The 57671-nt window shown below is 38.2% G+C and carries 47 protein-coding genes (1 of these 47 running past the window's edge); 35 read left to right on the top strand and 12 right to left on the bottom strand.

Annotated features, from left to right (window positions below; genetic code table 11):
- Both FC84_RS02145 and FC84_RS02140 read right to left on the bottom strand, forming a co-directional pair.
- Positions 1 to 1124: the 5' portion of a GH92 family glycosyl hydrolase gene (locus FC84_RS02145; RefSeq protein WP_057754679.1), read on the bottom strand. Its footprint begins 1075 nt before the window's first position; only the first 1124 of its 2199 coding nucleotides appear in the window; the start codon lies at positions 1122 to 1124; the stop codon falls past the left edge of the window.
- 16 nt (positions 1125 to 1140) lie between these two features.
- Positions 1141 to 2232, bottom strand: a complete 1092-nt coding sequence (locus FC84_RS02140) for a GntR family transcriptional regulator (RefSeq protein ID WP_057754676.1) — start codon at positions 2230 to 2232, stop codon at positions 1141 to 1143.
- A 181-nt stretch (positions 2233 to 2413) separates the two neighbouring features.
- On the opposite strand from FC84_RS02140, the gene FC84_RS02135 reads away from it, so the two are divergent.
- From FC84_RS02135 to FC84_RS02070, 14 genes are all read left to right on the top strand, one after another.
- Positions 2414 to 3703: a glycoside hydrolase family 125 protein gene (locus FC84_RS02135; protein ID WP_057754673.1), complete on the top strand. Its 1290-nt coding sequence runs from the start codon at positions 2414 to 2416 to the stop codon at positions 3701 to 3703.
- Between the two features lie 359 nt (positions 3704 to 4062).
- Positions 4063 to 6762 (top strand): alpha-mannosidase, encoded by a 2700-nt coding sequence (locus tag FC84_RS02130; protein WP_057754670.1) that lies wholly within the window; start codon positions 4063 to 4065, stop codon positions 6760 to 6762.
- Positions 6763 to 6790: 28 nt separating this feature from the next.
- Entirely contained in the window at positions 6791 to 7660 is an 870-nt protein-coding gene (locus tag FC84_RS02125; RefSeq protein WP_057754667.1) for an ROK family protein, read from the top strand.
- A 230-nt stretch (positions 7661 to 7890) separates the two neighbouring features.
- Complete coding sequence (locus FC84_RS02120) at positions 7891 to 8115, top strand: hypothetical protein (protein WP_057754664.1); 225 nt, start codon at positions 7891 to 7893, stop codon at positions 8113 to 8115.
- 70 nt (positions 8116 to 8185) lie between these two features.
- On the top strand, positions 8186 to 10342 hold the full coding sequence (locus FC84_RS02115) for a glycoside hydrolase family 3 N-terminal domain-containing protein (RefSeq protein WP_057754660.1): 2157 nt from the start codon (positions 8186 to 8188) through the stop codon (positions 10340 to 10342).
- 11 nt (positions 10343 to 10353) lie between these two features.
- A complete protein-coding gene (locus tag FC84_RS02110) occupies positions 10354 to 13497 on the top strand; it encodes a GH36-type glycosyl hydrolase domain-containing protein (protein ID WP_057754656.1) in 3144 nt (1047 codons plus the stop codon).
- Between the two features lie 136 nt (positions 13498 to 13633).
- Entirely contained in the window at positions 13634 to 14878 is a 1245-nt protein-coding gene (locus tag FC84_RS02105; protein ID WP_057754654.1) for a sugar ABC transporter substrate-binding protein, read from the top strand.
- Between the two features lie 68 nt (positions 14879 to 14946).
- Entirely contained in the window at positions 14947 to 15840 is an 894-nt protein-coding gene (locus FC84_RS02100) for a carbohydrate ABC transporter permease (protein WP_057754651.1), read from the top strand.
- 11 nt (positions 15841 to 15851) lie between these two features.
- A complete protein-coding gene (locus FC84_RS02095) occupies positions 15852 to 16685 on the top strand; it encodes a carbohydrate ABC transporter permease (RefSeq protein ID WP_057754648.1) in 834 nt (277 codons plus the stop codon).
- A 15-nt stretch (positions 16686 to 16700) separates the two neighbouring features.
- Complete coding sequence (locus tag FC84_RS02090) at positions 16701 to 17696, top strand: LacI family DNA-binding transcriptional regulator (protein ID WP_225733064.1); 996 nt, start codon at positions 16701 to 16703, stop codon at positions 17694 to 17696.
- On the top strand, positions 17674 to 20076 hold the full coding sequence (locus tag FC84_RS02085; RefSeq protein ID WP_057754642.1) for a beta-galactosidase: 2403 nt from the start codon (positions 17674 to 17676) through the stop codon (positions 20074 to 20076). Before FC84_RS02090 ends, FC84_RS02085 begins: the two co-directional genes overlap by 23 nt.
- A 121-nt stretch (positions 20077 to 20197) precedes the next feature.
- Positions 20198 to 21841 carry a glycoside hydrolase family 13 protein gene (locus tag FC84_RS02080; RefSeq protein WP_057754639.1) on the top strand — a complete coding sequence of 548 codons (1644 nt, stop codon included), beginning with the start codon at positions 20198 to 20200 and terminating at the stop codon, positions 21839 to 21841.
- A gap of 40 nt (positions 21842 to 21881) precedes the next feature.
- Positions 21882 to 22643, top strand: a complete 762-nt coding sequence (locus tag FC84_RS02075) for an endonuclease/exonuclease/phosphatase family protein (RefSeq protein ID WP_057754636.1) — start codon at positions 21882 to 21884, stop codon at positions 22641 to 22643.
- A 10-nt stretch (positions 22644 to 22653) separates the two neighbouring features.
- Entirely contained in the window at positions 22654 to 23250 is a 597-nt protein-coding gene (locus FC84_RS02070) for a YitT family protein (RefSeq protein ID WP_236697749.1), read from the top strand.
- 99 nt (positions 23251 to 23349) lie between these two features.
- On the opposite strand, the gene FC84_RS02065 is transcribed toward FC84_RS02070, so the two are convergent.
- The 4 genes from FC84_RS02065 to FC84_RS02050 all read right to left on the bottom strand — a co-directional run bounded on the left by FC84_RS02065 (position 23350) and on the right by FC84_RS02050 (position 26903).
- Positions 23350 to 24075, bottom strand: a complete 726-nt coding sequence (locus FC84_RS02065; protein WP_057754630.1) for an endonuclease/exonuclease/phosphatase family protein — start codon at positions 24073 to 24075, stop codon at positions 23350 to 23352.
- Between the two features lie 48 nt (positions 24076 to 24123).
- Positions 24124 to 24654, bottom strand: coding sequence for a GyrI-like domain-containing protein (locus FC84_RS02060; RefSeq protein ID WP_318655625.1), 531 nt, complete (start codon positions 24652 to 24654; stop codon positions 24124 to 24126).
- A gap of 135 nt (positions 24655 to 24789) precedes the next feature.
- Positions 24790 to 26283, bottom strand: coding sequence for a glycerol kinase GlpK (gene glpK, locus FC84_RS02055; protein WP_057754627.1), 1494 nt, complete (start codon positions 26281 to 26283; stop codon positions 24790 to 24792).
- A gap of 83 nt (positions 26284 to 26366) precedes the next feature.
- Complete coding sequence (locus FC84_RS02050) at positions 26367 to 26903, bottom strand: hypothetical protein (RefSeq protein WP_057754624.1); 537 nt, start codon at positions 26901 to 26903, stop codon at positions 26367 to 26369.
- Positions 26904 to 27255: 352 nt separating this feature from the next.
- Here FC84_RS02050 and FC84_RS02045 point away from each other — a divergent pair, with 352 nt between their 5' ends.
- From FC84_RS02045 to rbsK, 4 genes are all read left to right on the top strand, one after another.
- Positions 27256 to 27987, top strand: coding sequence for a GntR family transcriptional regulator (locus FC84_RS02045; RefSeq protein ID WP_057754621.1), 732 nt, complete (start codon positions 27256 to 27258; stop codon positions 27985 to 27987).
- Positions 27988 to 28352: 365 nt separating this feature from the next.
- Positions 28353 to 30728: a phosphoketolase family protein gene (locus tag FC84_RS02040; RefSeq protein WP_057754618.1), complete on the top strand. Its 2376-nt coding sequence runs from the start codon at positions 28353 to 28355 to the stop codon at positions 30726 to 30728.
- A gap of 111 nt (positions 30729 to 30839) precedes the next feature.
- Entirely contained in the window at positions 30840 to 31487 is a 648-nt protein-coding gene (gene rpe / locus FC84_RS02035; protein ID WP_057754615.1) for a ribulose-phosphate 3-epimerase, read from the top strand.
- A 149-nt stretch (positions 31488 to 31636) separates the two neighbouring features.
- Positions 31637 to 32554 carry a ribokinase gene (rbsK, locus tag FC84_RS02030; RefSeq protein WP_057754611.1) on the top strand — a complete coding sequence of 306 codons (918 nt, stop codon included), beginning with the start codon at positions 31637 to 31639 and terminating at the stop codon, positions 32552 to 32554.
- 55 nt (positions 32555 to 32609) lie between these two features.
- Here rbsK and FC84_RS02025 read toward each other — a convergent pair whose 3' ends face one another.
- On the bottom strand, positions 32610 to 33602 hold the full coding sequence (locus FC84_RS02025; RefSeq protein ID WP_057754608.1) for a LacI family DNA-binding transcriptional regulator: 993 nt from the start codon (positions 33600 to 33602) through the stop codon (positions 32610 to 32612).
- Between the two features lie 201 nt (positions 33603 to 33803).
- Between FC84_RS02025 and galE the strand changes: the two genes are divergently transcribed.
- The 4 genes from galE to FC84_RS02005 all read left to right on the top strand — a co-directional run bounded on the left by galE (position 33804) and on the right by FC84_RS02005 (position 38644).
- On the top strand, positions 33804 to 34793 hold the full coding sequence (gene galE, locus FC84_RS02020; protein WP_057754605.1) for a UDP-glucose 4-epimerase GalE: 990 nt from the start codon (positions 33804 to 33806) through the stop codon (positions 34791 to 34793).
- Positions 34794 to 34804: 11 nt separating this feature from the next.
- On the top strand, positions 34805 to 35992 hold the full coding sequence (locus FC84_RS02015) for a galactokinase (RefSeq protein ID WP_057754604.1): 1188 nt from the start codon (positions 34805 to 34807) through the stop codon (positions 35990 to 35992).
- A gap of 92 nt (positions 35993 to 36084) precedes the next feature.
- Positions 36085 to 37578, top strand: a complete 1494-nt coding sequence (locus FC84_RS02010; RefSeq protein WP_057754601.1) for a UDP-glucose--hexose-1-phosphate uridylyltransferase — start codon at positions 36085 to 36087, stop codon at positions 37576 to 37578.
- Between the two features lie 118 nt (positions 37579 to 37696).
- The gene (locus FC84_RS02005) at positions 37697 to 38644 is read left to right on the top strand and encodes a hypothetical protein (protein WP_057754600.1); all 948 of its coding nucleotides are present in this window, start codon (positions 37697 to 37699) and stop codon (positions 38642 to 38644) included.
- Between the two features lie 101 nt (positions 38645 to 38745).
- Here the strand turns inward: FC84_RS02005 and FC84_RS02000 are convergent, their stop codons facing one another.
- Positions 38746 to 40086 (bottom strand): FAD-dependent oxidoreductase, encoded by a 1341-nt coding sequence (locus tag FC84_RS02000; protein WP_057754599.1) that lies wholly within the window; start codon positions 40084 to 40086, stop codon positions 38746 to 38748.
- 262 nt (positions 40087 to 40348) lie between these two features.
- Between FC84_RS02000 and FC84_RS01995 the strand changes: the two genes are divergently transcribed.
- The gene (locus FC84_RS01995; RefSeq protein ID WP_057754598.1) at positions 40349 to 41053 is read left to right on the top strand and encodes an MgtC/SapB family protein; all 705 of its coding nucleotides are present in this window, start codon (positions 40349 to 40351) and stop codon (positions 41051 to 41053) included.
- A gap of 430 nt (positions 41054 to 41483) precedes the next feature.
- On the opposite strand, the gene FC84_RS01990 is transcribed toward FC84_RS01995, so the two are convergent.
- Both FC84_RS01990 and FC84_RS01985 read right to left on the bottom strand, forming a co-directional pair.
- Positions 41484 to 42416: an alpha/beta hydrolase gene (locus tag FC84_RS01990; RefSeq protein ID WP_057754596.1), complete on the bottom strand. Its 933-nt coding sequence runs from the start codon at positions 42414 to 42416 to the stop codon at positions 41484 to 41486.
- Positions 42417 to 42486: 70 nt separating this feature from the next.
- Positions 42487 to 43302 (bottom strand): tyrosine-protein phosphatase, encoded by an 816-nt coding sequence (locus tag FC84_RS01985; protein WP_057754593.1) that lies wholly within the window; start codon positions 43300 to 43302, stop codon positions 42487 to 42489.
- An 89-nt stretch (positions 43303 to 43391) separates the two neighbouring features.
- On the opposite strand from FC84_RS01985, the gene FC84_RS01980 reads away from it, so the two are divergent.
- Positions 43392 to 44204: a glycosyltransferase family 2 protein gene (locus FC84_RS01980; protein ID WP_057754590.1), complete on the top strand. Its 813-nt coding sequence runs from the start codon at positions 43392 to 43394 to the stop codon at positions 44202 to 44204.
- Here FC84_RS01980 and FC84_RS01975 read toward each other — a convergent pair.
- Positions 44193 to 44435 carry a hypothetical protein gene (locus tag FC84_RS01975; protein WP_057754588.1) on the bottom strand — a complete coding sequence of 81 codons (243 nt, stop codon included), beginning with the start codon at positions 44433 to 44435 and terminating at the stop codon, positions 44193 to 44195. The two genes, FC84_RS01980 and FC84_RS01975, sit on opposite strands and share 12 nt — an antisense overlap.
- Positions 44436 to 44520: 85 nt before the next feature.
- Here FC84_RS01975 and FC84_RS01970 point away from each other — a divergent pair, with 85 nt between their 5' ends.
- On the top strand, positions 44521 to 45189 hold the full coding sequence (locus tag FC84_RS01970; protein ID WP_057754585.1) for an alpha/beta fold hydrolase: 669 nt from the start codon (positions 44521 to 44523) through the stop codon (positions 45187 to 45189).
- 471 nt (positions 45190 to 45660) lie between these two features.
- Here the strand turns inward: FC84_RS01970 and FC84_RS01965 are convergent, their stop codons facing one another.
- Positions 45661 to 46131: a glutathione peroxidase gene (locus FC84_RS01965; protein WP_057754582.1), complete on the bottom strand. Its 471-nt coding sequence runs from the start codon at positions 46129 to 46131 to the stop codon at positions 45661 to 45663.
- A gap of 245 nt (positions 46132 to 46376) precedes the next feature.
- Here FC84_RS01965 and FC84_RS01960 point away from each other — a divergent pair, with 245 nt between their 5' ends.
- The 10 genes from FC84_RS01960 to FC84_RS01915 all read left to right on the top strand — a co-directional run bounded on the left by FC84_RS01960 (position 46377) and on the right by FC84_RS01915 (position 57594).
- Complete coding sequence (locus tag FC84_RS01960) at positions 46377 to 47081, top strand: ABC transporter ATP-binding protein (RefSeq protein WP_057754580.1); 705 nt, start codon at positions 46377 to 46379, stop codon at positions 47079 to 47081.
- A 5-nt stretch (positions 47082 to 47086) separates the two neighbouring features.
- Positions 47087 to 49690 (top strand): FtsX-like permease family protein, encoded by a 2604-nt coding sequence (locus FC84_RS01955; protein ID WP_057754710.1) that lies wholly within the window; start codon positions 47087 to 47089, stop codon positions 49688 to 49690.
- A 632-nt stretch (positions 49691 to 50322) separates the two neighbouring features.
- Positions 50323 to 51435 (top strand): LCP family glycopolymer transferase, encoded by a 1113-nt coding sequence (locus FC84_RS01950; protein ID WP_225733063.1) that lies wholly within the window; start codon positions 50323 to 50325, stop codon positions 51433 to 51435.
- 212 nt (positions 51436 to 51647) lie between these two features.
- Positions 51648 to 52445 carry a hypothetical protein gene (locus FC84_RS01945; RefSeq protein WP_057754574.1) on the top strand — a complete coding sequence of 266 codons (798 nt, stop codon included), beginning with the start codon at positions 51648 to 51650 and terminating at the stop codon, positions 52443 to 52445.
- A gap of 275 nt (positions 52446 to 52720) precedes the next feature.
- Positions 52721 to 52930, top strand: coding sequence for a DUF1659 domain-containing protein (locus tag FC84_RS01940; protein ID WP_057754571.1), 210 nt, complete (start codon positions 52721 to 52723; stop codon positions 52928 to 52930).
- 73 nt (positions 52931 to 53003) lie between these two features.
- The gene (locus FC84_RS01935; protein WP_057754568.1) at positions 53004 to 53240 is read left to right on the top strand and encodes a DUF2922 domain-containing protein; all 237 of its coding nucleotides are present in this window, start codon (positions 53004 to 53006) and stop codon (positions 53238 to 53240) included.
- Between the two features lie 493 nt (positions 53241 to 53733).
- Entirely contained in the window at positions 53734 to 55722 is a 1989-nt protein-coding gene (locus FC84_RS01930; protein WP_057754566.1) for a C40 family peptidase, read from the top strand.
- Positions 55723 to 55876: 154 nt separating this feature from the next.
- Positions 55877 to 56320, top strand: coding sequence for a hypothetical protein (locus FC84_RS01925; RefSeq protein ID WP_057754564.1), 444 nt, complete (start codon positions 55877 to 55879; stop codon positions 56318 to 56320).
- A gap of 42 nt (positions 56321 to 56362) precedes the next feature.
- Positions 56363 to 56692 (top strand): hypothetical protein, encoded by a 330-nt coding sequence (locus FC84_RS01920; protein WP_157051846.1) that lies wholly within the window; start codon positions 56363 to 56365, stop codon positions 56690 to 56692.
- A 365-nt stretch (positions 56693 to 57057) separates the two neighbouring features.
- A complete protein-coding gene (locus FC84_RS01915) occupies positions 57058 to 57594 on the top strand; it encodes a sigma-70 family RNA polymerase sigma factor (RefSeq protein ID WP_057754558.1) in 537 nt (178 codons plus the stop codon).
- The last annotated feature ends 77 nt before the right edge of the window (positions 57595 to 57671 follow it).

Genomic DNA, 57671 nt, shown 5'->3' with positions numbered 1-57671 from the left:
GGCATTAGGCCACGTTCATCTGGAGATAACCACTTAGGTAAGAAGCCACTTTCTCGATAGCTGGTTAAAAAGCCTTGCAGCATCTCTTGAAGTAATTCTGGGGCAATAAGTGAGTAGAGCGGATAAACCGTCTTATAGGTGTCCCAGAAACCGTTGTTCGTATATAAAATGCCGGGCTTAGTCATTTTGGCTTTAGTATCATAATGAATTGGTTGTTTCTGTTCATCTAGTTCATAGAACTTCTGAGGGAAGAGAAACATCCGGTACAGCATAGTATAAAAAGTTTTAACACGATCGGCGTGTTGGCGATCATTAATTTCAATTCGTTGGAAATAGTGTTGCCAAGCATCTATAACCTCTATTAATTGTTGTTTAGGTCCTTTACCGAGTTGGCGACTTAAATTAAGCTGTGCCTGTTCAAGGGAGATGAATGAACTAGCAAATTGCAAGCTATTTTCCTGACCGTTAAAGAAAGCACAGAGACGTAAATCAGTACCTTTAAGGTGTGTTTGATCACTAATTTCAACAGCTTGGCAATTGGCCGTTAGTAATTTTGTTCTGGTTAGGTTAAGTGGTTGAGAGAAGTTGAAAACGACATACATTTTAAATTCTGGATCTTCACAACCAGAAAAGTTAGAAATCCAACCACTAATTTGGTACGAACTTAAAGTTAAATCGAATTTGCCAGGTAGCTCTAATTGAATCCCTGAGTTTTGACTGTCAGGATAGTGGCTAGTCAAAATTGCGCCATACGTTGAAGGGACTAATTGGCTGGCAATATCATAACGTAAATCGTGAAGTTGTAATTGAGTTGGGGCAAATAATGCGGTCGTATTATCAAAAGAACCGGCAGGATCACTAATAGTTGTTTCAGGTGCAATACTAATTGGCAAGATTTGTAAATGCTGAAAGTCGCCCATCCAAGGACTAGGTTGGTGGGTAACACGGAAACCTTCAAAGCGGCGAGAATCTGGATCAAAGAACCAGCTGCCTTGACTGCCATCGTTTTGAACGGTAAAGAAATTCATTGCAAACGGCGCGCTAGTTAAAGGCAAGGTATTGCCGTTTGAAAAACGAAAATTATTTTTAGTACCTAAACGCGTGTCAATTTCAGTGATATTCATTAGTTATGACTCCTTATTAATTGGGCTTAATTTCAGACGGTTGGGGTAATGTTTTAACTGATGCACGGGCCATTAATTCAACAGGGACGGTAATTTGTTTAATTTGAGGATCATAAGGGTTATCAATTCTTTGTTGCAATAGGGTGGCGGCTTGCTGGCCAATCTCCCGGAAATTCTGAGTAATGGTTGTTAGTTGTGGCTGGCTAGTTGCGGTCTTAGGAATATTATCAAAACCAATCACAGAAATCTGTTCAGGTACATTGATTTGTTGTTGCTGTAAGAATTCTAGTAAACGCAATGCCATAATGTCATTTTCACAAACGATAGCGCTTACCTGATGTGCCTTTAGGTAAGGCAACAATTCGACAAAATCATTTTGAGTCAGCGTGTAGGATTCTTTGGTCGTCGTGGCAAAGTTTAGATCATGCTCACTTAAAGCTTGTAAGTAGCCGAAGTAACGTTGAGCGACAGAAGAGTTTAACGCTTGGGTTAAACCTGTTTTCGATAGAAAAGCAATCTTCTGGTGTTCATGTTGGATTAATGTCGTTGTTGCTAAGTAACCACCTTGAATGTTATCAGCAACGACAGAGGGGACTGGTAAGCCAGTCGCTGTTTGGTCAATGAGTACGAAAGGAAAGTGCCGTAATAAAATCGCGTTAATTTGGGTTAATTCAGTAGCCAAATCTTGGGGATAAAAAATAATCCCATCATATTGCGTTGCAAGTTGATCCAATTGTTCAGTTGAAAAGCTATTGTTTTCAACAACGACTAGCTCTTGATTACGGTTAGCAAGAACAGCTTTAATTCCTGCAATATAATCACCTAAGCCGGCTTCAGTGGCAAAAGGAATAATGAGTAGGATCTGTCCTGTTTGTTGATGAATTGTAAAGCCACTGCGGACAAAAGTTCCGCGTCCTTGACGTCGCTCAACTAAACCAATATTGGCTAGTTCTTGAAGTGCCCGCTTTGAAGTGATTCGACTAACGTGGTACTGTTTGGCAAGTTCATTTTCGGAAGGGAGTTGTTGATTGGCGACGTATTTTCCCGACCAAATTTGGTCGGTTAATGCTGTAAAGATCTGTAGATATTTATTGGCGTTTGTAGTCAATCGAGCGCCTCCTTTATATATAGTTGTTTAAGGATGATTAAAATGGATCATTAACTACTTGATATTGATAATTGTATATCATTTTTAGATAAAAACAATTCTTTTTTCGAAAAAACAGTGGAAATAATCCGTTTTCATGATATACTTGGTCTGTAAAAAAATATATCAAGTGGTGAAGCGAATGACAAAATCTTATGTAACGCCGACGGTTCATGAATTTGTTGAGAAGATTAATGAACGCTGTGGTGAAAAACATGCTAATTTAGCTAAAATTTTTGATATTACTTATACAAATACGCTCGAAACGACTTTAGAAGAAGATCAAAATCATAACGTTTTTGTTTTAACAGGTGATATTCCAGCGATGTGGCAACGCGACTCAACCGCACAATTACGTCCATATTTAATCATGGAGCAATCTGATCCAGAGATTGCAGAATTGATCTTAAAAGTAGTTAAACGACAATTTTTTAATATGAATTTAGATCCCTATGCGAATGCCTTCAATTTAACCGATAATGGCCATGGTCATCAAAGTGATCAAACTGAAATGGGGCCATGGATTTGGGAACGTAAATATGAATTAGATTCCTTGTGCTATCCGGTTCAATTAGCTTACTTACTTTATAAAAATACCGGTTTAACAGATCAGTTTGACCCAACCTTCGTGAGTGCAACCAAGAAATTATTAGAAGTTATTGAAACCGAGCAACATCACGAAAATTCAACTTATCGTTTTGAACGCGTTGAAGATCGCCCAGAAGATTCTCTGACACATGATGGTATGGGTGAGCCAGTTGCTTATACAGGTATGAGTTGGTCAGGCTTTAGACCAAGCGATGATGCCTGTGTCTATGGCTACCTAGTGCCGGCTAATATGTTCGCTGTTGTTATCTTGCGTTATTTAAACGAAATTTTTACGACAGTATTGAATGAACCAACGTTAGCAGCGCAAGCTGAAAAATTGGCTACCGAAATTCATGACGGTATTGAAAAATACGGAACGATGACTAATGAGCGTGGTGAAAAAATCTATGCTTATGAAGTAGATGGCTTGGGTAACAGCTTATTAATGGATGATGGCAATATTCCTAACTTGATGAGTGCTCCTTATTTAGATTATCTAGCAATGGATGATCCTACTTATTTAGCCACACGTCAGACGTTATTAAGTCATGAAAACCCATTTTATTATAGTGGCACTTATGGTTCTGGATTAGGCAGTCCCCACACTCCTGAAAATTATATTTGGCCAATTGCTTTATCAATTCAAGGATTGACGCAACCAGATCGTGCTGAAAAGTTACGTTTATTAGAACTATTAGCTAATACAACGGCCGGCACGAATATGATGCATGAAGGCTTTGATGTAGAAAATCCTGCTAATTTTACACGGGAATGGTTCTCATGGGCTAACATGATGTACTGCGAGTTGTTGCTTGATTATTTAGGGATGCGGGTTAAGAAGTAAGGCTTGAAGTTACCTTGATTTAATTAAAAACTGCTATGTTATGGTTCTTCATGGCTCCAGAAAATTGGCGGTGGAACGCTATGGGCCGACTTTAAGTCAAATAAATTTGTCTTAAAGCTCGACCTTGATGTAAGCGCTGAAGCAGCAACATCAATTTCACAGCTGACCGCAATTTTCTTCTGCCACTGGCTAAAAAAGATTTAGACTGACTTCATTTCAAATTGATGCTATACAAATTAGAAACTTTTCAATTCCACATTAGTCAGCGCTGGCGCAATTTTTGTGCAGGAATAACTATCCAAATAATACGTTTTAACAGTCAATAAAAATTCAAAGTATTTTATTTTAAGGAGTACGTTATGGCAAAGAAAAAAGTGTTCGTCATTTCCCATAGTCATTGGGATCGCGAGTGGTACATGCCTTTTGAAAAACATCACTTACGATTAGTTAAATTAATGGATGAGGTATTGGACTTAATTGATACTGATCCTAAGTTCAATAGCTTCCAATTAGATGGTCAAGCCATTATTATCGATGATTATCTAGCTGTTCGACCAGAGAATAAAGATCGAGTTGCTAAGGCCATTAAAAACGGCAAGTTACGGGTCGGGCCATTTTATGTCTTACAAGATGATTTCTTAATTAGTCCTGAATCTCATGTTAAAGACTTTCAAATTGGTCGACAAACTGCTGAAAAATATGGCCAAATGATGGGCATCGGCTATTTCCCTGACACCTTTGGTAATATGGGACAAACACCACAAATGTTACGTTTAGCAGGTCTAGATGCAGTGGCGTTTGGCCGTGGTGTTAAGCCAACAGGATTAAACAATCAAGTTTCTGAATCGGCTTTTGAGTCATCATTCTCTGAGATGAACTGGATTGGACCAGATCAAAGCCAAGTATTGGGCATCTTATTTGCCAATTGGTATAGCAATGGTAATGAAATTCCAGTTGATCGCCAAGAAGCTAAACAATATTGGACTGAAAAATTAGCAGATGTTGAAAAATATGCTTCAACTGACAATTTGCTGATGATGAACGGTGTGGATCACCAACCTGTTCAAAAAGATGTGACGAAAGCATTGGAAGTAGCGCAAGAATTATTCCCTGATTATGAATTTATTCATTCTAATTTTGATGACTATTTAGCTGCGGTTAAAGCTGATCTTCCAAAAAATCTCAGTACTATTAATGGCGAATTAACTTCGCAGGAAACAGATGGTTGGTACACATTAACGAACACAGCATCTTCACGAATCTACTTGAAGCAAAAGAATGCTGAAGTTCAACGTAAGTTAATTAATGAAGCTACTCAATTAGCTGCAGTAGCTTTGCCAAAGGCAGAATATCCTCATGATCAATTGACTTACGCGTGGAAATTATTGCTAGAAAATCATATTCATGACAGTATTACTGGTTGTTCAGTTGATGAAGTACATCGTGAAATGATGACACGTTTTGAAAAGGTTGAAGCGGTAGCAGAATCAATTCGTGATGACGCCCAGACAGCTTTGGCTGATCAAGTTAAAACCGATCAATTTCCTGAAGGTAGTCAACCATTTGTTGTGATCAATCCTAGTGACACAGCTAAAACCGGGGTTATCACAGCTGAAGTTGAATTAGGTCGTGCATTATTTAAAGATGGTCGTCCCGATGCACAGTTTGCTAAAATGCAGTTAATTGCTCAGCAAAATCGTCATTATGCCGTAATCGCTGCTGATGGGCGCCAAGTTGTTGGCCGTGTGACTGGCTATACAACGCGCTTCGGAGCCGATTTACCAGAAAATCGTTTCCGCGTTCCTTATATTGGCGTTTATGCACAGGTTGAAGTCTATGTTAAAGACTTGCCAGCATTTTCATGGCAAGCATTAGCGCTACAACAATTAACAACGCCGAAGATGTATGCTGATCAAACAGCTGAATCTTTAATCAGTGATGGACGTATATTAGAGAACAACCTGTTAAAAGTTGAAATTTCAGCTGTTGATGGTTCGTTAACAATTCTAGATAAGAAGACTAATCACACTTATCATCGCATGGCGGTATATGAAGATACTGGTGATATGGGTAATGAATATATCTATAAAGAAACAGCTGATCAGAAGCGGATCTATTCAACTGACCAAGCACCAACAATTCATATTAAAGAAGATTCTGCTAAACGTGGCGTTATTGAAGTGGTCTCAACGTTACAAATTCCGCGCCAAGCAACACCACAACTTGATTACGAACAACGTGCGGTTATTGATATCACTCATCGTCAAGCAACACGTAGTCAAGAAACAGTCGCCTTAACTTTACACACGTTTATTACTTTGGAAGCAGATAGTTCAGCGCTGAAATTTGATGCTGCTTATGATAACCAAGCACTTGATCATCGTTTACGAGTGCTTTTCCCAACTGAACTTGAAACCACAACTAATGAAGCAGAGTCTGTTTTTGAAGTCGTCCAACGTCCTAATGTTCCAGAAAAGTATTGGGAAAATCCAACCAATCCGCAACGACAACAAGCATTTGTTAACTTACATGATGAAAAAGTTGGCGTTACACTTGCTAATGATGGTTTACCTGAATATGAGATTTTACCAAAGGATGGCACGATTGCCTTAACAATGTTACGTTGTGTTGGTGAACTAGGTGATTGGGGTTATTTCTTAACACCAGAAGCACAATGTCAAGGTGCACAACATGCTAGCTTTGCCTTAATCTTCCATGATGAGACAACTGCTGATCGACTTCAAAGCTATCAAGTTGCACGTACGTTGTATTTGCCAATCTTGACAGTTACCACATCACGTCATCAAGGAACACGCTCTGCTGAGGGTACTTGGTTAGAAGTAAATGCAGATGAGCAGGCCTTTGCAGTTACTGGTGTTGAGCGCGATCAAGCGAGTGATTTAATTGTTCGAGGCTATAATTTGGACAGTCAAGCACACAATATTGATGTTCAAGTAGCTGATCAAAAAGGTGAATTAGTTGATTTTCAAAGTCAGCATCTTTCTGAAACAACTGCACCATTAAAAGCAGCAGAAATTCGTAATTATCGGTTTAAATAAAAGGAAAAAGTGAAGGGAAGTAAGTAACATGGCACATTTATTGGGTGGTATTGAAGCAGGCGGTACAAAATTCGTTTGTGCAGTTGGTGATGAAAACGGCAATATTCAAAAAAGAGTTAAATTCCCTACAACAACACCAGAAGAAACAATGAAGGAAGTTTTTGCTTTCTTTGATCAATACGAAGTTGAAGCAATTGGGATTGGTTCATTCGGTCCGATTGATATTAATCCAGAGTCACCAACATATGGTTATGTCACAGATACGCCAAAATTACCATGGAAGAACTATAATTTTCTTGGCGCAATGAAGGCACGTTATGATATTGCTTATGAATGGACAACCGATGTAAATGTTGCTGCTTATGGCGAATACAAAAAAGGTGCCGGTGTTGGTAAAGACAACGTTCTTTACGCAACGGTAGGAACTGGGATTGGCGTTGGCTATATCTCTCATGGTGAACTTTATCGCGGTCGCAGCCATCCTGAAGGTGGCCACATTTTAATGCAGCGTGAAGCAGGCGACGATTTTGCTGGCGTTTGTCCTTATCATGGTGCTTGCTTGGAAGGATTAGCTGCAGGTCCAGCCGTTGAACGACGCGCTGGTAAGAAAGGTGATCAATTATTATCGACAGATTCCGTTTGGGAAACAGAAGCCTTTTATTTAGCACAAGCTTGCATGACCTATACTTTAACATTCTCACCAGATGTTATTATTTTTGGTGGTGGTGTCATGAAGCAGAAACAACTATTCCCAATGATTCGTGAGAATTTCCTTGAGTTAATGCATGATTATGTTCGTGTACCTGACTTGGACAATTATATTGTTCATGTTGAGTTAGGCGATGATGCTGGTATTACAGGTAGCTTGTTAGCTGCTGCGGATGTGTTGACTAAATAATTAAAGTAACTTTTTGAAGAGTATAGTTGTGATGAATGATTTTATTACGACTATTCTTTTTTATTGTTGATTGTATGTCAAATTATAAAACATGGTGACTAATAAACGAAGTTACTATCATCACATTATCGTAAAGGTGTCGAGCTAAATAATGTGGTCAAAATAGAATGACGCGCGACTGTATCTAATAATTGATACGGTTGCGTTTTTTTCTGCAGGAGACTAAATAAATGAGTACTGCTTATTCTAAAAAAATCACCGTCAATATAAAAAATTATGGAGCGATTCAAGATAAAATAATTAATAAAGCTGATCATATTTATAATTTTTTATATCGAAATAATCATGGATTGAAATACACTAGTGCTGTTCAAACATCTGATCAAACTTGCTATATTAGGAGACGCCTATTTAACGGTAAAGTAGGTATTTTAGAATTAAAAATAAAGTATTGATTTAATTATGTAAGCGGTGTAAACTTTTGGTGAAACGTTTCGATAAATAAATCGTTGAGGAGATTTCAGGATGAGCACAGCACGAGTAAATGCATTAATGGCACAAATGACAACTGAAGAAAAAATTGGTCAATTAATTCAATTAAGTGCCGATTTCTTTCAAAATGGTCAAGCAGAAATTACTGGACCAATGCAAGATAAAAATTTAACTCTAGATATAGTTTATTCTGCTGGATCAGTTCTCGGCATTTCCGGTGCTGAGAAAGTTAAGAATATTCAAAAGGACTTCATTGAACACAATCGATTACACATTCCGCTGTTATTCATGGCTGATGTGGTACATGGCTATCAGACAATTTATCCAATACCCTTAGGCTTAGGGGCTACCTTTAATCCGGAACTTGTTCGTCAAACCTCTGAAGTTGCGGCCCGTGAATCGGCGGCTGGGGGTATTCACGTTACGTTTGCGCCAATGGTCGATTTAGTTCGTGATCCACGTTGGGGTCGGGTTATGGAATCCACTGGGGAAGACCCTTATCTAAATTCTGTTCTTGCTAAGGCGAGTGTAGACGGCTATCAAGGTAATTTACCACTAGATAAAGAACATATTGCGGCTTGTGTGAAACATTTTGCTGCTTATGGTGCACCAGAGGCAGGGCGCGAATATAATACTGTAGATCTTTCTGAATGGCGTTTTCGTGAACAGTATTTGCCGGCATATGCAGCCGCAATCGAGGCGCAAGCAATGCTAGTTATGACATCGTTTAATACATTGTTCGGAGTTCCAGCAACAGTTAATCAACATTTAATGCGTGATATTTTGCGAGATGAATTGAATTTTAATGGTGTATTAATTTCTGACTGGGACGCAATTGCTGAAGTGATGAGTCATGGTGTTGCCGCTGACTTGGCAAAAGCGGCGGATTTGGCGCTCACAGCGGGCGTTGATATTGACATGATGTCCTTTGCATATGCTAAATATTTAGAAAAAGCTTCGAAAATTGATGAAAAAACATTGAATTTGATTAATGAAGCTGCCGCTAGAGTTTTAGAATTAAAGGAAAAACTTGGCCTGTTTGAAGATCCTTATCGTGGTTTGGACGTCAATGTCGAAGCAAAAGAGGTTTACTCTTCAGCTAATTTAGCCGTTGCGCAATATGCGGCTGAAGAGTCAATTGTTTTATTGAAGAATGAGGCTGATATTTTACCATTACAAAAGTCAATGAAATTAGCATTGGTTGGACCAGTTGTTACCTCTAATGATTTATTAGGTAGTTGGTCTTGGCAAGGTGAACGTCGAGAAAAAGAAACACTTGCACAGGTTTTTGATAAAAACTTTGAAAATATCCAAGTCGAAGCTGGTTGTAACTATCATAGTAGTGATAGTATTTTAGAACAGCAGGCAGTTGCTGCAGCGGAAAAGCAAGATGTGATTGTTGCGTTTATCGGTTTACCTAGTTCAGAGAGTGGTGAGGCAACGAGTAAAACGGATATTAACGTCCCTAAAGAACAACTCGCGTTACTTGAAAAACTTGTAACTTTAAATAAACCAATAATTTCTGTTGTTGTTACTGGTCGTCCTCTTGACTTGCGGCGAGTTAGTGAATTATCAGATGCAGTAGTTGTTGCTTGGTTCCCAGGATCGAAGGGTGCGGTTGCTATCGAAAACATTTTAGATGGTACGGTGTCACCTAGTGGTAAGTTACCGATGACTTTTCCTAGAAATATTGGGCAAGTCCCAATTTACTATAATAGTTATCGTACCGGTCGTCCAATTACTAATACACCTGAGGATGACGTAAATAAGTATCAATCAAAATATCTAGATTGTGATAATTCACCACTGTATTCATTTGGTTTTGGTCTAAGTTATGCCAAATTAGGCATTAAGTCCGTTGACATCATTAATGATAATGTAAATGATGAGCAACCGTTAGTTTTAGAGGTCACCGTTATTAACGAGTCTAATTTCTCTGCTAAGAATACGTTGCAATGTTATACGCATCAATTAACAGGTGAAACAGTTCGCCCGGTTAAGGAATTAAAACAGTTTAAAAAGTTAACATTCGCGGCTAATAGTGAACAAAAAATTCAAATTACAATTGCTAAAGATTTGTTGAGCAACGTTCATACAAACTTAAATTGTTATGTAGATTCTGGTAAATACGAAGTCATGGTTGGATTTGATTCTGATAATGTCATTACAAAATCTTTCAAAGTAGAATAGGGGTTATATTAGTGTCAATTATTAAAAATGGAGCAACACAAGCATTGTTGTTAGACAATGGCGCGGTTGGTCAAATTAAAGTAAACAATATCATGATTAATCAAGTTGTGGGTAATAACTTGGATGGTAGTTTTGCTAATATTTATTTGCGGACTCAAAGTGAGTCTGGCTGGTTATCGCATCCACTAACAGGCCCACAGAGTAACAGCCGTGTTTTATACTCTGAAAATAGTATTTGCTGGACTGGCGATTTTGCAGGCGTTACTTATCAACTTCAATTAATTTTACAAGATGCATGTTGGTTTTGGAAAGTTGAATTAAGTAGCCCAGTCCCTGTTATTGCGGATTTAACATATACTCAGGATCTAGGTTTAGGTGATGAGGGTTTCGTTACTAGTAATGAGGCATACGCCTCACAATATTTGGATCATTTTATACAGCAAAATGATAGCTCAATTATTGTGGCTTCTCGTCAAAATCAGGCACAAAGTAATCATTATCCATACATTCAAGAAGGATCATTTCAAAAGATTACTAGTTTTTCTACAGATAGTTTTCAATTTTTCGGAACTGAGTATAAAAAAACTGGTATTCCCATCGGTTTGATATCAGATCAATTAGAAAATCAGAATAAACAATATGAATGTGGTTTTACAGCATTACGTACGGAAAAAATGACTTTGACCACGACTAAAGCAGAAACTGTTTTTTATGCAGCATATAAAGAAAACCAGCCACAAGGCAATAATGAGATACTAATTGATCAAAATAGTTTAAAAGAACAATTCAATCGTACTAGTGAGAACACGCAATCCAATTATGAACAAGAATTAAAAGTAATTGACCGCAAAGTTAAAACAGAAGCGCTATTACAGACGGTACCGTTTAGTGACGAAGAACTAAATAAACGTTTTCCTAGACAATTGCAAACTGAAAAGCTGGATAAACGAATCTTATCGTTCTTCACTGATCAGGGGGAACATGTTGTTCTTCCAGAAAAGGAAAAATTACAAGAACGTTTAACTGGTAATATTATTATGGCGACGAATACTAGTCAGCCTGCTATGCCAGTAATGGCCTCAACGCAATTTATGCCAGGTATATTTGAGTCACAGGTAGTTTTTGGAAATACTAATATGAACGTATTGTCAACTCATACAAGAGATGCTCTGAATTATTTTAAAGTTACAGGAACAAGAATTTATTTGAAAATTGAAAAGAAATATTACCTTTTAGCAATGCCATCTGCTTACGCGATGAATTATGATGGTGCGGATTGGTATTACAAAATTAAAGATGATGTAATTAAGGTTAGTGCAGATGCAGCTGTTACAAGTAATCAGTTAAATTTGCAATTTAAGTCAGAGAATCAGATTAAATACGATTTAATTATCACAACGCAATGGAATAATGACAGCCTAGGCAAAAATCCTCAAATCAAATTTACGTCTTCATCGGTTGAAATTCAGCCCGCTGCCGACATGTTGATGGCTAAACGAGTCCCACAAGTTTCATATTATATTGATTACAATGCCGATAATGATGCTGCAAATGTTCAACTTGGCGATGAAACAATGTTGTTGATTGGCGATTTAGAAGCTGCTACCAATCAAATAGTAGCACAGTATCAAGATGTTAGTTCATTGCTAGTTCGAACAAGTTTAACTAATGAGAAGATAGATGAAAGTAATACAGAGACATTGCGTCAAAAACATCGACTCCATTATGCAGGACTGTTACGAAATTTAAAATTAGAGACAGAAAATAATGAGAAGGTAGATTTGATTGAGCAAACGAACTTAATTCTAAAATGGTTTGCCCATGATGCAATGGTTCATTTATTGTCGCCACACGGCCTTGAACAATATGGCGGTGCGGCGTGGGGTACGCGTGACGTTTCACAGGGCCCCACTGAGTTCTTCCTGTCGACAGGGCATTATGCTGAAGTCAGACAGATTATTCTTAAAACATACGCTCATCAATTTGTGGAGAATGGAAATTGGCCACAGTGGTTTATGTTTGATGAATATGCCGATCAATTTGCTGATGAGTCACATGGCGATGTGATTGTTTGGCCTCTTAAAGTTGTAACCGACTATTTGTTAGCAACCAATGATCTTGATATTTTAAATGAACTGGTGCCATATCTCTCCTTAAATAATAAGGAAGAATTAGATGAAAAAGTAACCTTACTGGATCATATCCAAAAGCAACTTCATTACATTGAAACACATTTCCTATATGATACCTTCGTTTCTGCCTATGGGGATGGTGACTGGGATGATACGTTACAACCAGCAGATCCAAAACAGAAAAAACAAATGGCTAGTACATGGACAGAGGAACTTACTATCGAGACTCTGAGAAAAGCAACTAAGGTATTCAAAGATATTCCCGAATTGCGGATAAAGGTTACGGATTTAGCAGATAATATGTATCGTGACTTTAAGAAGTATTTTATGCAAGATGATGTGTTACCTGGCTTTATTCGCATGAATCCAGATCACTCGGTCGTTCCAATTATTCATCCGGGAGATAAGATTACTGGAATCGATTATCGACTATTGCCGTTATCACAAGGTGTGTTAAGCCACATTCTTAAGGGTAATGAAGTGAATCACGCGCTCAACCTGATTAGTGAGCACTTATTATTCCCGGATGGTGTTCGTTTGATGAACAAACCGTCAACATATCACGGCGGGACGAGTCAAATTTTCAAGCGTGCTGAACAAGCCGCTAATTTTGGACGTGAGATTGGTTTGCTCTACGTTCATGCTCATATTCGCTATGCTGATGCTATTTCAACGACTGGTGACAAGAAACGAGCATGGCAATTATTACAGTTAGTTAATCCGGTCCAATTGCAGCAACGGGTTAAAAATGCTGAATTACGTCAAGCCAATACGTATTTCTCAAGTTCTGACGGAGATTTTTTAGATCGTTATCAAGCAAGCAACGACTTCACCAAGCTTAAAACCCAAGAAGTTGGTGTTAAGGGAGGTTGGCGTTTATATAGCAGCGGACCCGGGATTTTTATTGGTACTTTGATATCAAGCATTTTACAGATACACGACTTAGAAACGTTTAACTCGAAAAACAAAACACTTACTAGCCAAATTGATAATGATATTAAAATTACGATTGATCAATTTTAACGATGTATTATCTTGATTTTGCAATGTTTTGAGTTATTTTAAGAAAGTTTATCAAAAAGCTTGTAATCGGTTGCAAAATGGTTATACTGATTTATAGAAACGTTTCGATCAATTATGTCTTACGGAGGGATACGAAATGCATTTAAAGAAAGTATTGGGTATTGCATTAACTGTTGCGGCAAGCTCATTGTTACTTGGGGCGTGTGGTAATTCTTCATCTTCAAGCAAGGATAGTGGTAAAGAAACACTTACATTTTGGTATGGCGGTGATGCAGATACTGCCGTTAAACCAATCATTAATAAGTTTACAAAGCAAACAGGCGTTAAAGTAAAAATCCAAAGCATTCCTTGGAGTCAATATAACGATAAGCTGTTAACAGCTGCAGCGTCAAAAACAGGTCCTGATGTAATGGTAATGGGAACAACTTCAATGCCAAATTATGTTAGCTCTAAAACCTTGATGGATATTACAAGTGCGGTTAAAAAAGATAGTGCGTTGGACCCAAGCAAGTTCTTCTCAGGTTCTGAAGAAACGACTAAGTTTAATAGCAAATATTATGCTGTTCCATGGTATACAGAAACTCGTGTTCTTTATTATCGAAAGGATTTATTGAAACAGGTTGGTTATAATAGTGCGCCAAAAACTTGGGATCAATTATATGATGCAGCTCTTAAATTATCAAAACGCGGTAAAAACATGTACGGATTTAACGTAGATGGTGCCGATGCAGCATTTGGTTTCATGTTTGCTCGCCAAAATGGATCTAAATTACTTGTTGATAATAAACCAGAATTTAACAAAAAACCAATGGTTGAAACAGTTGAGTATCTAAATAAGTTTATTCAGAATGGCGCTTCGCCAAAACAAGATACCAAAATGTCAATTGGTCAGTCATTTGGTGGTGACGGTCCTGTACCAATGTTCGTTTCTGGTCCATGGATGATGGCGGGTATCAAATCAGATGCAGGTCTTAAAGATAGTCAATGGGGCGTTGCTACACTACCAGCTGGTAAAGATGGCAATGTTTCAAACATGGGTGGCGGCGACTTAGCAATCTTCAATTATAGCAAGAATAAGTCTAATGCAATGAAGTTACTCAAGTTTATGTCTAAGAAAGAAAATCAACTGACTTATTACAAGAACAGCGATTCAATGCCAACATTGAAATCAGCATGGTCTGATAAGTCTCTCAGCGATGAAAAGATTCAAGTGTTCCGCAAGCAGTTGGATAATTCAAAACCAATGCCCTTAATTAAGCAATGGGATCAAATCGGTGTTAACTATCTTAAGTATTGGGAACAAGTTTCATTAAATAAAGCTGACCCACAAAAGACAATGGATAGTTTTAATAAACAGACTGAAGAGTTACTAAACAAGTAAACTTAGAAGTAGTTACAAAAAATCCTGTTGGCAACAACGGGATTTTTCATTGAAAGGAGTTCCGTAAAATGAGTGGTAAAACATTTCGCGAAAAAATGACGCCTTATACATTCGTATTACCCGCGTTAATTTTATTGTTTGCTTTTTCAATTATTCCAATTTTTATTGCGCTAATTATTAGTTTCACAGGCTTGGATATCACGGGGTTGGGTGATCTGTCACAACTACACTTTATTGGATTAGGCAATTATAAACAACTTTTCCAGGACTCCGCATTTATTCAATCAATTCTTAATACGGGTTATTACGTTATTATTGGTGTTCCATTAGTTGTTGTTTTATCACTTGCTGCAGCAATTATGATAAATTTTGGACAAAATAAATTTTTCAAATTGATGCGCTTAATCTTCTATACACCCTCTATCACTAATACAGTCGCCGTTGCAGTTGTTTGGACTTACATGTACAATCCAAGTACGGGACTGGTTAATGACATGTTAAGTAAGATTGGCATTGCGCCCATTGGTTGGCTAACGGATCCTAATACGGCTAAAATTTCTTTAATTATCTTAGCTGTCTGGAAAGCCGTGGGCTTAAATATGTTGATATTTCTTGCTGCATTGCAGGGGGTGCCACGTTCACTATATGAGGCTGCTGAATTAGATGGTGCTAATTGGTGGAAGCAAACACTTCATATCACAATTCCTTCATTAGGCTTTTCTATTTTCTTTGTTACTGTTACAACCTTAATTGGTTGGTTCCAATTCTTCGACGAACCGTTTGTTATGACGAAAGGCGGGCCGTTAAACAGTACTAATTCGGTCGCGTTGTTTGTTTATCAAAATGGGTTCCAAAACAGTAACTTTGGTTATGCCGCTGCTGGATCATTCATAATGTTTGCGGCAATTGTTGTTGCAACAATGATTCAGTTTAAGCTGCAACGCAAACAACAAGGGAAATAGGAGGCGCTCTGATGAACTCTGAAGTACGTGAAACAAGTAAACAATCTAAGGTAATTGTTGGTGCAATTTTGGCGATTTGGGGTTTTTTAACTATCCTGCCATTCTTATGGATGTTTCTTTCGTCTTTTAAGACCAACGCAGAAATTTCGCAAATGACGCAAAACTTTTTGCCTCATCATTGGACATTGCAAAATTATCAAAATTTATTTGTTAGTGGTAATTTTGGTCAATACTTGAAAAACACCTTGATTATTACAGCGTGTTCTTTTCTTGGTTTATTTTTCAATGCGATGGCAGGTTATGGCTTTGCAAAGTTTCATTTTAAGGGACATAATGTTTTGTTCTTGGCTGTATTGTCAACCATGATGATTCCTGGACAAGTGACAATGATCCCCGTTTATTTAATTTTAAATCAAATGAAGTTAACAAATACGCTGTTAGGTATTATCTTGCCGGGGTTAGCAGGCGCTTTTGCTATTTTCTTATTTAGACAATTTATGTCGAATATTTCAGATTCAATTCTGGAAGCGGCCCGACTTGATGGCGCGAGTGAGTGGTATATTTTCTGGCATATTATTATTCCAATTTCACGCCCGGTACTTGCAGTTCAGGGTATTTTAACCTTTATTGGCGGTTGGAATGCCTTTCTCTGGCCATTGATTGTTGCTAGTGATCAGAAATATTATACCTTGTCAGTTGGGCTTCAATTACTACAGGGCCAACATACAACGGATTACGGTTTACAAATGGCTGGTTCATCATTTATGGTTATTCCAATTATCATTATTTTTCTTATTTTCCAAAAATATATCTTACAAGGATTCAACGTTCAATCTGATAAATAACAGGAGGTTATCATCATGGGTATACGAGAAATTGCGGATAAAGCGGGGGTTTCGATTTCGACAGTTTCGTATGCCTTAAATGGTAGTTCTAAAGTAACAGAGCAAACGCGGGAAAGAATTAAAGCAATTGCCAAAGAAATGAACTATACGCCTAACCTCGCTGGACGTATGTTGAAAAATCAAAAAACTAATATTGTCGGAATGTATGTCTCAGATTTTGGCGGTGACTTTTATAGCCATGTTATCGATGGGATTGCGCAAAAACTAAAAGAGAACCATTATGAGTTGATTGTTGGTTCAGGTGGTAGTCGTTCGCGCTCGTTTATACCACAGAACTTAGTTGATGGCGCGATTGTACTTGATTCGAATTTTCCAACAGATATTATTACCGACTATGCTAATTCTGGTCATCAAATCGTTGTAATGGATCGTGAGTTATCTATTCCTAATGTTCGACAAGTTTTATTGGATGATGAAATGGGTGCACATCAGGCTGTTAATGCATTAATCGAGTCGAAGGTTGAACATTTTATACTAGTAACTGGTCCAAGTGATTCTAGGGATTCAATAATTAGAATGCAAACTGCAATAGCTGAAGTTGAAAAATCAACCGGCAAGCCAGTTATTGTGATTTCCAGTAATTTTACAGTTGAAGGCGGTCGAAAGGCTGCTAAGTCAATCGCATCCATGGGACTAGACAATGTTGGTATTTTTGCACTTAATGATGAGTTAGCGATTGGTCTTTATGAGGTCTTGCCAGAGTATGGTTTACATCCAGGTAAAGAGGTTAAAATTATCGGTTTTGATAACGATGAACTTGGTAGATATTTAACACCACCATTAACGACCATTGATTATTCTAAGCATCATTGGGGTGAACTTGCTGCCGAAACTTTACTTGAAATGATTAGTAGCTCTGGTGAACCAACAGATAAATTAATTCAGAGCAAGGTGATCCATCGTAACTCTCTAGGAGAGAAAAAATTAAATGATAAAAATGTCAAAAAATGAATTTCAAATTGATGGTAAAGCACAACTAATCATTGCTGGTGAAGTTCACTATTTCCGAATTCCTGTTGAACGATGGGAAGAGACACTAGTTGAGCTAAAAACAGCAGGTATGAATACAGTATCAACATATATTCCTTGGATTATACATGAAGAAGTTGAAGGTGAATACGACTTTGATGGGCACAAAAAAGCAAATCAAGATCTCATCGGCTTCATCAGGTTGGTTCAAAAATTGGATTTATATTTAATTGCACGCCCCGGTCCTTTTATTATGGCAGAACTCAAGAATGAAGGGATTCCATACTGGGTTAGAGAAAAAAATCCTGATGCTATTCCTAATACATGGGATGGTCAGATGGTTACTACATCGACAATCGATTACAGTAATCGAGGTTATCGTCGGGATGCTAAAAAATGGATGCAAGCAATTGGCAACGTGCTTAAGCCATTTCTTCATCCAAACGGTGGTCCGATTATCGGTGTGCAATTAGATAATGAAGTAGGAATGTTAAGTTGGGTCAGTCATTCGCCAGATATTACTGATCAAACGATTTCTGATTTCTCAAATTGGCTTGATAATCGTTATGCTGCGCCTCGTATTCTTCCAAATTGTTACAGTAAGAAAGATAATCTCACTCAGTTTAAGAACTTAGTTGCAGCACCAACAGAATCTACTGCGTTACAGATTCGTTTTGATTTGAGTTTGTTTATGCGTACACGCTATAAAGATTATTTCCAATTCTTGATTGACACGCTAATTGAAATTAACATTGTAGAGATACCCTATTTAATTAATGTACATGGTACTGACCAAGGACTTGGGGAAACTTTCCCAATCGGAATCAGTCAGTTATATGACACCTTTACTTTGGATAATGTTCTTGTGGGTACGGATGTTTATTTTGGTGATTTTGATTTAACCACAGCTACACATTTGTATACACTTAATAAGTTAATGTCGGCGACTGGTCGTAATTGGCCACTTTCGTCATTAGAATTTAATGCAAGTACTGGAAACAATACTGATCATCTTGAAAGTCAAAAAGAGACCTCCGCTATTCCTTTAAAAACACGGTTACAATTAGCCGAGGGTACTAAGGTGTTGAATTATTATTTATTCTCTGGTGGGTATAATCGTAGCTTAGAGGTTTATCAGGCAGATGGTAATTCTCGAGTTGGAATTCATGGTTGGCGTCATGGCTTCGGTGCAATAGTTAATCCCGAAGGAAAGATAAGTTATGCTTATCCGCGGATTACCCAGATTAATCAAGAGGCGCTTCACAATCATGAATTATTGAGTCGAACTACTGTGAAACCTACAAAATTAGCCATTGGTTTTGATATTGATGATTTTATGACTGAGTATTATTATCCAAATAGCCATATTTCTAACGAATATGTTAACAATCTTTCTATGAATCGTGCCAAACGACCTTGGAACAATGTGCTTAAAAATTTACTATCAGCAAAGTTCAATTATGATGCCATTGATTTAAAGCAAGAAATACCGGATCCTAAGAAAACACCAATAATGGTTTATTTGAGTAGTCGCTATATGGCGGCTAAAACTCAGCAATTGTTGGTGCAATATATTCAAGATGGTGGTCATGTATTGTTAATTGGTGAATTGCCAGAATATGATTTAGTTGGGGAAAGTTGTCATACTTTGATTGACCAACTAGGAGTTATGCCTGGTATGGTTGTCGAAGAAACGCCACGATTATTTCCGAGCGTTCAAGGACTAAACTGGAATCAAGATATGTCTGAGGTACGGGTTGAGTATTACCAAACATTCACTTACAAAAATGGTCAAGCGTTTTTACAAGAAATTCAGAGCAAACAAATTGTTGCGGCTACAATACCATACGGGCAAGGTAGTATTGACGTTATTTGCACGGAATTACGATTTGATCCAGTATTCTATACTAAGTTATTAGCTCAAAATCAAATTGTGCCAGAGTTTAAACTAATGCCAAATCAAGACAATATTTTGGCCTTTCAAACTGATGTTGATCAAGGATCGTTTATTCATTTGTTGAACACATTGGATACGGAGGTACATTTTGAAATTGCAGGCTTGTTTAATCGTCATAAGATAACAATTCACGGGCGTGATGGGTTAATGCTACCGCAGAATCTCAAAGTAGCAGGGGTAACCATCGTTTATTCAACTGCCGAATTATTACGCTACACTGAAAATCAAGAATTAATTTTTAAGATTAATGAATTGAGTGACGTTATTGCCGTGCCAACAACACAAAAAATTTTTCCAAGCCAAAACTACTGGATTGAGATTGAGGATAATGAGCAACTGATTCATCCCACTAATAAAGGTTCATTGGTAATCAATATTGAATCCGATGTATTAGCTAGTTATTAGTAATTAGTTTGCAGTTTTAATAGAAGCAAATAAATAGTTAAAAAGAAGGTGGGGTGTTCATAAGAATCCCCCGCCCTTCTTATATATTGTATAAGTTTACTGATGATAGGAGTAGCATGGGATGGAAAAAACACAACCGTGGTGGAAAACAGCCGTTGTTTATCAAATTTATCCACGTAGTTTTCAGGATTCAAATGGTGATGGAATTGGGGACATTCCAGGTATTATCAGCCGGCTTGATTACTTACAATTTTTGGGTATTCAAGCTATTTGGTTGTGCCCAGTCTATCAATCGCCTAATACTGACAACGGCTATGATATTAGCAATTATGAAGCAATCCTGTCCGATTTTGGAACCATGAAAGATATGGAAAAGTTGATTCGATTAGCCAAACAGAAAGGTATTCGTATTATTATGGACCTGGTGCTTAACCATACTTCTGATCAGCATCATTGGTTTGTTGAAGCTCAGAAAAGTAAAGAAAACCCGTATCGTGATTATTATGTATGGGCTGATCCAATTAACAATCATGCACCCAATCAGTTAGGATCAATTTTTGGCGGCAGGGCTTGGAAATATGATCGGATAACTAATCAATATTATTTACATTTATTTAGTGAGCAACAACCTGATTTGAACTGGGAAAATCAAAAAATGCGCACAAAAATTTATCAAATGATCAATTTCTGGATTCAAAAAGGGGTGGGTGGTTTTCGACTGGATGTCATTGATCTAATTGGTAAAAAACCACTTAAAATGATTACGGGAAATGGACCCAAACTGCATAATTACCTTAAAGAAATGAATCGTAGTGTTTTTGCAGAGAAAGACCTAATGACGGTTGGCGAGGCTGGTAGCGCTACTGTTGAAGATGCTAAAAAGTATTCTGGACCTGATAGAAATGAACTTTCTATGGTATTTCAGTTTGAACATTTGGCCATTGATCAACAGTTAGGCAAAGAAAAATGGGATTTAGCACCCCTTAATTTAGAAAAGCTTAAGCAAGTGTTTGTTAAGTGGCAAGTCGAATTAGCAGGTAGTGGATGGAATAGCTTATTTTGGAATAATCATGATCAACCACGAATTGTGTCACGATGGGGTAATGATAAGCAATACCGAGTTGTTAGCGCAAAAATGTTAGCTATCTTACTACACATGATGCAAGGAACTCCGTATATCTATCAAGGTGAAGAAATTGGCATGACTAATCGTCCAATTACTGATATTTCTGAAGCAGATGATATTGAAACTATTAATATGTATCAACAAAGACTGAATGAGGGTTATTCCAAACAAGCAATATTAGCGTCAATTAATGCTAAAGGACGCGATAACGCTAGAACACCCATACAATGGAATGATGAATTGAATGCTGGTTTCACAACAGGCAAGCCATGGTTAGCAGTAAATCAGAATTATCAAGTGATCAATATTGCCGCAGAGCTAGCAAACGAGAACTCAATCTTCTATACCTACCAAAAGTTAATTAAGCTAAGAAAAAGTAATCCGATATTAAGTCAAGGTAATTTTAAACTGCTCGAAGATACTAAAACTGAAGTGTTTGCTTATTATCGTCAATTAGAAAACGCAAAATGGTTAGTTGTTTGCAATTTTTCTGATCAGATAAACGAATTTAATTTGACGGATGATGTTGAAAAAGTGATTATTAGTGATTATTCAGACTTATCATTAGCGGAGATGGGTAAGAATATTTCACTTCAACTGCGACCATATGAGGCTTTTGTAGTAGCAGTTAAAGCATAAAATTCAATGACATAAATTTTATAAAGTGAAGAGGATTAATATGAGAATCGCAACATATAATGTTCGAGTAGATACTGATGTTGATGTCGATTGGAGCTGGAACGATCGAAAATCAGGTCTAATATCATTAATTGATTATCACGACTGGGATTTATTAACTGTACAAGAAGTTAAACCTAATCAAGTGCAAGATTTAAAACAATTAACGGAATATCAAATCTTATCTAAAGAAAGAGAAGGAGACGGTACTGGTGAAGGGCTAGCGCTTCTTTTTAAACCAAAGATGTTTGACTGTCTTGACCACGGTGCATTTTGGCTATCGGAGACGCCAGATCGACCAAGTATTCATCCCAATGCAGCTTTTAAACGAGTCTGCTTATGGACAGTTTTAAAGAATAAGGCAAGTGGTAAACAATTTATGGTGATTAATGTCCATCTTGATAACGAGTCCGAAGAGGCACGCTATCAAGGTATGCAACTAATGTTAAAAGAATTGGCACCGAAAATTGTTGAATACAATACGATTATCATGGGAGATTTTAATGCTGAGCTTGATGAATCGGTCCATGAATTACTAAGTGATTTTGCCAATGCTAGATTTTTAGCCGATATTAAGCATTACGGTCCCAATGGTACCTTTGAAGATTTTAATTATGATATTGATTGGCAAAATTTAGAAAACATTGATTACATCTATACTAAGGGCTTTATAGTTGACAAAACGGCTGTCATCACTGATTCATTAGATCGGAAGTTTGTCTCCGATCATTTTCCAGTAGAGGCAGTTTTACATGCTCAATAAGGAGTTAACGTTGCGTCATAAACAGTTTATTTTTGCTTATTTAAAAATCGCGCTGGCTAATGTTATTCTTGGTTTTGCTTACGCTCATCTGATGGTTCCTAATAAAATTATTAACGGTGGTGTAACTAGCCTGTCATTAATTGTTTATCAATTGTTCCATGTCAGTATTACAACAGCAACCAACGTTTTAACGATTTTGCTATTGTTAATGGGTTGGTGGAAGTTAGGCCGCCATTTCTTCATCTCTTCGATTTTTAGTAGCTGTTTCTATTTAGTTTGCTTTAACTTATTTTCTGCGTGGTCACTGAAATTGTCATGGCCAATTTGGCTACAATTCGTTTTGGCCGTTGTCCTGATTTCTTTAGGCTACTTTTTATGTATCTCCGAAAACTCTTCAACAGCAGGATTAGACGTTATTGCCATCTTATTGAATCGTAAATGGCCCAGTCTATCTGTCGCCAAACTGCTGAATTATTTGAATTGGAGTGTTTTACTAATTGGCTTGTTAACTTATGGTGCCCGTTCTGTTTTAATCGGGCTATTATTTAGCTTTTGTTTTTCAAAGGTCTTGGGAACACTATTGAACAGATATAGAACTAGCAGATAGTCCGTTTAATGTTGATGGTAAAAAAATGTCAAAATTCAGCTTGAAAATGATCTAAAAAAATAAAACGCTAAATCCAAATTTTGGATTTAGCGTTTTATTTTAATCGGTGTTGGAGGGATTCTTCAAACCAAATTCGTTCAGGCAAATTTTAGCAGTCAATAGATTATGATCGGATAAAATTTGTGGTTGCTCAGTAGCGTTTAGTAATTTCAAATTTTTACTGAGGATAATATTATCAATTTCATAGCTGTTCATATTTTCATCCCGGTCATTAAAAGTTTCAAACCATTGTTGCACACCATTAGCTAGGATATACGAAAACTTGAATGGTTCCCATTCATCGTGGTTTTGATCCATATTAAAATCACTCAAAATAATTTTATAAGGATTGGGATCGTTTTTCAGCACCATAAGAAGTTCAGCTACTTGTTGTTTTCTTAGCTGAATGTTTTCGAATGATAGATGGGTATTATAGATCGCAATTTTGAGGCTGGTGGTTAATGAATACGTTATTTTTTGCCAAACTTGGCGTTCTAAACCATAAGCGTGGTAAGCGGCATATTTCGGAGTTATGATATTTTGATCAGACAATAAGGCGATACCATAAGTACCGCGCTCTAAATCGATGGCCTTCGTGAAGAAATGATGATAAGTATCTTCAGCAATAGCTGAGGTCATCGAATAATGATTTCGAGCAGTAAATTGATCGACTTCTTGCAAACCGACAACAGCTAACTTGTTTAATCGAAGTAATCTATTAATGGCCTGAGTATCTGGCAACTTACCAGCTGCAATATTATACGTTCCAACATTAATTGTTAGCATTGATTCACTTCAACAGGCTTAACTGTCTGAATTCCTTAATCTAATTTTTTATTTTTTCTTCTCAATTCCCACTCGTAAAATCGTCTTGCGTTTGGCTTCTGCTACTTTGCGAAAATCGGAAATGTAAATTTCCTTGTGGTCCATGCTGGTCCGCTGGTAGCCGCTGGCTTCAATAAAGTCGGCGAGTTTAGCAAAACTAACAGGTTCGTCGTCAAAAGCACCGGTGTGCAAAATCATAGCGACTAAACCCTCATCAATAGTTTCGAATTTTAACTGCGTTAATAATTGGGGATCGACTTTTTCGTGGGCGAGTTCTAAGGCTTGCTCGAAAATTTCAGATGTGACGAAACTAGGTTGTTTAATCATGATTTTATATTGTAAGAAGTCCTTATCCAAAGGACCTTCCCGATGGCCTACTGGTAAAGTCCAAAAGCCCTCTAGTGGATATACGGTGTAATCAAAGGCGCCGGGGAAAGCAATTCCTTTTTTAGGGGCCATCCGAATTGCATAACTAACCGGATAAAGTGCCTGAATTTTTGCAGCAAATTCTGGACCGTTAGGATTACCCTGGCCGGTAATCGTAATGAAATTTTGCGGTGGTAACGTGGTTATTGTTGGTGTTTTTTTTCAATGGATAAATATTTTTTTCGTCTTTACGCCAAGTTATTTTTTCCATCATCAACGTTCCTTACTTTAATCGTATTTTAGTTTTGATTATTCAAATAATCGCGTCGCTTTAACAGCTTTAGTCCAGCCTTGATAAAGCTGTTGACGTCGCGTAGCATCCATAACTGGCAAAAATGTCTGACCACTTTGGTAGACATGCCGTAACTCATCAATGTTTTCCCAGTAGCCGACAGCTAAACCAGCCAGAAACGCTACACCTAAAGCTGTTGTTTCTAGATTATTGGCACGCTCAATCGGGATGTTGAGAATATCAGCTTGAAATTGCATCAAATAATCATTATTAGCGGCACCGCCATCAACACGTAGCATCGGGATCTTGATAGCTGTATCTTGATTCATCGTATCAATAACATCGCGGGTTTGATAAGCTAATGACTGCAAAGTGGCCTTAATAAAATCATCGCGGGTTGTTCCACGAGTCATACCAAAAACGGCTCCACGGGCTTCACTATCCCAATAAGGTGCTCCTAAACCAGTAAAAGCTGGGACGACGTAAACTTCATCAAGACTTTGCGAGTTTTTAGCCGCGAGTTCAGATTCTGGCGCGGTGTTTAATAATCCCATGCTATCGCGTAGCCACTGAATTGCTGAACCGGCGACAAAAACTGATCCTTCCAACGCATAATGAATTTCACCGTTAAGGCCGTAGCCAATCGTCGTTAATAAATGATGAGAGGATAAAGTAGGCTTAGTACCTGTATTCATTACAATAAAAGCACCGGTGCCATAGGTGTTTTTAACCATGCCGTCGTCTAAAGCTAGTTGTCCAAATAAAGAAGCTTGTTGATCACCGGCAATACCAGCAATTGGTACGCGACTACCATAGAAGTGATAAGGCATGGTTTCGCCGTAAACTTCCGAGTTAGATCGTACTTCCGGCAACATGGCCGTTGGAATATTGAGCAAATCTAAAATATCTTGATCCCATTTTAGATCGTGAATATTAAATAACATCGTGCGACTAGCATTAGTATAGTCAGTGACGTGCACGGCACCACCGGTTAGTTTCCAAACCAACCACGAGTCAATTGTGCCAAACAATAAGTCGCCATTTTCTGCTTGTTGCTGCGCACCAGGTACATGATCTAATAACCACCGAATTTTAGTTGCTGAGAAATAAGCGTCGATGACTAGGCCAGTTTTTTCGTGAATTAAGTCGTCATAACCGTCACGCTTTAATTGTTCGGCGATGTCGCTAGATTGGCGTGATTGCCAGACGATGGCATTATAAATGGGCAGTCCGGTTTGCTTATTCCAAACAACGGTTGTCTCTCTTTGATTAGTAATGCCAATCCCTTTAATTTGGGTTGGTTGAATTCCAGAATTAATAAACGTACTGGCAATCGTAGATAAAACAGCATTCCAAATTTCGTTGGCGTTGTGTTCGACCCAGCCCGGTTGTGGAAAGTATTGGGGAAACTCATTTTGTGCTTCTGCTACTTTTTGACCTTGATGATCAAAAATAATCGCGCGTGTACTAGTTGTTCCTTCGTCAATTGACATCATATATGAGTTTGCCATCGATTGGCTCCTTAGCAGTTTTGATTAAATAAACTTAATCATATTTTACCGCAACAAAACAGTGGGGCAAAGATCACAATAAGTCATTCTTTTAAATCAATATTTAAAATATGGGCATTATCACCATTATTGGCTGCTACTTTCACTTCTAGGGGTTGCGTTAAATTGTTTAAACGGTAGTCAAATTCCACATCTTCGCTATCGTTAGGAGATAGTGGTTCGTCTAAATCATCATAGTCAATTAGGGTTAATTCTTCACCATTTTGAAAAACTTGAATTTTAAGTGCTTCTGCAAAGTATGCAACTTCATTCGTGCGATTGTACCAAGTTAAGTCCAGTTGTAATTCTTGCTCTTCAACTTCAGCGACTATTTCACTAATGATCAAATTATTCCAGTTGAATTCATGCATTAATAAACTGAGCTTTTGGCCGTTTGTAGTGCTTAAAGTTAATGCTTCTTCGTCAATTGCGCCTTCTTCAATAGAACGAGTAGCTTGTTTACTTGATGAGGTTGCCTGTTTAGATTCAATACTTGGTTTAGAATTGGCTTGTTCTTCACTGCAAGCGCCCAGGGTCAGTGAAGTAAGTAATAGCAGTACGAGTTCAATCTTTTTCGCCATCTTTATTCCTCCTGCTCACAAGGTTGCCTTTATTTTCAGAATAAAAGATTGCTTGTTTTTAAACAAGAAAAACGCAAGTTAGAATAATGATACTAGAATCTCAATATTGATCTTCTTGAAAACCGAGAACTGTTTTGTTGCTCTTCGTCGCGCTGGCGTAAGGTTGCTCATGGAGTGTGATTCTAAGTGGTGGCGTCAAAATACTTAACGCTAGTTAAGAATACTACTGGCGATTTTTTTGCAAAACTGGAGAAAGTTAAGTAAGATAAGTCAGTACGGTTATCAATATTGACACGCGATTCGTAGTTGAATCGGTGTCTTATCCAAAATTAATTATCAAAGGATGTTTTCTATGGCTGATTTAGTTTATCATCGGCTTTTAACAACTTTAAAGAAGAATATTATGGCCGGGGAATATCCGTCACTTAAACTGCCTGATGAACGCTCATTAAGTGAGCAATATGAAATCAGCCGCAGTTCAGTTAAGCGTGCCTTGAATATTTTAGCCGATCAAGGTGTTGTTTTTAAAAAGCGTGGTTCTGGTACATTTATTAATCCACTTTATCTAAAGAATCGTTCCGTTTTCCATTATAATAATGGCTCTAATCTTGGGGTAACAGATAGTTTTCAAATGAACGGTCGTAAACCAGGAATTAAGTTGTTGGATTTCCAAGTTATTAAGCCTGATAAAGAATTACGACGGGATTTATTTTTGAATCATGATGATTTTGTCTATGAAATTAAACGTCTTCGTCTGTTTGATGACCAACCTTTTATGATCGAAACTGGTTATATTCCCATTAAAATCATGCCTGAATTAACGCGAGAGATTGTTTCGGGGTCGATTTTTAATTATTTACAAGCCGAAAAGAATCAATCCGTTACTAAATCTTATTTAACCATCTCCGCTGAACCATCAACAGAAGAAGATCAGCAAGAATTACAATTAAAACCCGTTGAGCCTGTTGGTGTTATGGCTGGTATTTTCTTCTTAGATGATGGCACGCCGTTTGAATATTCGCGGATGCGACTCCATTATCAATATATGAAATACAATACTTTTGTCACATTAGGTGAAGATTAAACTTAAAAAACAGCATCGTGGTTAGCTTAAGGCTAATTGCAATGCTGTTTTTGTAAATGTCACTTGAAAAATGATCTTGTTCCATTATTCAATAGCGTTATGCCGGTGTTATTTATCAATAAGTCGATTAGTTCAAATTTTTCAGTTGCTTTATCGGTAGCTGCTGGATAAACAAAAAGAATGACTCTGTTAGTGGATTTTTATATAATTTAAGCGCTGCATTGATTAATTTATCAGTGTTTTTAAGATTGGTACGACCCAATAAATTAAATGGTTGACTTTTTCTTGTTTTTTAGTATGATATAGATGTTAAGTTAATTGATAATTATTATTGAATTTGAGCTTAAAAGAGCGGGAGGAAAATCATGGATTCAGTTAAAAATACTGTCGATTATGATTCACCGGAATATCTTAAGTTAATGAATGAATACTGGCGTGCTGCTAACTACGTTTCAGTTGGTCAACTTTATTTAAAGTCTAACCCATTGTTACGTCATCCTTTAGAGGCAAGCGATGTTAAAGTTCATCCAATTGGTCACTGGGGTACTATTGCTGGTCAAAACTTTATTTACACACATTTAAATCGAGTTATTAAAAAATACGGTTTAAATATGTTTTATATTGAAGGCCCAGGTCATGGTGGCCAAGTCATGGTTTCAAATGCCTATTTGGATGGCACATACTCTGAAATTTATCCTAATATTACTGAGGATGAAGAGGGTATGGGCAAGTTATTCAAACAGTTCTCATTCCCAGGCGGTGTTGCTTCTCATGCTGCTCCTGAAACACCAGGATCAATGCATGAAGGTGGCGAATTAGGTTACTCTGTCTCTCATGGTGTTGGTGCAATTCTTGATAACCCTGACGTGATTGCTGTTTCTGTCGTTGGTGACGGTGAAGCTGAAACTGGTCCATTAGCTGCTTCATGGATGTCAACAACCTTTATTAACCCAATTAATGATGGTGCAGAATTACCAATCTTAAACTTAAATGGTTTCAAAATTTCTAATCCAACCATTCTCTCCCGCAAGTCTAATGAAGAATTGACTAAGTACTTTGAAGGTAATGGCTGGGAACCAATTTTTGTTGAAGGCGACGATCCTGACAAGATGCACCCAGCAATGGCTAAGGCTATGGATGAGGCTATTCAAAAGATCAAAGCAATTCAAAAGAATGCTCGTGAGAACAATGATACAACGCGCCCAATCTGGCCAATGATTATCTTCCGCGCTCCTAAAGGCTGGACTGGTCCTAAAGAATGGGATGGCGAACCGATTGAGAATTCATTCCGTGCTCACCAAATTCCAATTCCTGTTGACCAAAATGACATGCAACATGCTGATAAATTAGTTGATTGGTTAGAATCATACAAGCCAGAAGAATTGTTTGATGAAACTGGTGCCTTAAAACCAGAAATCAAAGCAACGACTCCAGATGGTGAGAACCGGATGGCTTCCAATCCAATTACAAACGGTGGTATTGATCCGCGTCCGTTGAAATTACCCGATTGGCGCGACTATGCTTTAGATAATTCAGAACATGGTAAGATTATTGCTCAAGATATGAATATCTTTGGTCAATGGACACGTGATGTGATTAAGAAGAATCCAGATAACTTCCGTGTCTTTGGTCCTGATGAAACAATGTCTAACCGTTTAGCACCAATATTTGAAGCTAGTGAGCGTCAATGGTTGGAACCGATTCATAAACCTAATGATGAATTTGTTGCACCTGCTGGTCGGATCATTGATTCACAATTATCTGAACATCAAGCTGAAGGGTTCTTGGAAGGTTATGTTTTAACTGGTCGTCATGGCTTCTTCTCAAGTTACGAAGCTTTCTTACGAGTTGTGGATTCAATGCTTACACAACACTTCAAGTGGTTACGTAAGGCCAATGAATTACCTTGGCGTAAGAAATATCCTTCATTGAACATTATTGATACCTCAACTTCATTCCAACAAGATCATAATGGTTATACTCATCAAGATCCAGGTCTATTAGGTCACTTGGCTGATAAGAAACCTGAATATATTCGGGAATATTTGCCAGCTGATGCTAATACACTGTTAGCAGTTGCTAATAAAGCTTTTGCAACTGAAGAAAAGATTAACTTTATTGTGACTTCTAAACACCCACGTCCACAATGGTATTCTGCTGAAGAAGCTGATGTCCTTGTCAATAATGGTTTAAAGATCATTGATTGGGCAAGTACTGATAATGGTGAAGAACCTGATATTGTCTTTGCCGCTGCTGGTACTGAACCTAACTGGGAAAGCTTAGCTGCAATTTCTATCTTGCACAAACAATATCCAGAGATGAAGATTCGTTTCATTAACGTTGTTGATTTGTTGAAATTACAATCACCAAAAGTTAACCCTCGTGGTTTAAGTGATGAAGAATTCGACAATTACTTTACAACTGACAAGCCAATTGTCTTTGCTTTCCATGGCTTTGAAGGTTTAATTCGTGATATCTTCTTTGATCGCCACAACCATAACCTTCATATTCATGGTTATCGCGAAAACGGTGATATCACAACACCATTTGATATGCGTGTTGTCAATCAATTAGATCGTTTTGACCTTTCTAAAGAAGCTGCTTTGGCTGTCTATGGTCCTAAAGCTGCTGGCTTTGCTCAAAAGATGGATGATAAGGTTGCTTACCACAATGCTTATATTCGTGACTATGGTACGGATATTCCTGAAGTTGAAGAATGGCAGTGGGAACCACTTAAATAATCCTTTAATTAAGTTGAAACACTATTATTCTAAGTAGGTAAAAACTTAGCCCACCAATCTCAGCGGATTTGGTGGGTTTTTATGGTCAGTAAATTAACGAGGTGAATCAAGATGTCGATTATTGTAGCACCATCACTGTTAAGCGCTAGTTTATTTGATTTAAAAAATCAAATTACCACAATTGAAAAGAGTGCAGCTGAATATTTGCACGTTGATATTATGGATGGTCATTATGTTCCCAATATTAACTTTGGGGATAAGTTTGTCAAAGAGTTACGTGCACAAACAGATTTAGTCTTGGATTGCCACATTATGGTTGAGAATCCCGAACAAGTTGTACTTGATGTTGCGCAGGCGGGTGGTGATCTTTTGACATTTCATCCGGAAACCACACGCCATCCATATCGTTTAATTGAAGAAATTCACAAGTTAGGTAAAAAGGCGGGTATCGCTTTTGATCCAGCGTTAAGCATTGCTGCTTATCAAGACTTGTTGCCAATTGTTGATCAAGTTTTAGTCATGACTGTTAGTCCTGGTTTTGGTGGGCAAAAGTTTATTGAAAAAATGACGACGAAAATTGCTCAAGTAGAGCAATTACGACGTGACAATCACTATCATTATGATATTGAAGTTGATGGCGGTATTACTGACCAAACCGGGCGTTTATGTGTTGCTGCTGGCGCTAATGTCTTGGTTGCCGGATCATATGTTTTTAAAAACGGTATTACTGAACCAATTGAAAAATTAGCACAATTATAGTTATTCACTAAAAAAATTCGGAACAAGTCATGACTTGTTCCGAATTTTTATGTCTATTTCTATTAGAGTTGGAAATTTTCATCAGAGTTGCTTTTTAAGTTATTATTTTTAGCGTAAAATAGAAGTAATTAACTTAATGAGGTATAACAATGACGAACAAAGTAACGATTGTAGGTAGTATCAATGTCGACCGGATTTTACAAATTGATCAGTTGCCACAATCTGGCGAAACGATTCGCATGCAAGATTTCTCAATTGCAGCAGGAGGAAAAGGTGCTAATCAGGCCGTTGCTGCAGCACGGTCTGGTGCTCAGACAAGTTTTATTGGGGCGGTAGGTCAAGATTTAGATGGGCAGATGATGCTGAACAAACTACGCGACAATCAAGTCAATACTAACGCCATCGAAGTGATGAACAGCAGTGCCACTGGGCAAGCTTATATTTTATTACAGGCTACTGGTCAAAACTCGATTATCATTAGTGCTGGCGCCAATGCCGATGTTTCTGCTGACCAAGTTAAAGCTAATCAAGCATTAATTATCCAAGCTGATTTTGTTATGGCCCAATTTGAAACACCACTAGCTGCCACTATCCAAGCGTTTGAAATCGCTCAAGCTAATCGGACCATAACAATTTTGAACCCTGCACCAGCCACTGCAGCACTCTCTGAAGAGCTTTTACAACTCACAGATATTATTGTTCCTAATGAAACAGAAGCGGCTAATTTAACAGGAATTGAGATTACAAATGAAACTTCTATGCGAGCTGCTGCAGATAAGTTTTTTGCTCTGGGTGTTAAAGTTGTGATTATCACGTTAGGTAGCCGCGGCGTTTTTATGGCTCGAGCTGGTTTTGATAAGATCATTCCTGCAGTCACGGTAACAGCCGTGGATACAACCGCTGCAGGGGATACCTTTATTGGCTCGTTAGCTTCTGAATTACATGCTGACTTTTCTAACTTGGAGGCAGCCATTGTTTACGCTAATCGTGCTTCCGCGTTAACTGTTCAAAAACTTGGTGCTTTTCCTTCAATTCCAACCCGCGCCGAAGTAGTAGCAAGCATTTAATAAATATTAAGAAGAACAAAAAGTCCCCAGTTTAAAAAATAAACTAGGGGCTTTTTTATTTGGAGCTTTCTCGTAAGACTAATTCAGTGCCAATATTTAAGTTTACAGGCACTGTTCGTTGTGAATCTAAGCGGTCTAATAACAATTCAACACTTTTTTGTCCCATTAATTCAGTATCTACTTTAACCGAACTTAATTGTGGGGAGAAATATTTAGCAACGGTACTATCGTTAAAACCAATAATACTAACGCGTTCAGGGACTGCAATATGATTTTCTTTTAAAGCGTGGAGTGCACCAATGGCTAACGCATCATTGGCTGCAAAGAATGCGTGCGGTAATTGTTCGCCTAATTCTTGAATGGCTTTAGTCATCATTTGATGCCCAGATTCAACGCTGAAACTGCCTTTTAAAATAAAATCGGGGTTCAATAATTTTCGGTCACGTAAAATATTACGGAAAGTTTGGTAACGCAGATCAGTTAAACGTAATTGTTGATCACTAGTCACTTCTTGGCCGGCCAAAATACCAATATCATCAATACCAACTTTTTGGAAGTGATCAATAATTTGTAACACTGGGTAATGAAAATTGGTCGTGACACTGTCAAAGCCATAATTTAAGGTATTAAAATCGACGAAAGTTGTAGGCAAACCCGTTGCTTTAATACGCTTGATTTGATTTTGACTGAATTTGCCAATTGCAATCATACCGGCAAAGTCCGGACTAGTTGGTAAATTTTGTTGCTGTAAGCCAATTTGTTGCGGCTCAAATCCAGCTTCATGAATTTTATTTTCTGCGCCTAAGCGAATGGAGAGATAGTAAATATCGTCAAGTTCTTCTTGCTCGTTATACCAGGTTAGGATGGCGATTTTCTGGGTTGACCGACTGCTTTTCTTTTTATGTTGGTAATTTAAATTCTCAGCTACTTCAAAAATTCTTTTTTTTGTTTTATCTGTCACAGACAGACCAGGATCATAGTTTAGAACGCGAGAAACAGTAGCAGGTGAGACGCCCGCCTTCTCGGCGATATCTTTAATCGTAGCCATGAATGATTACCTCCAACATGGAATAACGTAGTTATAGAGCAGTAGATAGATTATATTATAAATTTATTTAGTAAATTTTTCAAATGGAATCAAAAATGAATTTTACCTGAAAACAATTGACTAAACAAGCAAATCAGTGGTATAACTAAGTTGATAATATTTAGTAAAAACTAAATAATTTACTAAAAGGGAGCGTTTACTATGACAATTTTAGTAACCGGCGGTGCTGGCTATATTGGTTCACATACAACTGATCGTTTGATCGAACAGGGCTTTGACGTTGCTGTCGTTGATAACTTGGTAACAGGTCATCGTCAATCGGTTAATTCAAAGGCTAAATTTTATGAAGGTGATCTTCGTGATCGTGCATTTCTAGAATCAGTTTTTACTAAAGAAGATATTACGGGTGTTGTTCATTTTGCTGCTTTTTCATTAGTCGCAGAATCCATGAAAGATCCATTGAAGTATTTTGACAACAATGATTATGGTTTCATCGTATTATTGGAAGTTATGAACAAATTTAATGTTAAACAATTGGTCTTCTCTTCAACAGCAGCTACTTACGGCGAAGCAAAAGAGATTCCAATTACAGAAAAAACACCACAAGAACCAACTAATCCTTATGGTGAAAGCAAGTTAACGATGGAGAAGTTTGCTCATTGGCAAGATGTTGCGCATGGCTTGAAATGGGTTGCCTTACGTTACTTCAACGTTGCAGGTGCTAAAGCTGATGGTTCAATTGGTGAAGATCACCGTCCTGAATCACACTTAATTCCAATTGTGTTACAAGTTGCTAGTGGCAAACGTGAAAAACTACAAATTTTTGGTGGCGATTACCCAACTAAAGATGGTACTAACGTTCGTGATTATGTTCATGTCGTTGATTTAGCTGACGCTCATATTTTAGCACTTCAATATCTTGAAGCTGGTCATGATTCTAATCAATTTAACTTAGGCTCAGCAACTGGTTTTTCTAACTTAGAAATTGTTGAAGCAGCTCGCAAAGCTACTAAAAAAGAAATTCCTTATGAAATTGCTGATCGTCGCCCTGGCGATCCTAGTACATTAATTGCTTCATCACAAAAAGCACGTGAAATCTTGCATTGGGAACCAAAATACGATGACATTGAAAAAATTATCGCGACTGCTTGGCTCTGGACGGAACAACATCCTAACGGTTTCGATAAATAGGAGAATGAGATATGCAATTAGCAGAGATTAATACGCAATTCACTGAAATTTTTGATGCAAAAGTTGACGCAAATTATTTCGCACCTGGCCGTATTAACTTAATTGGTGAACATACAGACTACAATGGCGGTCATGTTTTTCCAGCGGCAATTAGCTTAGGAACGTATGCTGCTGTTAGTCCGACCACAGATCATCAATTACATTTGTATTCTGCAAATTTTGCAAGCCAGGGTGTTCATGAAATTGATTTAGATCAATTGGCTTTTAATAAAGATGATGATTGGACTAATTTCGTTAAGGGTGAGTTCTTCTTGCTTCAAGCAGCTGGTGTTGATTTTAAGCACGGCTTGAATATTTACTTCTATGGTAATCTGCCAGCCGCATCAGGTTTGTCCTCATCAAGTTCAATCGAATTATTAACGGGTACTATTATCAATGCTTATTATCAACTTGGTAAAACACCATTAGATCTTATTAAGTTGGGTCAACAAGTTGAAAATCAATACATTGGTGTCAATTCAGGAATTATGGATCAATTTGCCATTGGTATGGGTAAGAAAGATCAGGCCATCTTCTTGGATACGAATACTTTGGATTATCAATATTATCCAATTGCCTTAGATGACTATGAAATTGTGATTATGAATACCAATAAGCCACGGGCATTAAGTGACAGTAAATATAATGAGCGTCGTGCAGAATGTGAAGAAGCATTAGCACGTTTGCAAAAAGTAGTGGCAATTAAATCTTTGGGTGACCTAGATGCCGAAAGCTTTGATGAATATTGCTACGCCATTAATGATGAGATCTTAATTAGACGTGCCCGCCATGCTGTCTTAGAAAATCAACGCACTATTACCGCTGCTAAGGCGTTAACTGATGGTGATTTAGAGAAGTTTGGTCGATTAATTAATGCTTCTCATGTTTCACTTGAATATGATTATGAAGTGACGGGCGTTGAATTAGATACACTTGCTCATACGGCTTGGCAACAACCTGGCGTCTTAGGTGCTCGTATGACTGGAGCCGGTTTTGGTGGTTGTGCTATTGCTGTTGTGAAATCTGCTAATATTCCCGATTTTATCGAAAAAGTTGGTGCAATTTATCGTGAGACAATCGGCTACGATGCCGGTTTTTACCGAGCTAAGATTGCGGATGGTCCACATAAAATTGTTGATCAAGATTTGATCATCGAATAATTAATTCAAAAAATTAAACTCGTTTTAGATTCACTATTTTAAATTAAGAGGTTGTTTCTCATTTTTAATTAATTTAGGAGTATGTTGACATCATGCGTCAGACAAGTTTAGTCACACCGTTTGTAACAGAAATTTTAAAAAATAATTCGCAGTTCCAAGATTTAGATCGCGTCTATTTGCAAAATCAAATTTTGACTTTAATTGGCGCTGACGATTTTGACGAAGTTGTGGGTATAGCGACTAATCAACCAATTGAATTAGCTAATCAATTAGTTGATTATGCTGTTGAGCATCAAGCTATTGCTGATAATCAACCTGCTCGAGAAATTTTAGAAGCACAATTATTGAATTTAATCACGCCACCACCAAGTTATGTTAATCAACATTTCTGGAACCTATATCAGGAATCATCTCAAGCGGCTACTAAATATTTCTATCACTTGTCGACGGCTAATGATTATGTCAAAACTGCTCAGATTGCTAAGAATATTAAATTTCCCGTGGCGACTGAATATGGTGATTTAGAAATTACGATCAACCTTTCTAAACCTGAAAAAGATCCCAAAGCAATTGCCGCAGCGGCCACAGCGGCACCATTAAGTTATCCGGCTTGCCAATTGTGTATGACCAATGAAGGTTATCGTGGTCGCCTGAATTATCCCGCTCGTAGTAACCACCGTATCGTTCGATTTAATTTGAATGGTCAAACTTGGGGCTTTCAATATTCGCCGTATGCTTATTTCAATGAGCATTGTATTTTTCTTGATTCGGTTCATGAACCGATGCATATTAATCGGCAGACGTTTTGCAATTTATTTGCTATTATTTCCAAGTTTCCTCACTATTTTGTTGGCAGCAATGCGGACTTACCAATTGTTGGCGGTTCAATGCTAAGTCATGAACATTATCAAGGTGGTCGTCATGTCTTTCCGATGAATCAGGCACAAGTGGAGCGAGAATTCCAGTGGCCTGCTTACCCAGAGATTAAACTGGGCGTTGTTAAATGGCCAATGTCAGTTATTCGTTTAACAGGCGCGAATCAGGCGCAACTCATTAACGCGGCCACGACGATTTTAGCGCAATGGCAAAATTATTCGGATGAATCACAATCGATTATTGCCCATGACGCAGATGGCACACCGCACCATACAATTACACCAATTGCTAATAAAATTGATGGTGAATATCAATTAGATTTAGTTTTACGAGACAACCAAACGTCAACAGCTTATCCTGACGGTATTTTCCATCCTCATCAAGATGTTCAGCATATTAAAAAGGAAAATATTGGGTTGATTGAAGTGATGGGCTTGGCCATTCTACCGGGCCGGTTGCTTAATGAGTTGACAGAAGTCGGTAAATACTTGTTAGATCAACCTAATCAAATTGCAGCGATACACCAACCTTGGGCTGATCAACTAAAAGCAAAATATGCTAGCCAACTGACTACGGATAATGTGGAACAAATTGTCCGTGAAGATGTGGGTCATATTTTCGCCCGAGTACTTGAAGACGCAGGTGTCTTTAAACGAACAGCTGTCGGTCAGGCTGCCTTCGACAAGTTTATTCAACAAGTTATAGCTTAATTTAATTAAAACGTGTTTTAGCTTGTTTGCTGATCAGTTTAATCAACTGACTAGCGACATGGCTAGAGCACGTTTTTTGTGCTAAGATGCACTTATTAAAATGCTTAAGGGAGACAAAATGTTTATTTTTGTTGGTTGTGCAGGTGGCGGTAGTTCTAGTTTGTTTTGTCAGCGAATTGTTACAGCGGTTAATACCACGGATCCTAATTTAAAAGCAACAGTAACAGATGTCCAAACGGCTTTGCACGATCCTGAAGCAGTGCTAGACAATAACGACTTATTATTTGCTTACGGTGCAATTGATGCGTTGCAACTTTATAATGCTTTTGATTTCGGTCAAGTATTTGACGTTATTTTGGTGGCGCCACAAGTTCGTTATCGGACTGAAGAGAAAAGGGCTTTAATGGTTGACTATCCCACTATGTTAATTGATTTACCAAATGATATTTTTGGTAAGATGGATGGTGTACTTGCTTTTGAGCGACTACGTGGCGAATTATTATCACTTGATTGGTTACGCGCTTATCGCTCTAGCTTATTACCAACTGGCAAAAGTAGTGACAAAGATATTGAAATATTAGTGATAGGTGCGGATCATCAGGATCCCCAATTTACACAAGTTTTTGAACAATGGCAAACTCAGTCAGGTATTCGCGCGTTACGGCGGACCTTTACGATTGTCAATTTATTGCAATATCGTCCATTAGTAGATTACGAAATTCGTTTCTTATTTGGAAGTTTTGCCCAATTGGATCAAAAAACACTGCCTAATATTGAGCGCAGAATTGACGGCATGATTGTGGTTAGTGAACATCCTGAAGTGTCTTTAAAAAAGTTACGCTCAAAAATGGCAACAGCGCATATTCCGGTTTTAATGGTGGATGATCGAGATGTTCGGCAAGGCTCGCGATTAGCTAACCTAAATAAAGCATTACTTGATTTTATGCGCTTAGTTCAACTTCAAACTGAAGCAGCCACAGGAGCAACGACAGTTTTTAAGAAAAAAGTTAAGCCAGTTAAAAAGAAAACCGCATTTTTCGGGCTTGTTTCTTGGCGGGTTAAATAAGCGGGGTCTTTTGTTATCCGGGTAATGGATTATAATTTGTTTTCAATCATAAATAAAAAAGCTCGCGAGATTTTTCTCGTGAGCTTTTTTGATGAGTTGCCTTATTTTTGGTTTGCTTTAGCAACTGCGGCACCAGCAAGAGCGTTGACGTAGTTGATTGGTTGATCATAGTTAGGTTGGAAGAACATATCAACCATTGCTAACTGATCGATGGTCATTTTGTTTTGAATAGCTAAGGAAATAACATTGGCTGATTGCGCGCAGTCATATGAGCTGTAGAAGGCGCCGCCCTTAATTTCGCGAGTTTCAGGATCCCAAGTTAATTCCATCAAAATTGGTTCTGTGGTCAACATAAAATCAGGACGATAATCTTGTTCTAGAGTGACACTGTCAACTTTTAGACCGCGAGCTTCAGCACCATCAACGGTTAAACCAGATGCGGCTAAAGTCTTTTCAAATAGGCACACTGCAGATGTAGCTTGCGTTCCCATATATTTTTCAGTTGGCTGGTCAATATTTTTACCAACTAAGATACCTTGGCGTACAGCATTGGTTGCCAAAGGAATATAGTCGTCTTTACCTGTGGGATTGTAATGAACAACCGAAGAATCACCAGCTGCATAAATATCAGGATTACTACTCTGCATATACTCGTTGGTAATGATGGCACCATTGCGGAGCATCTCAACTTGATCTTTGACTAATTCTGTATGCGGACGGAAACCAACTGCTAAGATAGCTAAATCTGCTGTATAACTTGATTTATCGGTGGTAACTGTAATTTGATCTGTACCTGAAAAGCTAACCACTTTTTCGTTAAGCGATAACTTAACACCGTGATCAAGATAATCTTGTTCAACCCGATCGCTGATGACACTGTCAAAGTTCTTAGCCAAGACTCGTGGTAGGGCATCAATTAACGTAACTTCTTTACCAGTAACTGCATATTGTTCAGCTAACTCGGCACCGATGTAACCAGCGCCAATAACGACAACTGATTTAATCTCAGGAGCTAATTCTTTTAATGCTTTAGCATTATCCCAATCTTTACATAACTTCAATTTAGGATGGTTAATGCCATCTAATGGCGGAATGACCGGTGCTGAACCAGTTGTGACGACTAATTTATCATAAGTATCTGTCGTGACTTCTCCGGTTTGTAAGTCTTTAACTTCAACGGATTTATTCTGACTATCAACTTTTAAAACATCATGTTGCATTTTCATTGTAGCGCCTAATGAGGCTAAAGCTTCAGGATTAGAATAGAACATTTTATTTGGATCTGAGACATGATCGCCAATCCATAAAGCAATGCCGCATGACAAGAAGGATAGCGTATCATTACGTTCATAAACGGTAACTTCCCAATCTGGGTGTTCAGTTAGAATTTGTTGTGTTGCAAAAGTACCAGCGTGAGTACAACCAATAACAATAACTTTCATAAGTGATGACCTCCGATTTTTATCCTATGGATCCACTTTCATTTTAAATGATTCACAAGGGAAGTCAACGCAGACAACTTGTGAAAAACACCGTTGTTATCATAATAGCTTATTAAAAAGTAAGTAAAAATTAATTTGAAAGCATTATTTTAAAAATTGGTTGATTGATTATGAACAAGAAATAGGCAATTGGTAATCTTACTCATCCACCTGTAAATAATGGTATAGTGGAAGGTGATAATGAATTAAAGGGGCGTTAATCGTGAAATTAACCGTTACAACACTTGATATTATTATTCGATTATTTGCTGCAGTTCTGATTGCTGGTTTAATCGGTTATGATCGTCAACATAAAAATCACCCTGCTGGCATTCGGACTCATATTTTAGTTTGTGTAGGCGCTTGTGTCATTGCCATGATTCAACAAGAGATTGGCTTTCAAGCAATTACATTTGCTAAAGCCTATCCGCAATTTTCCGGAGTAGTGCGCGCAGATGAAGCGCGTTTAATTGCTCAAGTTGTAAGTGGGATTGGTTTCCTTGGTGCTGGAACAATTGTGATTACTCGTCATGCAGTGACCGGCTTAACCACCGCTGCTTCCTTGTGGGCAACTGCTGGATTAGGCTTAGCAATTGGGATGGGCTATTACCGGATTGCCTTTTTCAGTGCCGTGGTTGTTTTACTGGTTCTAATTTTCTTGAAAAAAGTAATTCGGGTTCATACTTATAAGCGAATTGAAATTAAGTATACGAATAAAGGTGCCACTAAAAAAGTGATCACTGATTATTTCAAAAAGAAAAAAATTCACGTTGCTGGTGTTAGCTTCAAAGCTGAAACGGTTAAAGGCGAAAAAATATATACCAACATTTACGCCATTGAAGTTCCTAAGAATATTGATTACACCGATATTGTGGAAGATCTGTCGCAATATGATCATATGTATCAAGTGCGCTTAGTTAATATTTAATCAATAAAAATCCCACATCCGGCGGGCAACCGGATGTGGGATTTTTTAGGAAGAATAGAAATATGTGTTTTTTCTGAAGATAGAGGGGAATCTATCTTTAGAACTGCTCAAGCAAACGGGCATTTGTTGAGCAATTGATCAACTCTAGCGGGCAACTGTCGTTGATCTAACTTGAAATAAGTTGTGGGCAACAATTTATTTCAAAACTTTTCATTTTAAGGGGAGGAATAAAATGAAGAAAACTATCATTATCTTGGGAATAGATTGGAACTAGAGAGTCGAGCAATTAAAACTTATTGCCGCTTTCTATGTTATTAACTATAACCAACAGGTGTGAAAGAAAGACTATGAAAAAATGTCGCTTTTGCGGAAAAAGTATGAAGAAAGTGTGAACTTTAACTCGAAAAAGAAATAGCCCTAATTATTAAAACTATAAGTCAAAGCGACGCAAGAATTCAGCAATCCGATGCTGGTATTCATTAGGGTTAACAGCCAATGCTTCGCCATGATCGGCATTAGGAACAATCCACATTTCTTTAGGAGCAGAGGTGGCATCAAAGTTTTGATAGCACATTTTAGTCGGCACGTACTGATCATCAGCGCCGTGAATAAAGAAGATAGGTCTTGTGTTTTGCTGAAGTGCCTGCAGGGAATTAACATCATTAACACCAAATCCTAATAGAGCCCGATTAATTAAACTGGCAATCGGAATAACCGGAAAGGCGGGCAACTTGAATTCTACTTTAGCACGGTAGGCTAATTGTTCATGAAGCGTGCTGTAACCACAGTCCTCAATAATTCCCTGAACTTGGACTGGCAACTCCTCACCACTCATCATCATAACAATCGCGCCACCCATACTCACGCCAAATAAAATAATTTCACTGTCACAACCTAGTCGGTCAACTAATTCTAAACACCAATCACGATAATCAAGGCGGTCCAACCAGCCGAAATTAATCCATTCCCCAGCACTTTCGCCGTGGGCTCGATTGTCAGGCAGAAGAATGTTAAAGTCTAAGTCTTGGAAAATTTTGGCATAGGCAATCATGGATTGTCCATTGCCATGATAACCATGGGCGATAACGACGGTTTTATCAGTAGGAGTGGGGTTAGGTAGATAAAGGGCATGGATTTTATTTTTGGGATCATCTGCGTATAACCACCAGTCTTCCTTAGCTTGTTGGCTAAACCAATCTTTGACTAGTTCAAAGGCAGCTAAGTAATCAAGGTTATCCGTGTCGGGAATGCGCGGGGCATCGACTCGCTGAAATCCGTAACGATACATTTTTGATCCGAGCACACTTAGCCCAACTAAGGCTACAGTGGGGATAGAAAGCAGGGTTGCTTTTTTCCAGTTCATTCAATCACCTCTAAGAATTTAATTAAGATTAAAACGGTCGCTTAGGTTTAATCGACCAGACTGTAGCGTGTTATTGTAAAAACATTTTTTGAAATTGTTTCAAATCACCCATTGAAAGGCCGAGCGCTTCACGCCAATAATTGGTCATACCACCAAAACCATCGTTAATTGTCGCCAAAACACCCTGAATATAAAGTGCCTCACCTACTTGCGTGTTCATTTGGTCAACGGCTTGTTGAATATCATCATTAGTGGGAGCTTGATGATCGTTAGCGTAATCGTATAATTCATTGGTTAACAGATAATCTTGAATAATTGTTTCGTCAGGAATATTTAACGCTAGTAAAATTAACGCTGCGGTCATACCAGTGCGATCTTTACCAGCAGCGCAATGAAAAACACTGGCTTGTTCGGACGACATGCCTAATAAAACCGCAAATGTCTGCGCGAATTCTTGCTGACTGTGTTTAGTCATCAGGACGTTTTGATAAATGTTAGCAATCGGGTTGTCCAACTTAGGAATCTCACGGCGACGTCTAAAAATTTTGCGAACGTGGTGATTATTAAGCATACGGTTAAAACCAGTAGTGGGATATAATGGATTAGAAATAAAACGCACTGAATCCCAACTTTGATCTGGATAAGATTGTTGTTCTGATGGAGAACGTAAGTCAATATCGTTGATAATATCTAAATCAGCCAGTAATGTCCGGTCACTAACCGTTAGATTGCCTAAAGAGGCGGCGCGATAAATTCGTCGCCATTGAGTCGTTTGGCCCTTTTTGTTCCGGTAGCCACCCAAATCGCGAAAGTTTATCGTACCATCTAGTGCGACAACCCGTTCTGGTTGTCCTAACTTATTTAAATTTGCTGAAGATTGAGCCATTTTGATCACTTCTTCTTAAAATCGTTAAATCATTTTACCTATTGCCTTGGGACGTTTATAATTAGACACAGTATGAAAGGCGGATGTTAATGTCACTGACACCACTATTTAGTATTGTCGTGCCGTTTTATAATTTACGTGCGTATATGGATCGCTGCATTAAAAGTATTTTACGACAATCCTATCAACAAATTGAATTGATTTTAATTGACGACGGATCTACAGACGGTACAACTGAACGCTTAGATTACTGGGCAAAAGTTGACCCACGCATCCGTATTTTTCAACGAGCTAATCATGGCGTATCAGCAACGCGTAATTTTGGTGTTCAAGTCGCTAATGGGAAATATATCACCTTTGTTGATGGCGATGATTGGGTTGAACATCAATTCATTGAATTCATGGTTCAATCATTTGAACGCTATCAAGTTACCATGGTTGCTTGTGGCTTTTATTATGATCCTCGGGGCCGTTCAGCAACCACTAAACACGAATCTGGTGTTTTAAATCGTAAGGAAATGATGAACCGGGTTCTAAAATTGTCAGGTAGTGTGCGCGGCTATTCATGGAATAAAGGCTACATCACAGCAGTTATTAAAGATAATGGCTTGAAATTCACATCAGATATTGATTTGATGGAAGATCAACTCTTTAATGTTCAATATGTGAATGCCTGCGATCGCTTCTATTTTGATACGCAACCACTTTACCATTATGTTCAACGTTCTGACAGTTTAGTTCATGCCTTTAATTTGCAAAAAGTACCAGATACAATTGTGGCTAATTATCGAATTATTCAAGAACTCAATCGCGCTAACGCGGTTGAAGTGACACGTAAAAAAGCACTACAACACGCCAAAAAGCGGCAGCGTTATGCTAAAAAAACAGATTCAATTATCTAAACGATCAACAACGTGATATTTCAGTACGGTTGCTGACTTAAGCGGTAGTTGATGAGCATCCTTGGCAAAATAAACTGCAAAAGCATCTTCTTGATCAGGATCTTCGACAATAATCAAAGGTGATTGCAGGGGATTCTTTTCTTTGTAGATTTCGGCACTCCGTCGTGCTTCTGCAAAATCGTGAGCATTAGCAATTGCATCACCTGGGTTAAAGAAAACATCTTCAGTCATGTGAAATCAACTCCTTTTCCTTAATTATAACGATCTGACATAGAAACATACAGTGAAAAGCAATGGCCAATTTCTGGGGGATAAAATGGAAATTAACGTTAATCACACGAAACTTTATTATGTGCAAAGTGGACAAGGACAGCCACTGATTTTATTACATGGTAATGGCGAAACACACCAGATATTTGACAAACTTATGCCAACACTAAGTGCTTATTTCCGAGTGTACGCTATCGACAATCGTGGTCACGGTAAGAGTGCGCGTGTTTCTGAACTGCATTATCAAGATATGGCTAACGATGTGGTCGATTTCATTAAAGAATTAAAGTTGGAAAAACCATTATTATATGGGTTTAGCGATGGTGGCATTATTGGTTTGTTAATTGCGAGTCAACATCCTGATTTGTTAGATAAACTAATGATCAGTGGCGCTAATCTGAATCCTAGTGGGCTTCACAGCCGGGATCGCTTTATTTATTGGTCGTGGCATTTAGTAACGCGCCGGCCGGAATTACGAATTTTGAATACGGAGCCTAATATTACGAAGGCAGATTTGCAACGTATTCAGATTCCGACCTTAGTTATGGCTGGTGAGAAAGACTCTGTTAAAATTAGCCATACACGCTTAATCTCTGAACAGATTCCTAATAGTAAGCTCTTAATTTTGCCTAAGGAAACGCATAGCAGTTATGTGGTCGGTAGCTTTAAGCTACTGCCAATTATCCGGAAGTTTTGTAAAGACGAATCAATTTAAAAGTTTAGGTCATAAAAGACCCTCGAGAATTATTCTCGGGGGTCTTTTTGTCGCTACTTAATTAAAATAGTGGGGATTAAAACTATTATTTAACTTTTCTTCGCGCTGGCGCAAAGCTGTGTTGGAAAAAATCGTGGTATCCGTGGCGGGAAATAAATACTTGCCGCTGGAACGTAGTGGGCATTGTTGGAAGCCAATTTTACAAATTGTCTTCAAGACAAGCCTTATTGTAACGACTAAAGTCGTAACAATAATTTCACTACTGAGCGGTATTTGATTTCCGCCACTTAACAGACAAAGATAGTAATTTTGCGCCAGCACTGAATTAACGAGTGATCGGTTCACTCTTAAATTAAGAAGTGTAAATTTGCAGTTAAATTAAACCATATCTATTTTGTCAGGGCCGGGGGAAAATCAGCGTTCCACCAGCGTATTTCCGAACGCACAAAGAATGAAAATCTAAGTTAATCATTACAATACGGCTTCAATATCTGGTTTCATTTTATCGGGGACTGTTTTTGGTGCGTAACGGTTAACGACATTACCATCACGATCAACAAGAAACTTGGTGAAATTCCATTTGATAGCTTCGCCGATTAAACCAGGTCGTTCTTCAGTTAGAAACTTGAATAACGGCAAGGCGTCATCGCCGTTAACATCATGAATTTCATGCATAGGGAAGTCGACACCGTAAGTTGCCCGGCAGGCTTCTGCAGCTGCCGCACTATTATCAAGTTCTTGCTTAAATTGATTAGAGGGAAAGCCTAATACAATTAGGCCTTGATCGCGATATTGTTGATAAATTTGTTCCAATGCTTCGAATTGCGGTGCAAATCCACATTTAGTTGCGGTATTGACAATAACCATCGGTTGTCCGCGATATTTATCCAGTGTGTACTTAGTGCCGTCGGCTAAAGTTACTTCATAATCATAAATTGACATTTAAAAACCTCCTGATTTTCAGTTTGTCATTAACTTTATTAAACAAAACGATTAAAAATTAAATCGCTTACTTAAAGTTCATTATAGGCTGTTTCAAAAAGGATTAGTATTTCTTTGCTTTTACACCTATTGTGAGCGTTCAAATGAAAGTGTCGTTTAAAGCTTGGCTAAATCGACATTTAGTCATTTTTATAATAAGATAAAGTAAATGATGAATGCGGATACAATAACAAGAGGGTTATCGGATGACAAATTATATTGAGGTTAAGGATGCCACTAAAACTTATCAAATGGGCGAAACAACGATTGTGGCCAATGATGCTTTAAATTTTAGTGTGCAGCAAGGAGAACTGGCAGTTATCTTAGGGCCAAGTGGTGCAGGGAAATCAACAATATTAAATATTCTAGGCGGTATGGACAGTCTCACCTCTGGCCAGATTTTAATTGACGGCGTGGATATTGCGACTTTTAGCGAGCGTCAATTAACAGCTTATCGCCGAACGAATGTCGGCTTTGTTTTTCAGTTTTATAATTTAGTGCCTAATTTAACGGCTAAAGAAAATGTCGAGTTGGCATCAGCAGTAGCGCCAGACGCGCTTGATCCAACGGAAGTGCTTCAAGAAGTGGGATTGGCAGCACGTATGGATAATTTTCCGGCGCAATTATCTGGTGGCGAGCAACAGCGGGTGGCGATTGCTCGAGCTTTGGCTAAAAATCCCAAACTAGTATTGGCTGATGAACCTACTGGTGCCTTAGATTATGAAACGGGTAAGCAAGTCTTAAAACTATTGCAAGACGTCAGTCGCAAGCGCGGTCAAACGGTTTTAATCATCACCCATAACGCCGCCATAGCCCCAATGGCTGACCGGGTTATTCGCATTAATGATGCTAAAGTTCGCGGCATGACTGAGAACGCACATCCGCAATCAATCGATGAGATTGAGTGGTGATTGTGATGAAAAATCAATTGCAACTGCGACTTTTAAGACGTAAAATCTGGGCCAGTTTCGGCCGTTTTGTGGCAATTGTCTTGATTATTATGCTTGGGGTCTTATTATTTGTCGGGATTAAATCTAGTGGACCAGATTTATATCATAATGCGACGAATTTTTTAAAAGCGCAAAAAGCCAGGGATATTCAAATTATTTCAAGTACAGGTCTCACTGATCAAGATCTTAAATTAGCCAAAAAAGTTACCGGTGCTCAAGTAGAAGGTAGTGAGTTTGTCTATGGCACGACAACTAAAAATAGCGACACAATTCAGGTTTTTAGTTACCGGCGTTCAGCGCAACTGAATCAATTAAAACTAACCAAAGGTCGTTTACCCAAGCAAACTTCGGAGCTAGTGTTAGACGATTTAGCACGGAAACAAGGTTATCAACTAGGTCAAACAATCAAAATTGCCAATCGTCAGTTGCGTCGACAAACATATCAAATTGTCGGTTTTGCTATTTCGCCACAATTTGTCAATAAGGCCACTCGTGGTACCAGTAACGTTGGTGATGGCACGATTGATTATTTTGCGTATACAAATCAGGCTAATTTTAAAGCGTCTGTTTATTCACAGATTAGTATTCGCTTTGCCAAGTTACAATCATTGAATTCATATGGCACTGCTTATCAAGATAAAAGTGAACAAAAAGTTAAACAACTAAAACAAGCCTTTAAAGGTCGGGCAAAACAGCGCGATCAAGAACTTAAGGCCACCGCGTTAAAGTCAATTAATCAACAACAAGCCCTACTGAATACGGCTAAAAAACAATTGGCTGCGGCTAAACAACAAGTTAGTGCGGCTAGCCAGGGGCAGATGACAACCACGCCAAAAATTACTGCCCAAGAGACCAAGCTAAAGCAGGCTCAGGCTAAAATTGATGCCGCTAAAGCTAAAGTTGCTGAACTAACACCAACGACTTTTTATTATAATGAACGTTCTGATTTGCCAGGATTTACCGACTACGGGAATTTGGCTGAACGAATTGCGGCTATTGCCAACGTCTTTCCTTTGATTTTCTTCTTAATTGCGATTTTGATCACGTTTACGACGATTACGCGCATGGTCGAAGAAGAACGAACCCAGATCGGTACGTTGAAGGCGTTGGGCTATACACGTTGGGAAATCGCCCAGAATTATCTTCTTTATGCACTGTTAGCAGCAGTATTAGGTATTATTATTGGCGTTATTGTCGGCACGAATACACTACCACAAATTGTTGTTTCGATGATGCAAACCCAATATAGCTATCCACCAAGCCCGGTTGGTTATGATTGGCCAACAATTGCCATCGCGATTGCTTTATCGTTATTTGCAACTTTAGGTGCAGTTGTTTATGTCTTAACTAGACAACTCCACGAAAAACCAGCAGCATTGATGCTACCTAAAGCACCTAAGGCTGGTAAAAGAATTTTGTTAGAACGTTTTACACCGCTTTGGCGGCGATTAAGCTTTAACCGTAAAGTTAGCTATCGTAACTTGTTCCGCTTTAAATCGCGAATGTGGATGGGTATTCTAGGGATTGCTGGTGGAACGGGCTTGATTTTAACTGGCTTCGGTATTCGCGATTCGATTGATTATTCAGGACAGACCCAATTCAAGCAAATCATTCAATATCAAGCGACAATTAGCCGAAAATCTGACCAGCAGTCAGCCGAGCAAGCAACCAAAATTTTGACGGATGATGGTCAATATCGGCGTCATTTACCGGTTGACCTGCAAATGGTGAAATTAACAAAAGGCAAGCAAACGGTTGATGAAGTTTCCCAATATGTCACGGATCAGCCAGTTAAGCTGCGACAATATATTAAGCTAAGCCAAGCACTACCTAAAGATGGTGCTATCCTTAGTCAAAAAGCAGCGCAGTTATTAGATGTAAAAAAAGGCGACACCGTTCAAGTACAAGATGCTAACCATCATCGCTATAAGGTTAAAGTTAGTGGTATTACTGAGAATTATGCCGGTCATTTTATTTATTTGCAGCAAGCATATTACCAACATTTACGACCAGAACAATATGCTGCAACGACTTGGTTGACGAAGTTAAAACCACAAACTAAATCGCAAGAGAAAAAGTTGGCGCGTCGTTTATTAGGTACCAAAGAAGTGGTTAATGTTGCCTACATGTCAACGCAAATTGATGCTGTTGATCAGCAGACTGCTAGTTTGCGGCCAATTGTTTTGATTTTTATTGTGTTATCAGGTTTATTATCTTTTGTTGTCTTGTATAATTTGACTAACATTAATGTTTCTGAACGAATTCGCGAGCTCTCGACGATTAAGGTGCTGGGTTTCTTCGATAATGAAGTGACGATGTACATTGTTCGCGAAAATATCGTTCTCACGCTGTTTGGCATTATTGTTGGTCTAGGCTTTGGTAATTTATTGACGCTATTTATTTTGCATCAAGCCGAAACCTCAGTCATGGTCTTTCCATTAATTATTAGTGCAACGGGCTATTTAACGGCGATCGTCATGACAATTCTGTTTACGGTTATTGTGATGGTCGTGACACATTTCCATCTTAAACACGTCGATATGATTGAAGCATTGAAGGCTAACGAATAAACAAAACGATCTGCCAGGAGAAATCCTGGCTTTTTTGTGGTGTTGTGATTTGAGTACCTATGAAAAATCGGCGCCGGAATTAAAATTAACATCGCACAGCGCGCCTCCACAAAGTCGCACATGGAACGTGGTGGGCATCGCTTGAAGCCGATTGAAGTTCAAATCGTCTTCAAGTCGAGCCCTTATGTAGACGATAAATCGTCACATAAATTTCACCACTGATGGCGACTTTGTTCCGGCGCTTAGTTAATTAACTATTCGATAAATTCTAACAATCGGTTAAAAATTTTGAAGCATGTCACTAGCTAGTGCCGGAGAAAAATTGCGACCAGCTGTGAAATTGTTGTTAATGCTTTAGCGTTTACAACAAGACCTAGCTTTAAGACAAAGCTTGATTTAGCTTAAAGTAGTGTCCACAGCGTTCCGTCGCAGATTTTTCTCCGGTACGAAATTAATGTCTTTATTCACGATTAGTGGTATTTTTAACGATCGCTATTTTACGATTAAAGACTTTAAATATCGCTTTTTATTAAAAAAGACTATCAATTATTTAACCGATATTTTATTTTATTCACATTCATGATAAACTGAGAGTTAATTTGACTATGAATGACAGTAGGAGAGCTATGGAAATGAATGACGAAGAACAATTACATAGAAGATCTGGACAGCATCATCACCATCACCGCAAACATACGGTGCGTAACGTTATTATTGGGATTATTATTGCCGTTATTGTCGCCGTATTGGGTTACGCGGCTTATTTCTATTTCAGTGCTAAAAATGCGATTGATTCTAGTTATAAATCTGCAGGTGAAACGCAATCGGCTAAAACGGTGGTCGATGCGCACAAACCATTAAGCATCTTACTATTGGGTGCTGACACTGGCGCTTTTGGCCGTAACTATCAAGGTCGGACAGATACAATGATTATTGCGACGATTAATCCATCAACAAAGCAAACAACGTTAATCAGCATTCCTCGTGACACCATGGCCCAACTCGTTGGCGCTGAAAAATTTGATTATGAGCGCATTAATGCGGCCTATGAAGTTGGCGGCTCAAAAGTTGCATTGAAGTCAGTTTCAGCGCTGCTTAATGTGCCGTTACAATACTATGTCACGATTAACATGGGCGGTATGGAAAAAATTGTTAATGCTGTTGGTGGGGTTGATATTACACCAACCTTAACGTTCACTTATGAAGGCTACACCTTCACTAAAGGTGAAAAGATGCACTTTGATGGTAAAAAGGCACTAGCTTACTCACGGATGCGTTATGACGATCCTAATGGTGACTATGGTCGCCAAACGCGTCAACGTGAAGTTATTACATCGATTATTAAGGCTGCCGTTTCAACACGTACTTTAACGAACTTCCAAGATGTGCTCACGCAAGTTTCTAAGAACATGACCACTAACTTGGCCTTTGATGATATGGTTAGCATCTTCAGTAAGTATCGTGGTTATGCGGAAACAATTAAGAGCGATCATCTTCAAGGTGTTAACGCAATGTGGGGCGCAGCGATGATTCAGATTCCATCAACAACGGAATTACAACGTGTTTCGGATAGCCTTCGTTCTGAAATGGGCTTAGAAAAAGCAACACTTGATAACCAAGCAACTCGTCAAAACAAACTAAATATTGCTAATGGCTTTAGTTTCACTAGTGGTAATAGCTCACAACAATTTACTGTTTTCCAACCTAATAATGATACTGAACAGTGGACTAAGAGTAGCAACTAATTATCCACTAATCAGTCTAGTGAATTAATGGGATTGAATTTGTGAAAAACTATAACCATGTTTAAAGGTGAAATTATGCATATTATTAAATCACACGTAATTGTTAATTATTGACCTGTTTTTTCGTTAAGCAATTGTGTGTTCTTATAGTTAATTAGTTATATGATAGCAATACGATGAGTTTCAAGAGTATTTATATCGAGGTGATTTTAATGGTGTCGGAAACATGGGCGTTTTTAAATTCTAATTTTGGCTCTAATATTGTGGCGCCGCTTATTATTTGGTGTGTTGGTGGTCTGGCTGCCTTTCTTTTTACCAAACACTACGCAGACTCAATTCGGCTGGCACATGGGTTTAAGCAACACGGGATATCTCGGATTTCAACATTGGCACCCAGCAGGCGTGAAATGCGTCGGATTTTTGAACATGCGAGTAAGATTAAGATTATTTATGTTGCTGGACACAATTTTATTCAGAATTCTGAGTATTTCGATGATGCAGTTGCTAAAAACGAAAATGTCGAAATTCAATATGTATTTGCTAAGGATGATCAAAAAAGTGGTGCTGACGCATTTATCAGACGAATTCAAGATATGGAAAAACGTGCTGGAATCCGTGATCTAAATACGGATATTAATGATGATGTTCATTTGGCAGAAAAAGTTCTTAAGAACTATCAGGATAAGTTGCCTAATTTAAAATATCAGCAATTTACCAATGAATATCGAATGCCAGTTATTATTGCAGAAACAGATTTAGAAAAGAACTTAGATGAAGAGCAATATAAAACAAGAAAAATTAAGGTGGAAGCTTGGTTAACAGTTACAATGCCTCCCTACAAGTCTAAACAAAATATCTTAGTTTATGGCCGAGAAGATATAACCGCTGACGAATTGGATCGTGTTCAGGAGTCGGGTGCGGACAGTGACGAACTTAATTTAGTACGAATGTGTGAATTACATTTTCAATCCGTTTGGGAGAATTGTCAAGAACATGCGAGTAATGAATAATAGAATATAGGAAGAGCAGAGTTGCTAATAATTTGGTAGCTCTGTTTTTTGTTATATTGTAATAATTACATATTTACTACACTATGATTATTTTTGAAAGGATAATTAAACAATTTTTAACTCGTATAGATTGTTCATTTTATAAAAGATGTGCGACCCACTTCTATTTTTAATTTCAAGTTTTTTCTCCTTCCGTTTTCCCCTCCCTCATACGTTAGTAATAGTGTAAGCAGTTATCGCCGGCGGGCTTACAGTAAATGAGTGGAGGTTATTTCATGGAAAGTGTATGGCAATCAACGAAATTGGGCGTGGTTTTAGCGGGCGCTCATTATGAAGATGGAATGAAGCAGCGTAACTTCAATGCAGTGGTGGAGGATCCAACGGCTGAACAGTTACAGAAGTTTAGTAATGGGATTGCTAAGCTGGGCAAGGATGACACAGCGCTTGGTGCTCAAGTTACCACGACTAAAGCGGTCACCTTTTAAGACCATTGCGGTATTAACCAATCAGACTGCAATTAACGACACGTACCTAACAAAGCCAACGGAGGGAATTAGCATGAAAACATTGAAATTACGTTATCAAGGTACTAAAAAGAAGCACACCTTATCTTTAAATGATGTGAATGAGAATCTAGACGATGCCACAGTTCGAGCTGCGATGAATGAGATCAAAGAAGCAGCCTTAATTCAAAAGGATAATGAAGTATATTACGTTAAGCCACTGTCAGCTAACTACACTGAAACAATTGTGACACCAATTTTTGATGACACTGAAGTGACGGCTGAAGAATAGCACAAGGTTAAATGTTCATTTAGGGAGTTTATGACGTCGTTAACTTTGCTAGAGGTGAACACTATATTTATAGAAGTAAACTCTTTATTATTAACGTTTAAGAGGTAAAAATATCAATTGACGGCCGGTGAATCTTGCCAGACGTCAAGACCTTTCTTGCATAAACTTGATGTCTGGTAATATCGACTGCTGATTTGAATAGGTTAATTTTTAAGAAATGAGCTGTGAGGACTTCTTAATCACAGCTTTTTTGAGGAAATTTCATTAAAAGTGCATTTGTAATCAAATTGTAATGTTTTAAGACATTCTTAATAAATGGCAATCTGATAGGGTTTTCAATTAAAAATAATTGTCATTTATTGAAGTGACGGGCCTGTCACATAGTTGTTTACGGAATGTCATATTCTCGTAACATAATAGTTGTACCATATCAGTCATAAGTCATAAACAGATTCAGACTATAGTTTCATTGAAAAAAGAGGGGTTTTACTTTATGGAGCAAAACAAAAAAGTGGCGTCATTAATGATCGGTATGGGCGTTTTAGCAGCAGGTGCCATCGCAACTCAACAGACCAATGAAGCACAAGCCGCAACTACGACACGTAAGGTTTCTTATACTGAAGGTGCAACTACCGTTTGGACTAGTCCTATTGCTGGCCAAGAAGTTAAGAGCTACGTTCTACCAAACCAACAAGTACAATTCGTTGCTTCCAAGAAGGTTTATAACCAAACTTGGTTACAAACAACTGATGGCGGCTGGGTTCCTGAGAAATATGTCGCTGCTTCAACTGATACTAAGACAGCTGATTCTACACCAACTGCTGTTGGAACTGTCAAGGCAACTTATGCTGACGGTGCAACAACAATCTGGGCTGGAACTAGCTCATTAAGCGTTAAGGGTTACTTAACTCAAGGCCAAAGTGTCAGCTACGTTGCTAAAAAAGTAATCGGCTCAACAACTTGGTATCAATTACAAAATGGTGGCTGGGTCCCTAGCAATTATGTAACTGATGTCAATGAAACAAGTACAAATAATACAACATCAAATGTAACAACCGGTACAACACCATCTACAAGTACTTCAACAAGCACGACTAATAACACGCCTGCAGCAAGTACAACGACTTCAACAACACAAAGTAGTTCAAGTGTTGTTCAAAGTTCAAGTACTATTCAAAGCTCAAGCTCTGTTCAACCAAGTACAAGTGTTCAGTCAAGCAGTTCATCAAGTCAAGTTACAGCGACAACACCATCAGTTTCAACACCATCTACAAATGCGCCTGCAACTTCTTCAAGTAGTTCAGTTGCAAGTTCAAGCAGTTCTTCAGTAGCAGTTGATCAGACAACTAACTCATCAAGTAGTGTTGCTTCATCTTCATCAAGCTCTTCAGTAACTTCATCAACACCTAGCACTTCAGTTGATGCGCCTGCAACAACGACAACAGAAGACGAAGAAACAACTCAAACTGTTAAACCTGCAATTGGCACAGTAACTGCTAGCACAACTGACGGTACTGTTACAATCTGGGATGACATTGCTGGTACAAGTGTTAAGGGTTATCTTGCACCTGGTCAAAAAGCTAGCTATATTGGTACTAAGGTTAACGGTGCTGTTACTTACTATGAATTACAAAATGGTGGTTTCGTCGCTAGCACTTATGTGAATGATGGCTCACAAGCTGCTTCTAATTCAAGTTCATCTTCTTCATCAAGTAGCAGTTCTTCAAGCAGCAATGCTTCTAACTCAAACTCATCAAGTTCAGTAGTTGAAGCACCAAGTACTTCAACACCTAATAACTCTGGTTCTACTTCAACTAACCGTCCTTCAACAGGTTCAAGTAGTTCTAACAGTTCTTCTAACTCATCATCAAATACAAACAACTCAAATAGTTCATCAAGTAGCTCAAGTTCATCAAACAACGCAGGCTCAACTAACACTGGTTCGAACTCAAGTAACTCAAATGCTGGTTCAAGCAATTCTAGCTCGAACAACACGAATTCTTCAAACACGAATAATTCTAACAGCAATTCAAGTTCAAACAGCAACTCAAACAATAATACAAACGTATCTAAGCCTTCAACACCTGCACAACCATCAACACCATCTACTGGTTCTGTAAGTGCGGCTTCAATTATTGCTTATGCAAACCAATATAAGGGTACACCATATGTTTGGGGCGGTGCTTCTCCTGCAACTGGTTTTGACTGCTCAGGCTTCACACAATATGTTTATGCACACTTTGGCATCTCATTGGGTCATAACACTGTCTTACAAGAAAGTGCCGGCTCATACCGAACAGTAAGCCAAGCACAACCTGGTGACTTATTATTCTGGGGTTCACGTGGTAGCACTTATCACGTGGGTATCTACCTTGGTGGTGGCATGTATCTTGCTGCTCCAAAACCTGGTGATGTTGTTAGAACTGGTTCAATCCAATACTTCATGCCAAGTTTCGCTGTTCATGTGAACGGTGTTTACTAGGATTACAATTAAACGATCATTTAATAAAAGAGTCGGAATTTATTCCGGCTTTTTTTATTTGTCCTAAAACTGGATTAGTTTTGCTAGGCTTGAGTATCTCATTATGGTCCGATAAGATAGGCGTGTATCTCACTTATTGGAAAGGACTGATTAGTTGAAAAAGATGACATTGGTAGAATTTCTACAGTTACTGGGAACAAATCGGGTTATTAGCGCTGAAGATTTATTGCAAGCGCGTTTGCGCAGAGTCATTCCGCTTCACCGTGAGCTAGAGTTTATTGATGATTTTGATGTCCTAATCAATTATCGCTTAGCTAATCCCCAAGGAATTAAAACCTTGGTGATTAGTACTAACACGGTTTACTTTTCCACATATTCCACGAAGTGTTTATTGCAAAAGCGCATGGCCAATTCGATTTTAGATATTTCCGTCGTTCGAAGATTAAAGCAACACCTTGGTTTGCCTAATAATCAGGAATTATCACTTTGCTTTGGTAATTGGCGTGCCATGCATTTAACGGGTGTTTCTAGTTCTAAGTCCGCAGACTGGGTAGCGCTACACCACGTTTATCACTTAGAAAAGGTTGCCCGCAAATAAGTTCAATTTGATTTTTCTGACGGCTTGCAGTTGGTTTTACCAGTGAGAGCAAATTTTCAACATCGCTTTGAGACGCTTTGTTTAATGAGTGTTTTGGAACTGCGTGCTTTTGAATATCTTTGCCAAGAAATCGGGATTAACACCCAGCAACTGCAACTCCCAATGAACGTCCTTCGTCAACACGATAAATTTTATCGACATTGGCATCAGCATGTTAATGCTTGTAGAATCGGTCAATATTTGCAACTATTCCAACGCAGTGTTGTCCAGAATATTTGTCATGATGAATATTACGAACCCGTTACTCAAACTTTTGAAGATTTTGAGTCTTATTTTATTTGTAAAATGAAAAGATGGCGAACCTTTAATTAGAAGTGCAATTTGGACTGCTCTGACTTTGATGCGTAGCCTAATAAATCCCTATGGATATTTATCCATAGGGATTTATGTAGTTAGTCACTCGAATTCAAGTCCAAATTGCCCGATATGGATACAAGTTTTATGTAGCTAGGCATTAAAATTCAAGTCTAATTGCACGACACCAGTCTAAAAAATAATTTTAAGTCGGAACAAGTTACTAAAATTGAACCAATCAAGCTTCTAAAAACTAATACACAAAAAATATGTTCCTACTTTGACGATTGTCGTGTTTTTAGCTCCGAGATGTGTTTGTTGAGCCTAGTTGCTATGCTAGAGTCACCACAGGCGCTTGTGGAATTCTGTAAAGGAGTTTCACAATGAATCAGACTAAAGATACGATTACCCAACAAAACCTCACGAGAGGCTTGCAAATAGCTTTAAAACACCCTCGATTAATTAGCGGTGCTGTTAAGCGTGCGGGCATTTGGCGAAGTTCGCAAGATTATGATGATTTTTTGCAAGAAGCTTATTTGGCTTTTGCACAGGCTTACGTGAATTATGCAGGCGATCCCGAAGCTGATGATGGGTTTAAGGCTTATGCTTTTCGCCATATTGTTTGGCGGTTAATCGATTTATTACGACGTAATCGCTATCGGCAAGGCGATGTTTTACCCGATCTTAATTTAATCGGCGGCAAAGCAACTGATGAAGCTGAACTTGATATTTTACTTTCCTTGCAGCAAGTTGCTTTTTCAGGGAATGAATTAGATCAGCTGGTAATTCGTGATCATTTCTTAAAGGGTTATCCATTATCAGTGATTGCTTATCGACAACAAGTCACACCTAGAGCGCTACGTCAACATCGAGCAGCATTACGGCGCCAACTCGCTGAAATTTTAAACTATCAATCCTAGGTAATAAAAAACCGGTTCAGATGGAACTGAAGTTATAATTTGATACAGATATATAAAAGCACTTTCGAAAAAAGTAA

The organism is Lapidilactobacillus dextrinicus DSM 20335 (assembly GCF_001436095.1).
Lineage (GTDB): Bacteria > Bacillota > Bacilli > Lactobacillales > Lactobacillaceae > Lapidilactobacillus > Lapidilactobacillus dextrinicus.
This window is presented reverse-complemented; position numbering and strand designations above follow the sequence as displayed.

Excerpts from the sequence above, each read along its gene's own strand:
- FC84_RS02135 (WP_057754673.1), top strand. The coding sequence starts at position 2,414 with ATGACAAAATCTTATGTAACGCCGACGGTTCATGAATTTGTTGAGAAG.
- FC84_RS02130 (WP_057754670.1), top strand. The coding sequence starts at position 4,063 with ATGGCAAAGAAAAAAGTGTTCGTCATTTCCCATAGTCATTGGGATCGC.
- FC84_RS02125 (WP_057754667.1), top strand. The coding sequence starts at position 6,791 with ATGGCACATTTATTGGGTGGTATTGAAGCAGGCGGTACAAAATTCGTT.
- FC84_RS02120 (WP_057754664.1), top strand. The coding sequence starts at position 7,891 with ATGAGTACTGCTTATTCTAAAAAAATCACCGTCAATATAAAAAATTAT.
- FC84_RS02115 (WP_057754660.1), top strand. The coding sequence starts at position 8,186 with ATGAGCACAGCACGAGTAAATGCATTAATGGCACAAATGACAACTGAA.
- FC84_RS02105 (WP_057754654.1), top strand. The coding sequence starts at position 13,634 with ATGCATTTAAAGAAAGTATTGGGTATTGCATTAACTGTTGCGGCAAGC.
- FC84_RS02100 (WP_057754651.1), top strand. The coding sequence starts at position 14,947 with ATGAGTGGTAAAACATTTCGCGAAAAAATGACGCCTTATACATTCGTA.
- FC84_RS02095 (WP_057754648.1), top strand. The coding sequence starts at position 15,852 with ATGAACTCTGAAGTACGTGAAACAAGTAAACAATCTAAGGTAATTGTT.
- FC84_RS02090 (WP_225733064.1), top strand. The coding sequence starts at position 16,701 with ATGGGTATACGAGAAATTGCGGATAAAGCGGGGGTTTCGATTTCGACA.
- FC84_RS02085 (WP_057754642.1), top strand. The coding sequence starts at position 17,674 with ATGATAAAAATGTCAAAAAATGAATTTCAAATTGATGGTAAAGCACAA.
- FC84_RS02080 (WP_057754639.1), top strand. The coding sequence starts at position 20,198 with ATGGAAAAAACACAACCGTGGTGGAAAACAGCCGTTGTTTATCAAATT.
- FC84_RS02075 (WP_057754636.1), top strand. The coding sequence starts at position 21,882 with ATGAGAATCGCAACATATAATGTTCGAGTAGATACTGATGTTGATGTC.
- FC84_RS02065 (WP_057754630.1), bottom strand. The coding sequence starts at position 24,075 with ATGCTAACAATTAATGTTGGAACGTATAATATTGCAGCTGGTAAGTTG.
- glpK (WP_057754627.1), bottom strand. The coding sequence starts at position 26,283 with ATGGCAAACTCATATATGATGTCAATTGACGAAGGAACAACTAGTACA.
- FC84_RS02050 (WP_057754624.1), bottom strand. The coding sequence starts at position 26,903 with ATGGCGAAAAAGATTGAACTCGTACTGCTATTACTTACTTCACTGACC.
- FC84_RS02045 (WP_057754621.1), top strand. The coding sequence starts at position 27,256 with ATGGCTGATTTAGTTTATCATCGGCTTTTAACAACTTTAAAGAAGAAT.
- FC84_RS02040 (WP_057754618.1), top strand. The coding sequence starts at position 28,353 with ATGGATTCAGTTAAAAATACTGTCGATTATGATTCACCGGAATATCTT.
- rpe (WP_057754615.1), top strand. The coding sequence starts at position 30,840 with ATGTCGATTATTGTAGCACCATCACTGTTAAGCGCTAGTTTATTTGAT.
- rbsK (WP_057754611.1), top strand. The coding sequence starts at position 31,637 with ATGACGAACAAAGTAACGATTGTAGGTAGTATCAATGTCGACCGGATT.
- FC84_RS02025 (WP_057754608.1), bottom strand. The coding sequence starts at position 33,602 with ATGGCTACGATTAAAGATATCGCCGAGAAGGCGGGCGTCTCACCTGCT.
- galE (WP_057754605.1), top strand. The coding sequence starts at position 33,804 with ATGACAATTTTAGTAACCGGCGGTGCTGGCTATATTGGTTCACATACA.
- FC84_RS02015 (WP_057754604.1), top strand. The coding sequence starts at position 34,805 with ATGCAATTAGCAGAGATTAATACGCAATTCACTGAAATTTTTGATGCA.
- FC84_RS02010 (WP_057754601.1), top strand. The coding sequence starts at position 36,085 with ATGCGTCAGACAAGTTTAGTCACACCGTTTGTAACAGAAATTTTAAAA.
- FC84_RS02005 (WP_057754600.1), top strand. The coding sequence starts at position 37,697 with ATGTTTATTTTTGTTGGTTGTGCAGGTGGCGGTAGTTCTAGTTTGTTT.
- FC84_RS02000 (WP_057754599.1), bottom strand. The coding sequence starts at position 40,086 with ATGAAAGTTATTGTTATTGGTTGTACTCACGCTGGTACTTTTGCAACA.
- FC84_RS01990 (WP_057754596.1), bottom strand. The coding sequence starts at position 42,416 with ATGAACTGGAAAAAAGCAACCCTGCTTTCTATCCCCACTGTAGCCTTA.
- FC84_RS01985 (WP_057754593.1), bottom strand. The coding sequence starts at position 43,302 with ATGGCTCAATCTTCAGCAAATTTAAATAAGTTAGGACAACCAGAACGG.
- FC84_RS01980 (WP_057754590.1), top strand. The coding sequence starts at position 43,392 with ATGTCACTGACACCACTATTTAGTATTGTCGTGCCGTTTTATAATTTA.
- FC84_RS01975 (WP_057754588.1), bottom strand. The coding sequence starts at position 44,435 with ATGACTGAAGATGTTTTCTTTAACCCAGGTGATGCAATTGCTAATGCT.
- FC84_RS01970 (WP_057754585.1), top strand. The coding sequence starts at position 44,521 with ATGGAAATTAACGTTAATCACACGAAACTTTATTATGTGCAAAGTGGA.
- FC84_RS01965 (WP_057754582.1), bottom strand. The coding sequence starts at position 46,131 with ATGTCAATTTATGATTATGAAGTAACTTTAGCCGACGGCACTAAGTAC.
- FC84_RS01960 (WP_057754580.1), top strand. The coding sequence starts at position 46,377 with ATGACAAATTATATTGAGGTTAAGGATGCCACTAAAACTTATCAAATG.
- FC84_RS01955 (WP_057754710.1), top strand. The coding sequence starts at position 47,087 with ATGAAAAATCAATTGCAACTGCGACTTTTAAGACGTAAAATCTGGGCC.
- FC84_RS01950 (WP_225733063.1), top strand. The coding sequence starts at position 50,323 with ATGAATGACGAAGAACAATTACATAGAAGATCTGGACAGCATCATCAC.
- FC84_RS01945 (WP_057754574.1), top strand. The coding sequence starts at position 51,648 with ATGGTGTCGGAAACATGGGCGTTTTTAAATTCTAATTTTGGCTCTAAT.
- FC84_RS01940 (WP_057754571.1), top strand. The coding sequence starts at position 52,721 with ATGGAAAGTGTATGGCAATCAACGAAATTGGGCGTGGTTTTAGCGGGC.
- FC84_RS01935 (WP_057754568.1), top strand. The coding sequence starts at position 53,004 with ATGAAAACATTGAAATTACGTTATCAAGGTACTAAAAAGAAGCACACC.
- FC84_RS01930 (WP_057754566.1), top strand. The coding sequence starts at position 53,734 with ATGGAGCAAAACAAAAAAGTGGCGTCATTAATGATCGGTATGGGCGTT.
- FC84_RS01915 (WP_057754558.1), top strand. The coding sequence starts at position 57,058 with ATGAATCAGACTAAAGATACGATTACCCAACAAAACCTCACGAGAGGC.